The following is a 57,671-nucleotide window of genomic DNA, read 5'->3' as shown; positions in this document are numbered from 1 at the left end:
CTTTCCGTGGTGAAGTGCCTGAGGGTGAATATACAATCGAACTCGGAAAAGCTGATGTAAAACGTGAAGGAAAGGATGTTACCATCGTAACTTATGGTGCTATGGTACATGCTTCACTTAAAGCAGCAGAAGAGCTTGAAAAAAATGGTATTGATGTAGAAGTTATTGACTTACGTACAGTTTCACCAATAGATATGGATACTATCTTAGAGTCAGTTAAGAAAACTAATCGTGTTGTGGTAGTACAAGAAGCGCAACGCCAGGCTGGTATTGCTGCAAATGTTGTTGCAGAGATTCAAGAAAGAGCAATTTTACATTTAGAAGCTCCAGTATTACGTGTTACAGCACCAGATACGGTATACCCATTCTCTGAAGCAGAAGAAGTGTGGTTACCAAATTATAATGACATCATTGAAAAAGTAAACACTGTAGTGAATTTCTAATCATGATAGGAGGCTTTTCTTATGGCGTTTGAATTTAAATTACCAGATATCGGTGAAGGAATCCACGAAGGTGAGATTGTTTCATGGATGGTAAAAGAAGGCGACCAGGTAAAAGAGGACGATATACTTTGCGAAGTACAAAACGATAAAGCTGTAGTAGAAATTCCTTCCCCAGTAGAAGGAACCGTTACAAAGATTTTCGTACAAGAAGGAGAAGTAGCAATTGTAGGTGATACATTAATCTCTTTTGATGCTGAAGGTTATGAGGATGCAGGTGGCGATGAACCCGCTGAGCCTGTTAAAGAAGAAGCACCTAAAGTAGAAGCTACTACTAATGTCAATACCCAAGCTGTTGTTGCAGATGTAGATGATAGTAAGCGTATTATTGCAATGCCATCTGTTCGTAAATATGCACGTGAAAACAATGTTAATATCAAACAAGTAGCAGGATCTGGTAAGAATGGTCGGGTAACAAAAGAAGATGTAGACAGCTTCTTAAATGGTGGTCAACCAACTTCGGAAACTGTAGAAACAGTTAGTGAAGCACAAACAGAAGCACCTGCTACTAAAGCAAAAGCTCCTGTATTAGAAGGTAGCTACCCTGAAACACGTGAGAAAATGAGTCCTATCCGTAAAGCGATAGCTAAAGCAATGGTTAACTCCAAGTCTAAAGCGCCTCACGTAACATTAATGGATGAAGTGGATGTAACTGCATTAGTTGCCCATCGTAAGAAATTTAAACAGGTTGCAATTGACCAAGGTATTAAACTAACTTACTTACCGTATGTCGTAAAAGCGATAGTATCTGCTTTAAAACAATACCCAATCTTAAATGCTTCTATCGATGATGCAACAGAAGAAATTGTTCAGAAACATTATTACAATGTTGGTATTGCAGCAGATACAGATAAAGGTCTTCTGGTTCCAGTAGTAAAAAATGCTGACCGTAAATCTATTTTTGCCATTTCGGCTGAAATCAATGAATTGGCAGATAAAGCTAGAAATGGTAAACTAGCACCAGATGAGATGAAAGGTGCTTCAAGTACAATTTCTAATATTGGTTCTGCTGGTGGTCAATGGTTTACTCCTGTTATTAACTATCCAGAAGCAGCAATCTTAGGTATTGGTCGAATTGCAGAAAAACCAATTGTACGCGATGGAGAGATTGTTATTGCTCCAGTACTTGCAATGTCATTGAGTTTTGATCATCGTATTGTGGATGGTGCTACAGCTCAATTAGCCTTAAATCAAATCAAGCGATTACTAAATGATCCACAATTAATCATGATGGAGGCGTAAGGAATATGGTAGTAGGAGATTTTCCAATCGAACTAGACACACTGGTTGTTGGTGCAGGACCTGGGGGATATGTTGCAGCAATTCGTGCAGCACAATTAGGTCAAAAAGTTACAATCGTGGATAAAGGAACTTTAGGTGGAGTATGCTTAAACGTTGGTTGTATTCCATCAAAAGCATTAATTGAAGCTGGTCACTCTGTAGAAAAAGCTCAAGGAAACGAAGCTCTTGGAATTAAAACGGAGAATGTTTCTGTAGACTTTGCTAAAGTTCAAGAGTGGAAAGCATCCGTTGTAAATAAATTAACTTCAGGCGTTGAAAGCCTATTAAAAGGTAACAAAGTGGACATCGTGAAGGGTGAAGTGTATTTTGTTGATCAAAATACAGTAAAAGTTATGGATGAGAAAAATTCTCAAACGTATACTTTTAAAAACTGTATTATTGCAACAGGTTCATCACCAATTGAGATTCCAACATTTAAGTTCTCTGACCGTGTACTAGATTCGACTGGTGCATTAAATCTTAAAGAAATTCCGAAGAAAATGGTAGTTATCGGTGCTGGTTATGTAGGTAGCGAACTTGGTTCTGCTTATGCTAACTTCGGTACTGAAGTTGTGTTCTTAGAAGGTGCAAAAGATATTCTAAGTGGTTTTGAAAAACAGATGACACAACTTGTTAAGAAACGTCTAAAGAATAAAGGTGCAACGATCGTTACTGAAGCCATGGCAAAAGGTGTTGAAGAATCCAAAGATGGTGTTAAAGTAACATATGAAGTGGGCGGAAAAGAAGAAACTGTTGAAGCAGATTATGTACTAGTAACAGTTGGTCGACGTCCAAACACTAGAGAAATTGGACTTGAACAGGTTGGTATTGAAGTAGACGAAAGAGGATTAATTAAAGTCGATAAGCAATGCCGTACAAATAAAGCTAACATTTATGCTATTGGTGATATTGTTGCTGGAGCTCCACTTGCTCACAAAGCATCTTATGAAGGTAAAATTGCAGCGGAAGCAATTAGTGGAGAGAAATCTGAGGTTGATTATATTGGAATGCCTGCAGTAGCTTTCGTTGAACCTGAACTTGCTTCAGTTGGTTTGACTGAAAAAGAAGCTAAAGATGCTGGTTATAATGTGAAAGTTGCTAAGTTCCCATTTGGTGCAAATGGCCGTGCATTATCCCTTAACGCTACAGATGGCTTCTTAAAATTAGTAACTCGTAAGGAAGATGGGTTAGTTTTAGGTGGTCAAGTTGCTGGACCTAATGCTAGTGATATGATTTCTGAAATTGGTTTAGCAGTTGAAGCTGGTATGACAGCAGAAGATATTGCTTTAACAATCCATGCTCACCCAACTCTAGGTGAAATTACTATGGAAGCTGCAGAAGTAGCTTTAGGTACACCAATTCATATGCTTTAAAAACTTTGTAAAAAGAGTGATGTATTACACATCACTCTTTTGCTATTTAAATATTCTTTTCTTAACTCTTTCTTCTCATTTCCATTTCTTTTATCTCCTGCTTAAATGACTTTAGCAATGATGCTACTATCAGAAGCATGATAATAGTAAATGGAAAGGCAGCTATTATCGAAGCGGTTTGGAGTGCAGCCAATCCACCTTGCCATAATAATACAGCTGCTGCACCGGATTGAATAATCCCCCATACAAGCTTGACTGAATTTGGTGGGTCTAATCTTCCACCAGTAGTTTGCATTCCCAGTACAAATGTAGCTGAATCAGCCGAAGTAATAAAGAAAGTGCTAATTAGTAGTATTGCGAGGAGGGATATTAGTGTGCTTAAAGGAAGATTTTCTAATACAGCAAATAAGACAGTTTCTTCTCCTAGCTCACTCACAAAACGATATATATCCTTACCCTGAAAAAATTCTAGATGTATTGCTGAACCACCAAATACAGTAAACCAAAGTGCTCCAAAAATGGTTGGAACAAGTAATACACCCAGAACAAATTCTCTTATCGTTCTACCACGAGAAACCCTTGCAATAAAGGTTCCAACAAATGGAGCCCAGGCAATCCACCATGCCCAATAAAAAATAGTCCAGTCATTCATCCATTCTGTGTTATCTTCATTAAAAGGTGTCATTCGCAAACTCATGCTAGGCAAATTTTGAATGTAATTTCCTAGGGAAGTTGTAAAGAAATTGAGAATAAAATTTGTTGGTCCAAGTATTAATACAAATACCATTAGAGCAAAAGCAAAAATGATATTAGCGTTGCTCAAATACTTAATACCTTTATTTACTCCCGTTGATGCTGATAACATATATAGCACAGTCACAACAATGATTATAATCATTTGGTAAAGGAAATTTTGGTCAAGGCCAAAAACAAAAGATAATCCTCCACTTATTTGTATTGCACCAAATCCTAATGAAGTTGCAACTCCAAACACTGTTGCAAACACAACAATACAATCAACAATTGTTCCCCACACTTCTTTACCTCTTTCGCCAAATAGAGGTACCAATATACCACTAACTAATCCAGATGATTTTTTTCGGAACTTAAAGTATGCTAACGCAAGTGCAATTGTTGCGTAAACCGCCCAGGGATGGAGACCCCAATGGAAGAAGCTATATTGCATTGCTTCTTTTGCTGTACTGCTAGTTCCAGGTTCTCCGTATGGGGGATTGTGGAAGTGTGATAGAGGCTCAGCAGCACCCCAAAATACTAACCCAATACCCATACCAGCACTAAATAGCATCGCAAACCAGGTAAGGTAGGAATATTCTGGTTCATCATTCGGTTTCCCTAATTTGATCTTGCCATATTTTGAAAAGATGAGAAAAATAGAAAAAAGCAGAAAGAACGATGCACTAATTAAATAAAACCATCCAAATTTTTCTACGATAAAATTTTGTAATTTTGATGTAACATTTTCTAGATTTCCATCAGGAAGAACTGTGTCTGGCATTACTCCCCAAATAATAAACAATATACTAATAATTACGGAAATGTAAAATACTTTTGATACTTTATTCATCTATTATATCCTTTCTATAAACTTAAGAGTTTGTCTAGTACTTACTATTTCCAACTATTTCGGAACTATTTTATCTTTTAATAAATTGAAATGTATTTTGAAGTTGTCTTGTTTTTTATGGTGGATTAATCTAAGATAATAGTTGGCCAATATAGACATCAGGAGGGAATGGCATGAATAAAATACTGGTAATAATCTTTGCTTCATTACTCATTTTTCTTTTAGTTTCTTGTACAAGTACTGAAAATAGAGAAGTAGAAAATAATCCAACAAAAGATGATAGTCCAGTAACAGACAAATATGAAGGGGAAGATAGTGAAACGGGGGAAGAAGATAAGGATTCAGAAAATATGGAAGAAGAAAAAGAAGTCGAAGAGGAAATAGAAGAGGGCATTATTGCTCAATACCGAGTTGCAGATGACTGGTCATTAGTACCAATAAATGAAGGCACCAATGAAAAAGTCGTATTACTTACAATAGATGATGCTCCTGAAAAGTATTCACTTGAAATGGCTAAAACATTAAAAGAATTAAATGCTGGTGCGATATTCTTTGTGAACGGCCATTTTGTTGATACACCTGAGGAAGAGGAAATCTTAAAACAAATTCATGATATGGGTTTTGTTATTGGAAACCATACCTATAATCATGTTAATTTAAAAAATTTGGAAAGTGATCCCGAGAAGCAAAGATCCGAACTTGTTAGTTTAAACGATAAAATAGAAGAAATTATTGGAGAAAGACCCAAATTCTTCAGAGCTCCACATGGTGTTAACACGGAAGAATCAAAAAAGATTGCACAAGAAGAAAAAATGGTTCTGATGAATTGGTCTTATGGCTATGATTATTTCAAACCATATTTTAATAAGGATAAATTAGTTACTGCAATGGTAACAGGGGAAGGACCAGAAGTCGATGTTCCGTATTCCTTATTAAAGAATGGTGCAAATTTATTGATGCATGATCGTGAATGGACAAGTGAAGCATTAGAAGAAATTGTTATAGGACTTCGAGAAAAAGGTTATGAAATTTTAGATCCAAGATTAATTGAAACAATAAAATAAATATTTTTTACCAGTAGATAATTTCTACTGGTTCTTTATTGCATAATTATGTTATACTAATTGTGAAATATGTTATAATTATTATGCGACATTTCCTATAAGGTCATACTTAAGTGAAGGGGAGCTGAGATTGATGGGTACAATTATTTGTCAGCAATGTCAAGAAACTATCGAGCACTTTGAAAATAATAAGGTTACAGTTCTTTATGGCACATGCCCTACTTGTAAGTCCAATTCAAATAAATAATTAATGTCCACAGCCAAATATTCAAATATTTCTCTCCAAAAAGTTGCACATATGTGTAACTTTTTTTGGTTAAATTCATGACGTATCAATAAATAGTCTCGGGTATTATAATATTCGCAACACATATTGGGAAATGTTAGGATTATATAAGTGGTGTTATCTAAATGGAGGAAAGAGGAGAAATATGAATACAAGAGTTACAGAGATTTTTAATATCAAGTATCCAATCATTCAAGGTGGCCTAGCCTATCTGGCATATGCTGAACTAGCTGGAGCTGTTTCTAATGCCGGTGCATTAGGGCAAATTACTGCAATGAGTCTAGAGAGCCCAGAAGCTTTAAGAAATGAAATAGTAAAAGTAAGGAAATTAACCAATAAACCGTTCGGTGTTAACTTTGCTATCGGCCAGCATAACCGTCCATTTGAACAAATGGTTCAAGTTGCTATAGAGGAGAAGGTTGAGATTATATCGGTTACAGGTGGGAATCCAAAAGGTGTCCTAGATATGGTTAAAGATCATCCGATAAAATCATTAGTTTTAGTGGCTGCTAAACGCCAAGCTCAAAAGGCTGAGGAATTAGGCGCTGATGCAGTAATTGTTGTTGGACATGAAGGTGGTGGTCATCTAGGTCGAGCAGATACTGGGACAATGGCCTTAACACCACAAGTCGTGGATAGTGTATCCATTCCTGTTATTGCATCTGGCGGAATTGTTGATGGAAGAGGTTTAATGGCGGGCCTAGCATTAGGCGCAGAAGGAATAGAAATGGGAACAAGGTTTATTGCAACTAAAGAATGTGTTCACGCGCATCCGGTCTATAAACAGGCTTTACTTGATGCTGATGAAAACGCAACAGTTGTCATCAAGCGTTCACTTGGAGCTCCAGCACGTGCCATAAAAAATTCATGGACTGATAAAATAATAGAATTAGAAGAAAAAGAAGTAGGATATGATGGGTTAAAAGATTACATAAGCGGTAGAGCGAATAGGAATTATATACATGAAGGTAAAACAGATCTTGGTTTTGGCTGGGCTGGACAAGGGGTTGCGGGAATTCATGATTTACCAACGGTCCAAGAGCTAATAGATAGAATTATGGTTGAAGCGGAAGAAGTTAAAAATAAGTGGAAATTATGAGGTGAGTTAGCAGTGAATTATTCTTATCCAGTTGATCCTAGTTGGTCAAAAGAAGAAATAATTGATGTGATACAATTTTTTACATTAGTTGAAAAGGCATATGAAAAAGGAATAGAACGCGAAATATTACTTGCTGGATACCGGAAATTTAAACAAGTAGTACCCTCAAAAAGCGAAGAAAAGAAACACTTTACTGAATTTGAAAAGGACTCAGGATATTCAAGTTATCAGACGATTAAGAAGGCTAGAGATACCGATAGCACTGTATTAAAAATGAAATAAAAAATAAAAAAGGCTAGGACATGACTACATTGTCGACATAAAACAATGCAATGCGCATGATTAGCTTCGGTATAGTACGCAGCTCCTTGAAAAAGGAAAATACTGTTTCTAAGTGAGGTGCATTGCTATCGATAGCATCCATGGGACTGGGACTGCAGTCACTCGTCCCACCGAAGACTATTTGCAATTACTCGCTCTACCGAAAACCTATTGTCCTATGGGAAGATAGGAACCTGTGAGCACCCTCAGTACATAAGAGGATTCTCACCAACTGCACTTGGAAAGCAAAGTATATTTCCGAAGTGGGTATTAGCACTGCATTGTTCGTTTTTTCATGTAACTTAATAAGTTATGTCCTATCCTCTTTTATACTTGTAAAGCCATTTGATAGAAAGGAAGTAAGGAATCATAAGTTCCTTTTACAATTTCCACTAAATTATCGCCATTCGAAACAATTGGATCATTAGGTGACAAGTGTCTACCAATTAGAAATTCCCTTTTTTTTACATCGCGAAACCGTTCCAAGTGGGATTTTTCAAGTTCGCTCAAGCTAATTGAATCTTTTTTCATATGGTCAAATGAAACTACAAAATCCGATGGCAATCTTTTCAACTGATCAAAATTAGCAAGAAAGCTTTTCGCTATGTCACTTTTACTATCCAATTCATAAATACAAGCCAGCCAGATAAATAAATGATCATCAAATAGGCCTACTTGGAAATGTGGGTGTTTTTTATACCCTCTTTTATTGTTGGATATTGCTAACCATGTATCTTTAGGAGGATTAACAGTTCTCCTTGCGTGTTTTGCAATATGTAGAAAAACTTCATTTCCTAAATTGCTTGAAAGAAAATCCACTAACTCTTGACCAATCTCTTGAAACTTAGGTTGGATACGTGTTTGAATGGCTTCCATTCGTTCTTCTAATCCCTCTATATGAAATGTGTCAAAGTCTGTTTTGACAAACCCTATAATATTCATGTAAAAAACACCTTTCTGTAAACATAGATTATATTTATTATTATGAGTAACTTAATATAACCAAGTCAAGCATAAGTGTTTTTAGCTTTATTTAACTAAGAACGAATTTTGATAAAACTCATATATATAAAGAAAACAGACTGAATGTTCATAAAAACATGGACAACTAAAATGTTATTTATTTTTTTCAAATCTGTTCGAAAGGATGTGGAAATTTTGAAATATATACTAGAAGAAGTCAGAAAGAATGAAGAAAAAGAAAAAATTCCCGTAATCCGAATGGAAATTGATTATGAATTATTAACCCTATACGATGCATTACAAGCTGATGATAAAGTTCAAATAATAAAATCCAAGGAAAAATTAAAACTGTTAAGAAAGAAATTATTATCCTTACTTGATTTTTAATCACAAAAAGCTCAAGGAACAGATTAAGCTTCCTTGAGTTATTTGTGCGAAGCGTCTTATGTATACTCACTTATTATATTTTGATACTATAATAATAGTAGATAGAATATGGAGGCTTTACATAATGAATAAAATAACACAGGATAAAATCTATAACAAAGCAAAAGAATGGATATTGGAAGCAGGCAAAACGATAAGAACCAAGATAAATGATCCGATTGAAATAGGAGCTAAATCTAACCCCAATGATTTAGTTACATCAATGGATAAGAATACAGAAAAATATTTTCTTGAAAAAATTAAATCAACATTTCCCAATCATTTATTACTAGGAGAAGAGGGATTTGGAGATGAGGTAAAAACACTTGATGGAATCATTTGGATTATCGACCCTATTGACGGTACAATGAATTTTGTTCAACAAAAACGAAATTTCACAATTTCAGTAGCGATTTATAACAACGGAATAGGGGAGATAGGTCTCATTTATAATGTAATGGAAGATGAACTATATTATGCCAAACGTGGTGAAGGGGCTTTTAAGAATGATGTAAAACTCCCACCGTTAAATCAAGCAACTGTATTAGAAGAATCTGTAATTGGATTAAATCATTTGTGGTTATGTGAAAACAAATTAGTCGATGAAAAGATAATGCAGGACTTAGTAAAGACAGCTCGTGGCTCCAGAACGTATGGCTCAGCCGCGTTAGAGTTCGCGTTTGTTGCTGAGGGTGTATTAGAAGGGTACTTAACCATGAGCCTATCACCGTGGGATTTTGCAGCAGGTATGATACTAGTGAATGAAGTTGGCGGGGTTACAACGAATATTGATGGTAAACCTATAAAGTTATTAGAAAAAAATTCTGTATTTGCTGGACATCCAGATGTTCATGAACGAATACTAAATGATTTCCTAGCAAAAGCAAGAAAGTGACTCACGCTTGTGAGCCACTTTTTCTTTTATTAGCGATGCCTGCGCCCATGATGCCAAAACCAAGAGTAATAAATAATAGAATAAGCCATATACTTCGAAGTGCAATTGCGAAACCAACCCCAATAAACATAGAAACAACAAGTAAAGCTAAAAGTAAAGCCGGTATATTAACATTTTTCATACAAACACTCCTTCTAATGTACATAACAAGTATAAAACTTTTTATAAACTAGTTCAAAGTATTTTATTCAGAGTCAGCCAAAGTTAAGTATATTTGTAGAGGTTGAATAATATTAATTAGGCTGTTTTCTAAAAGATTGTTGTAAATTATTTAATTGATAGTTTTAATATTAGTGAAGCTCGGAACTACTGCTCCGGCAGAATACTCCGCTTTCCGTGGGCGGCTGGTGAGCCTCCTCGTGCTATCGCACTGCGGGAATAGCACGTGTTCGCAGACCCAACAGCGGTGTTTTTTCGCGCGAGTAGGCTGAGGTGGTGCCCACGGCAAGGTAGACACTGCCAAGGTGTTTTCGAGCAGTATCCCCCCTGTACTGGAAATGAAAGTGGAGTGTATTTCCGTAGGGGTACGATGCTCAACCAAAGTTTATAAGTTACCGCGCAGTTTCTATCTGCCTTTACAAAAGAACGATTATTAATAAAAGACTATACTAGCAAGATTATCAGAAATTTAGTATGATTAGTCTTGAACATACATAATGGGGGATTCACATGGTTTATGATTTTATTATGCAACACTATGGTGTTGAGCAATTATTTAATATTCTATATCCGGTCAACTTTGTTCTTGCTGCTTTAGCTTATAAATTAGGCTTTGCTAAAAAGTTACCTATCTTAAAATCGATTATTGTTTATATTTTATTAGCAATAGGCATATTTGTTTTATACATATTGTTTATTGTCTGGTCAGTAGCTTCAGGTGGTTCACCACTACCACTAACAGAAAGCTTATTTATTATATGTTTAGTTTTAGCCATTTATCGTATCCGCTTGCATCTACAACGAAAAGGCAGAAAAACAACATAAAAAAGAGGCAAATTCAGGTCAAAATCCTGAATTTGCCTCTTTTTGTTTTGATTTAAATTAATTCATCTTCTTTTTTCTTTTCCTCATATAAACGAAACTTGCCTGTAGCATGGCGATCCAAAGTTTTTTCTTTGATTCTTCCATTACAGCTTCGGCATAGATACATATGTGTTTTTCGATTTCGTAATCTTTTCGCTTCTAGAGAATAATCATCTATATTTTCAACTAAATCACATAAAACGCATTTAACCTGCATCTTACCACCTCAAGTCAAAGAACTATATATTAACTATATCATATCTCTATTGAAAATGTTTAATTTCATCATAAAAGAGGAACATTAAAGTAAAAGGTAGAAAGGGTGATAGAGTGAAAAAGCGTTATGTCGTTTCGGCATTAGGACTTGGTGTAGCAGGATATATAATGGGATCTAAAGCAAATAAAAATCATTCCTCATTAACAGAATCTAAGGGGATTGATGAGGATATAACTTTTTATAATGCAGGAAAACCTGACCAAGTAGATGATTTGGAACTTGATCAATTAGAAAATGCCAAAATGGTATCAGAAGGATCGCAATTCGGGGTTCAATATTATAATAATATCAAAGCTAATGAGTAAATATATAAAGATGAGGTATCCGGATTCCGGATACCTCATTAATTTTATTCTTCCCTTTTTTCTCGATTATTCTTGGATTGATTATCCTCAATATCATCTATTTTTTGCTTTTCTTTTTCATCATTGATAATTTCTTTGTTTTGATCCGGTTCTTCTGGTTGGTCCTCTGGTATTGGGAAGTCAGGCATATACCTACCAATGATTGCTGCAACTTCGTCAATAATTCCTTGCACAGGATAGCCCTGTTCTATTTTATCATTCATCCCACGAATTCTTTCATTGACATCTGCATCGGCAACTACAACGGCAGTCCTTCCATATGGGTCATGCTGAAGTGCTTCAAGAACAGAATATTTGATGGTTCCAACCCTAGAACGATCTAATTCTTTGTCTACATCGATTCCGACGATTGCATAAGGGCCAACTACAATCGATACCGCATCATTTACTTCTGGTACTTCACTCGCAACGTGTGCTAAATGATTGGCAATTTGTTCATTTGAGAGGTCTCGCTCTTCTCTAGGAGCTGAGTTTTTCACATTTATTATTCGGTCATCTGGGTTTTCTTTTTCAGTTGGCAAAGCATGATCTTTATTATTCTGGGCGCAACCTATAAGTAATAGAAAGCTAATAGCTAGTATTCCTATTCGAATAAACATTTAATACTCCTCCTAATAAGTGTATATAAAGGGGAAACACCTTACGGTTATTTTGAGTATTAGATGTTAAATTATACAACTTAATAAAAAAGAGGACACTAATAAGAAAAAAATCTTATTATTATATCCTCAAATTGTTACATCTTATGTATTTGATAAATTTATTTTAATTAATAACGATTTTTTTAATTCCCTTGATTGGTTGGTCCTTATTGGAACCATCCTTAAATAAAAGATGTACAGGACCGTCTTCTTTTAGTGGCTTTCCATCAATCGCAAATAATAAATAGCTATTGTATAGTTGAGCTAGACTTAAGATAACATCACCATTATCTGTAACAAGAGAAACATCGTTTGTTCCATCTTTAATCTCAGCGTAATCTAAAAAGTCATTTATCGGCATTACATAGGAATATTTTAAGATGTTCTCTCTTTCATGTTTAGTTAAGCTTTTATTTACTGGAGGCTTTGCTGTTCTTCCTATAGCATTTTCCCATCTTTGGGATGCAACTTGTGCTTCATTAATCTCATCTTTTTTCGGTTGATTAGTGAATGCCTCTTCTAAAATAATTTTGCGATCATCGAATATCCAAACGGTTGGATCCATTGTAATCTGATATGCTACATTTCCTAGTATAGGAACTATCATGTTTTTCCACCTTTCTGCAAAAATCTATCACCTATTAAGAATATCAGACATATCAAATAAATGAAATGACAAAGATTTAATAAATATTACTAATGATTTTATGTGTAACTAACATTTGCATTTTAGTGTAGTAAACGATAATATAATGGTAGAGGAATGTATGAATAAACAAGAAACAAGCTTATGTGAATTTTTACGAGCAGGTAGGTTTGTTTTGGTGGAGGGGATATTTGTGATACAAAAGGTTACGATCGATCATCGTGAAAAAGCCTATGCCCTTCTAAAGGCTGATGCTGATAAGATCTTGCGGCTTATTGAAGTTCAAATTGATAACCTTACCATGCCGCAATGTCCATTATATGAAGAAGTTTTAGATACGCAAATGTTTGGTCTCTCTAGAGAGATTGATTTTGCAGTACGATTAAACTTAATTAATGAAGATGAAGGAAAGTCTCTTTTGGAAAACCTAGAGAGACGATTAAACATACTTCATGATGCGGCACAAAAGTCTGTGTAATACCACTAAATTCATGTGGGAGTATTTTGTGTTAAAAACTTTGCCTACATATGGAATGGCAAGGTTTTTTTGTTTAAAAGTCTAATTTCACATTGGACTTGTAACAAGGGAGAATGGATTTTAATCAGTGATTAACGCAAATTGGAGAGGGACAAGATGTTTCGAAAAATAAAAGATTGTGACTTTACACTCCTTATAGCACCAATCATATTAACAGGATTTGGAATAGTGATGATCTATAGTGCAAGTATGGTAATGGCTGTTGTGGTTGAAGGATATGATAGCACACACTATTTAGTAAGACAGCTACAGTGGTTTGGTTTAGGGTTAGTTGGATTTTTGTTTTGTACACTTTTTCCGTATAGGAATTATCAAAAACTAATTAAGATAATTGTATTAGGAATTATCTTATTATTAATTGCTGTAGATATATTCGGGCATGGTGCAAATAATGCTCAGTCATGGCTTAGTATTGGGCCATTAAACCTTCAACCTTCAGAGTTTGCTAAACTTGGAATCATTATGTACTTAGCTTCTGTTTATTCCAAAAAACAAGCTTACATTAATAACTTTAATAGAGGAGTACTTCCGCCATTAATATTAACAGGGTTAATTCTCATTTTAATAATTGCCCAACCGGATATCGGAACAGCTGCAATAATTTTCCTAATTGCCTGTTCAGTAATTTTTAGTTCGGGTATACGATTTAGGCATTTATTTTTATTAATTGCAATAGGCTTGATAGTGGTGGCGATAGCTATACCGAATATGGTAACAGATGAAAGGATAAGCCGTTTTACCGGAGCCTATGAACCTTTTGAGTCACCACAAGCTGATGGTTATCAACTAATTCAATCTTATGTTGCTATTGGGGTTGGAGGTTTGACGGGTGAAGGACTTGGGCAAAGTGTTCAGAAGCTGGGGTATTTATTTGGACCTCACACCGATTTCATTATGGCGATTATTGCAGAAGAATTAGGTTTTATTGGTGTGGTTATTGTTATTGGATTGCTTGCTACAATAGTACTAAGAGGGATATTTATTGCTAGAAAATGCAATGATAGTTTTGGTGCTTTACTCGCTATAGGTATCTCATCTATGATTGGAATTCAAACGTTTATAAATCTCGGTTCAGCTAGTGGGATTTTACCAATAACTGGTGTAACTCTACCCTTTGTAAGCTATGGTGGTTCTTCATTACTAATCTTATTAGCTTCTATGGGTGTTTTAAATAATATTGCTATGACGGTTAAAAAGAAAGAGCGGGAACTTGCTCCTGTAAGTGAAAATGATATTCCTAGTAATCCGTCTATTAAAGGAGGAACAAAATGGTCAAGTTAAATATGATTAGGAAGGTATTAGTTGCCAATCGTGGTGAGATTGCAATCCGTGTATTTAGAGCATGTACTGAACTTAATATTCGCACTGTTGCAATATACTCCAAAGAGGATTTGGGCTCTTATCACCGTTATAAAGCAGATGAGTCCTACCTTGTTGGAGAAGGTAAGAAACCTATTGATGCTTATTTAGATATTGATGGAATAATTGAAATAGCTAAACGTGTAGGGGTAGATGCAATCCATCCTGGCTATGGATTTTTATCAGAGAACATCGAATTTGCAAAGCGTTGCGAAGAAGAAGGAATTACTTTTATCGGACCAACTAGTGAGCATTTGAATATGTTTGGTGACAAAGTAAGAGCAAGAAGCCAAGCAGTTAAAGCTGGTCTACCAGTAATACCAGGAACGGATGGACCAGTTACTTCTGTAGAAGAAGTTGAATCCTTCGGTGATACATATGGATATCCAATTATTATTAAAGCTTCACTTGGTGGCGGTGGCCGTGGCATGCGTATTGTAAGAAGTGCTAACACTGTAAGGGAAAGTTACGAACGAGCTAAGTCAGAGGCAAAAGCGGCATTTGGTAGTGATGAAGTTTATGTAGAAAAACTAATTGAACATCCAAAACACATTGAGGTACAGATTATTGGTGATCAGTATGGCAATATTGTCCACCTATACGAACGTGATTGCTCTATACAAAGAAGGCACCAAAAATTGGTAGAGGTCGCACCAAGCTTATCTTTATCGGAAGAATTAAGAGAAAGAATCTGTGATGCTGCTGTACAATTAATGAAAAATGTAGATTATCTAAATGCAGGGACTGTAGAGTTCTTAGTAAAAGACAATGACTTTTATTTTATAGAAGTAAATCCTCGTGTTCAAGTAGAGCATACCATTACAGAATTAATTACTGGTGTAGATATTGTTCAAACACAAATTAAAATTGCTGATGGACAAAACATTCATGATCCATCCATTGGTATTCCGGAACAAGATAAAATATCAACACAAGGATATGCAATACAATCTCGTGTAACAACAGAGGACCCATTAAATAACTTTATGCCAGATACCGGTAAGATTATGGCATATCGTACTGGTGGAGGATTTGGTGTTCGATTAGATGCTGGAAATGGCTTCCAAGGAGCAGAAATAACACCACATTATGATTCGTTACTCGTTAAGGTATCAACATGGGCATTAACTTTTGAACAAACTGTGCAAAAAATGGTTCGGAACTTAAAAGAATTTCGTATTAGAGGAATTAAGACAAATATACCATTCTTAGAAAACGTTATGCTTCATCAGCAATTTATAACCGGTGAGTACAATACAACATTTATTGATGAGACTCCTGAACTGTTTGTATTTCCTAAACGTAAAGACCGTGGTACTAAAATGCTTACCTTTATTGGGGAAACAACTGTGAATGGTTTTGAAGGGGTTACAAAAAAAGCAAAACCAGCGTTTGATATTCCGGTTGTTCCTAAAGCTGACCATCTTGATTTTACAAATGGAACAAAGCAAATTCTAGAAGGAGAAGGTCCTGAAGGTTTAGCAAATTGGTTGAAGGACCAAACGGAAGTGTTATTAACTGATACAACTTTCCGTGATGCCCATCAATCTTTATTAGCCACACGAATCCGTACAAAGGATTTAGAGAAAATTGCTGAACCAACAGCTAAGTTATTACCAAACTTATTTTCTGTGGAAATGTGGGGAGGAGCTACCTTTGATGTTGCCTATAGATTCCTAAAAGAAGATCCTTGGGAGCGATTACTATCCTTAAGGGAGAAAATACCAAACGTACTTCTCCAAATGCTACTAAGAGCAGGTAATGCAGTTGGCTATAAAAATTATCCTGATAATTTAATTGAGGAGTTTGTAGAGAAAAGCGCAAGTGCTGGAATCGATGTTTTCCGGATCTTTGACAGTCTAAATTGGGTAGACGGTATGAGGCCAGCGATTCAAGCAGTTCGTGATCAAAATAAAATTGCAGAGGTTGCAATGTGTTATACGGGCGATATATTGGACCGTACACGTACGAAATATGACTTATCTTATTACAAAAATTTGGCTAAAGAACTTGAATCCTCAGGTGCTCATATTTTAGGAATTAAGGATATGGCTGGATTATTAAAGCCAGAAGCGGCATATCGCTTGATATCAGAGTTGAAGGATACAGTAGGAATTCCAATTCATTTGCATACCCATGATACAAGTGGTAATGGCGTTCATATGTATGCACGTGCAATTGATGCTGGCGTTGATGTAGTTGATGTTGCCAACGGACCAATGGCAGGATTAACCTCACAACCAAGTGCGCAAACCTTGTACCATGCACTAGAAGGTCTGGAAAGACAACCTAGAATTAACATTCAGAGCTATGAAAAGTTAGGCAATTACTGGGAAGATGTTCGAGAATACTATCATGAATTTGAAAGTGGAATGAAAGCACCACATACTGAGATTTACCAACATGAAATGCCTGGCGGACAATATAGTAATCTTAGACAACAAGCAAAAGCAGTTGGTTTAGGTGACCGTTGGGCTGAAGTGAAAACGATGTATCGTCGGGTTAATGACATGTTTGGTGATGTTGTGAAGGTAACACCTTCTTCTAAGGTAGTGGGGGATATGGCGCTTTTCATGGTACAAAATAACTTATCAGAAGACGATGTCTATGAAAAAGGTGACACAATTGATTTTCCTGATTCTGTTGTTGAACTTGCAAGTGGATACCTTGGTCAGTCATATCAAGGTTTTCCAAAAGAATTACAACGTATTATTCTAAAAGGTAAAAAGCCTATTACCGAAAGACCTGGTCAATTATTAGAACCTGTTAATTTCAAACATATGAGAGATAGTTTATTTAAAACCCTTGATCGTCAAGTTACTAGCTTTGATATGATTGCATATGCTCTATATCCAAAGGTATTTATGGATTATCATCACTTTTATGAGGAATATGGTGATGTATCTGTTCTCGATTCCCCAACATTTTTCTATGGAATGAATATAGGTGAAGTTATTGAGGTAGAGATTGAGCAAGGTAAAACATTAATTGTGAAGTTAATATCCATTTCTCAACCAAGGGAAGATGGAACAAGAGTTGTGTATTTTGAATTAAATGGTCAAGCACGTCAGGTTATCATTCGAGATAAGAGTGTACAGACACAAGTCATTGCTAGACCAAAAGCGGATAAAGGAAATGCAAAACAAATTGGTGCTACTATGCCAGGGACGGTCCTAAAAGTTGTTTGTGATCCTGGGGGAAGAGTAGAAAAAGGTGATGAATTAGTAATCACTGAAGCCATGAAAATGGAAACTACTGTTCAAGCGCCATTTAGTGGAGTAATTAAATCTATCCATGTTCACGATGGTGATACAATCGAAGTAAATGATTTATTAATTGAGTTTGAATAGAAATAAGGCAGCCAAAACGGCTGCCTTATTTATTTTATATTAGTATTTACTGCTTTAATGTCTTTTTGACTATTCTTTTCCATTGCTGCACTTCTTGTTGATAAGAGAATAAAGTAACTTAGCATTCCAAAGTAACAAGTGATTACTAGTGCGTGCATTAATGCAATTACTAAGTTTAATAAAGTGAAAATAATGAGTGCGCCAAATATTACTTGGAGTGAAATTAGAGAAACAGTACTGATCCATCCCCAGTACATTACTTTACTATGCCGGTAGTTTTTTATTATTCGTATAAATAAGGATACAGTCCAGATGAATAATATTCCTGCTGCCAAGCGATGACCCATCTGTACCCACTGCTCAAAACTATAAGAAGCAAAATCGAGTGGAGCTGTATTGGTACAGAATGGCCAATCACCACAAACTAAATTTGCATTGACATGCCTAACTAGTGCCCCTGTATATACAACCAATAATGTATAGGACGTTAGGGCATATATTTCTTTTCGATGCTTCCTTTTTATATGTAATGATGAAGCATCAAATTTCTTATCGATTTCAAAAATAAGTAACATTAACAAAAATATCGCTGCAAATGAAATTAAGGATATTCCAAAATGTGCTGCAAGTACAAAGTCTGATTGTCCCCATATCACTGCTGCAGCACCTATCAGTCCTTGTAGAACAAGGAAAACAACTGATAATATTGACAAAAATTTAACTTCTCTAATTTCACCAATATGTTTCCAAGATAAATAAGCTAGTATAAGAACAATAATTCCTACCGATCCTGAAACTAATCTGTGACTTAACTCAATTACTAATTCCATATCTATTTTGGATGGAATTAATTCACCTTTACACAGTGGCCAACTATCGCCACAACCATCTCCAGATTCTGTTTTAGTTACTAACGCTCCACCTATTAGAACAAATGTCATTCCAATGACGGCAAGAACCGAGAGCCATTTTAAAGTTTTAATCATAAATCATTATCCTCACTTTATATCCTGTTGTTATATTTTACAAGTACTGATGATACCACTCTCAATAATAAACTTTAATCTTATAATAAAGCAAACAATTTTCAGGTTGAAACATGAATTGACACATAATTGTTAAACATTTGATGCAATTGATTAAGGAACTACTGGAAATAGTAAAAAAACCTTGCAAACTTTTTCATTGTCTGCTAGAAATAGTATAGGGGATATTCTGTAAATTTGCGAATGCTTCTGGCTCATCAATTACATAGATGATTGAATTGTTGAGAAAGGCGATATAGCCTTTTATTTGTTTGTAATTAAAAGTTCACAAAATTGTCAGAAGTTATCGAGCGAATTCGACAGATTACCACCTGAAGGCAATTAGATTGTAAGGTTGAACCGTGATACAATTGGCATTATAGATAGCATACTTTAGGGTTATAGTAACTAATAAGCTAAAGGTAAGTATGCTTGTTACATATGTTCCTTTTATTTTGGGGGTTAAAAGGGGGGTATACAGGATGGGGTTTTAAAGTGACAACTTCCTCAAAAAAATGGAAATTGCTATTGTACTTGCGGAAATAAAAGAATTTATTTTCAAAATTGCAACATGAATGTGCTTACAAAAATTGAAATTGTACTTGCCTTCATCATTACTTTCCTTTTAGTTACAATATTTTTGGCTTTTTTAGGTATATTAAATATTGTCACGTAATATTTGAACAAAAGGAAATGTTCATGGTGACTAAAGGGGAAGGATAGAAAAAATTTACTTTCCTATTAATAAATAAGGTCCTTACTAAATTACCTATATATAAGGAAGGAAAAATAGAAAGAGAGGTATAAATCATGAAAGGTTGGATGGGAAAATTTAAAGTTTTATCCCTATTTGGTTTAGTAGCATTGTTTCTATCAGCCTGTGGTAAGGAAAACTTAACTGCATTGGATCCCAAAGGATATGGCTCCGATAAGTCAATGGATTTAATTATTTTACCTACTGTTATCATGTCATTTGTTTTGGTTATCGTTATGGTACTGTTAGTTCTTGCTCTTGTTAAATTCCGTAAGAAAAAAGGGCGAGAAGATTATATTCCAAAGCAAGTTGAAGGAAACAAAACATTAGAAACGGTTTGGACCATTATTCCGATTTTACTATTAATCATTATCGCAGTGCCAACAGTTATTTATGAGTTTGACTTAGCTGATGATGCTAGTGCTTCTGACCACTTAAACATTAATGTTACTGGAAACCAGTATTGGTGGCATTTTGATTATGAGGGTCTAGATATCCAGACAAGTCAAGATGTTTATATCCCTGTAAACTCTAAAGTTTACTTTAATATGAAATCATCTGATGTAATCCATTCTTTCTGGGTTCCAACATTATCGGGTAAGCTGGATGTAAACCCAGAAAATGAAAACACTTTTTACATCGATGCATATGAAGAGGGAGTTTATTGGGGTAAATGTGCAGAGTTTTGTGGACCGTCTCACTCTTTAATGGACTTTAAGGTTGTTGTAGTTAGCCAAGAAGAATTTGAACAATGGGTTGCAGACATGCAAAACTTTGATCCTGAAACTGCTGAACCTGCTTCTGATGCAGCGGCTCAAGGTAGAGAGCTATTCCAGCAAAACAACTGTATAGGTTGTCATGCTATCGGTTCATCACCTGCAGCAGTTGGCCCGAACCTTACAAACTTCGGTGACAGAACTAAGCTTGCTGGTGTAGAGGAAATGACAAAAGAAAAACTAATTGAATGGATTGTAAATCCTGAATTAATCAAACCAGGAAATAAAATGACTGGAGCTTATCCAGAAGTTAGTAAGGAAGATGCAGCACTTATTGCAGAGTATTTATTGCAATTAAAGCCATCTGAAATCACTATCGAGAGTGCTGGTGGATTAAAATAGGGTCTTGAGATTGAAAAAGGGAGGTTTATTTTGTGAGTACAGCAACTGCTCAGAAAACAAGCTTCGCTGCCGTATTATGGGATTACTTGACAACTGTTGACCATAAAAAAATAGGGAAACTATATATTTATGGTGGAGGTTTCTTTTTCCTACTCGGTGGATTAGAAGCTATGCTTATTCGTATCCAATTAATAAAACCAGAGAATGACTTTCTTTCTGCTGGTTTGTACAATGAAATGATTACCATGCATGGTACAACAATGATTTTCTTTGCTGCCATGCCATTACTGCTAGGTCTAATGAATGCTGTCATGCCACTCCAAATTGGAGCACGTGATGTGGCATTTCCATTCGTTAACGCTTTAGGATTTTGGTTATTCTTTTTAGGTGGAATTATGTTAAACGTAAGTTGGTTCACTGGTGCTCCTGATGCTGGTTGGACAGCTTATGCGCCACTATCAACCACTTCACCTGGTCATGGTGTGGATTATTACATCTTAGGTCTACAAATATCTGGTGCTGGTACATTAATGGGAGGAATTAACTTCCTCGTAACAATTGTTAATATGCGTGCACCTGGTATGACATATATGCGTATGCCATTATTTACTTGGACTACATTTGTAGTAAGTGTACTAATATTATTCGCATTCCCGGCTTTAACTGTTGGTCTATTCTTATTAATGTTTGACCGTATGTTTGGTTCAGCGTTCTTTGATGTTGCCCTTGGTGGAAATAGTATTATTTGGCAACATCTATTCTGGATCTTTGGTCACCCAGAAGTTTATATATTAATCTTACCGGCGTTCGGTATCTTTAGTGAAATATTTGCTACATTCTCTAAGAAACGTTTGTTTGGTTATACTGCAATGGTATTTGCAACTATCCTAATTGCATTTTTAGGATTCATGGTATGGGCTCACCACATGTTCACAGTTGGTATGGGTCCTGTAGCGAACTCAATATTTGCTATTGCAACTATGGCAATTGCAGTTCCAACTGGTATTAAGATTTTCAACTGGCTATTAACATTATGGGGCGGTAACATTACGATAAACTCTGCAATGCTTTGGTCATTAGCATTCATTCCTTCATTTACAATTGGTGGTATGACAGGGATAATGGTTGCGACATCTGTAGCAGACTACCAATACCATGATACGTACTTTGTTATTGCTCACTTCCACTACGTAATTGTAGGTGGTGTTGTATTTGGAATTATGGCTGCATTACATTATTGGTGGCCAATTATGTTTAGAAGAGTTCTTAATGAAAAACTTGGGAAATGGGCATTCTGGAATTTCTTCATTGGATTCCATTTAACGTTCTTCATCCAACACTTCCTAGGGTTAATGGGTATGCCTCGTCGTTATTGGGTATTCCTAGAAAACCAAGGACTGGATACAGGTAACTTAATTAGTACAATTGGTGCATTCTTCATGGCAATTGGAGTAATTATTTTCCTTTATAATGCTATCTATAGTTGGATTAAAGAAGAACCAGCTCCACAAGATCCATGGGATGGTCGTACGTTAGAGTGGGCTGTAGCTTCACCGACACCACATTATAACTTTAAGCAACTTCCATTAGTTCGTGGTCTAGATCCATTATGGATTGAAAAAATGGAAGGTAATGGTAAGATGACTCCAGCAGAACCTGTTGGTGAGATCCATATGCCAAATGGATCAATTCTGCCATTCTTAATGTCAGTAGGTTTCTTTATTGCAGGTTTCGGATTTATTTATCAAACGGTTACTGATGTAGCTTATATCTTCTTGTTTGGTGGTATGGGATTAGCATTAGCTTGTATGTTAATTCGTTCATTAAAAGATGACCATGGTTATCATATCACGAAAGAAGAACTAGAAAAGGAGGCTGACTAATATGAGTCACGATCATTCCTTAAACCCTGAAGTCATGCCGCAGCATCCTGAGAAGGCAACCCTTGAAGGGAAGAACAAATTTCTAGGGTTATGGTTTTTCCTAGGTGGAGAAACTGTTCTATTTGCCAGCCTTTTTGGTACGTATCTAGCTTTGAAAAATTCTACTGCTGGAGGTCCAACATCCCAAGACCTTTTCGGGTTAGAATTAGTATTTCTTATGACAATGCTTCTTTTAACTAGTTCTTTAACAAGTGTGTACGCAATGTATCATATGAAAAATAACGATTTTAAAAAGATGCAATTGTGGTTAGGGATTACAGGACTGCTTGGTATCGGGTTCCTTGGCTGTGAAATTTATGAGTTTTATCACTATATCCATGAATACGGATTTACATTCCGTTCTTCTGCATTTGGATCTGCATTCTATACGCTAGTAGGATTCCATGGAGGTCACGTACTATTTGGACTTTGCTGGCTATCTGCTATTATGATTCGAAATGCTAAGCGTGGATTAAATCTATACAATGCACCAAAGTTCAATACATTTAGTTTATATTGGCACTTTATCGATGTTGTATGGGTATTCATCTTTACTGTGGTATACCTAATGGGGAAGGTGGCGTAAACAATGGCAAATAACACCAAATCCAGTGAATTTCAAAGACAACAAAATAAAGAAGAAATGAAAAAACAGTTAATTACCTTTGCCACAATGATCATTTTTACAATCTTTGCATTTTTAATTGTAGGCTCTGGTATGATGAGTAAAATGCTTGCTATTCCACTATTACTAGTCCTAGCACTAATCCAGGTTGCATTTCAGTTTTACTATTTCATGCATATGAAAGATAAAGGCCATGAAATGGTATCCGTTATGATCTATGGTGGCGTATGGGCGGCTATCTTAACAATAGCTGCACTTAACCTAGTAATTTGGTGGTAATCATAATTAGGATCGGGGAAAAGTATCCCCGGTCCTATTTTATTTCCTGCAAATTTATTAAAAAAGTTGTCACAATAAATCAGTGTTTCTACTTTGAAATTAGGTTATAATTAAAAGGATAGATAATAGGTTAACTATGGAGTGAATTACAATGTGGCTTAATTTACAATTGTTTGGATTTCGTGCATTATGGAGTCCTTATTTCTTTTTATTTGTTGCTTTATTAGGGGTTACATATTTCTTAATTACTGGACCTCTACGCCATAAGTTTGGAGTGAAGGATAAGCCGTCAGTAAAACAACAAAGCTTTTTTTATTTTGGACTGGTCCTACTTTATATTGTTAAGGGGTCACCAGTTGATCTTTTAACTCATATTACCCTTACCGCTCATATGATTCAAATGGCGATATATTTAATCGTATTTCCAATATTAATGATTAAAGGTATTCCTGTGTGGATTTGGAAAAAGGTATTGCTTAAACCTGTGATAAAATCAGTTATGAAAGTGCTATCTTTCCCACTAATTTCGATCATATTATTTAATGGTTTATTTTCCATGTATCATATACCGTTTATTTTTGATTTAACCAAATCATCACCAATTTTTCATACATCTTTTCATTTAGTACTTTTGATAGCTGGTTTCTTAGTCTGGTTTCCAATTATGTCACCAGTTAAAGAATTTTCCCAAATTAAGCACCCACTTGGAAAGATATTTTATATCTTTGGAAACAGTGTTTTAATTACACCAGCTTGTGTATTAATTATTTTTTCAGATGCACCATTATTTGCAGCTTATAGTTCTGGTGGTGCTTGGATTCAAGCACTAGCATTATGTGTACCAGCGGATATTTTGTCGGGTCTTGCGTCTACTTTCAAGATTACAGGTCCTGAAATGTTCACTTCAATGAGTACATTAGAAGATCAGCAACTTGGTGGAATCATTATGAAGATTATGCAAGAGATTGTCTATGGATCAATATTAGCAAAAGTTTTCTATGCTTGGTTTAGTCCGGAAACATTAAAAATAGATCCTTTACCGGCTAATGCTCAAACAAATGATGTAAATTAATAATTGGGAGGGGGAGGCCCTCTTTCCCTTTTAGTAGGAGAGGAATAATAACATGGCAATATTACCTACGATTAGCACTTTTTTTATTTTTCTTAGTGCTGTATTAGTTGCAGTTGGCTGGAGATTTATCGTTACAGACAGACCAAAGGCACATAAGAAGACTATGGTGGCTGCCGCAATAAGTGCACTATTTTTCTTTATTATTTATATGTCACGGACGATATTCACTGGAAATACAAGTTTTGGCGGACCGGAAGAATTGAAAATTTACTACACGATATTTTTGATTTTTCATATTTTTTTAGCGACGACTGGAGCAATTTTTGGAGTTGTGACACTTTACTTAGCTTTTAAAAGAAAAATTACTAAGCACCGTAAAATAGGGCCTATTACAGCCATAATTTGGTTCGGATCAGCTGTTACTGGTATAGCAGTATATTTCTTACTTTATGTTTTATTTGATGGTGGTCAAACAACAAGTTTAATAAAAGCAATTTTAGGTACATAAAAAAAGTGATAGCAGTATGCTATCACTTTTTTTTATTAAGGCTGTTTTCTAAAAGATTGTTGTTTTTTATATCGGTATTTAACAAATAGTAGATAGAAACTGCGCGGTATCTACTGTCAATTCCCCTATAATTAAAGAGGATAGTGATTTCCGGAGCGGGTATGAAGCTCTACTAATGTTTATTAATTACCGCGCATTTTCAATTAATAGCAACAAACTGTAGCAGCTACAAGTTAGTAAATCTATTATATTTTAATATTTAACTTTAGTATCCCTGCTTCTCTTGCAGAAATATAAATAATGACAATTAAAGGTCCAATGATAAATCCTAACAAACCGAATATTTTAAGTCCCAAAAACATTGAAACTAGTGTTGCAAGAGGGGAGAGGCCCATATGTTTTCCCATGACTTTTGGTTCCACTGTTCTTCTTATTGCAAGTAGGATTACTGCTAGTATTGATAGCTCAATTCCCATCGGAACATCACCAGCCATAAACATGACTAAAGCCCAAGGACCTAGAATAATAATAGAGCCAATAATTGGAATTAAATCAATGATCCAAATGACTAATGACATGATTAAAGCAACTTCAGGTGCAATAATGAATAATCCAATTAAAGATACAACAAATATAATTAAACTGACTAAGAACTGAGCTTTAAAAAAACCAACGATAACACTTTTTATTCTAGTATTCATAAAAGCTACTTTTGCAGCTGTTTCTTTGGTGAAAATATTATAGACTTTCTCCCTAAGAAGTGGCAATTCTAGCATAAATAGGAATAATGCAATTAAATATACTAAAATACTAACGATATACTGTGGAATTTCAGAGAATATACCAGCAATTCTATTAATTGTTAAATGTTCTTTTAAGGTTGCATTTAAAGAGGTTACATATGTATCAAAGCTTGCTGTAACGGAATCTACAAATTCAACTGGTAAATCTTTTCCGTACTCACTTATTCGGTCTTCCCAGTTACTGTAAATATTATTGATCTTATTTATGTGAGAAGGAACGTCTTCAACAAAATTAATAGCCTGACCAACGGCTTTTGTAACTAATAATGTACCTGCTATACCTACCACTATCAGAAACAATAGAAAAACAATCAATACAGAGATTTTCCGGTTTAGTTTAATGCGATTTTGGATTAGTCGAACTAAAGGATTCAAAGACAGTGCGGTAATTAATGCAATTATTAATGGTATCGATAAAGATAGTACAAAGTATCCAACAATTATTAATAAAACAATAATTATAAATAAAAGTATTTTACGTAACAAAAAGAGTTTCTCCTCTCCATAAAGCGGAAATTTCTGTATAACACTATACAAAATATAGCATGAATTTATGCGTGTGAATAGGACTTTTTCTTTACATCTAATGAGAAAATCAAAAATAAAACCAACATACTCAAGGAGATATGAGTAGTTGGCTTATTTTTGTTGTTAGATTTATTCAGCAGTTAATGCTTTTAATTCTTCACTAACTTTTTCTAAGATTTTATTAGCACGCTCTACAAGGTTTTCTGGGAAGTTTTCGCCTTCTCCATACTCTATTCCATGTGGATAGTAGTGTTTACCAAGTAAGGGGGTAAGTAATTTAATTACAGCATCCTTGCGATCAACATCACCTTCTATGGCATATCCTTGAACGCGGATATAATATGTAACATTTTCTTCATTGGAACCAATTCTGTAGTCGTATGTAACTCTTTCATAGTCCCATTGTCCAGCACGAATGAAAGCGTGCAATCCCATAACATGGTCAAGTGGCTTCAGTTCAATGACTGTATCTTCAATTCCTAAGTTTTCTAATTTCATTTCTCTACACCTCACATTTTTGCTCACTAAATTAATAATAGTATTATTTGTCATAAGTTGCAATGAAAATGGGAACTTTTAAGTGGCGTTAAATTTGATTAGTCATGAAATTGTAACGAATTTTTTTAGGTAACGTTTGAAAATTAATAGAACAAATATGGAGGTAGAATAATTCTATTACCCATTATTTCTATTTTTTTATGCATGATAGTTAATAGTCAATCATATAGTCTACTATAAGATTTAATAGAAGGGGCTAGAGATATGAGATGGATTAGAGGATTTTTATTCTTTGTTATAGTATTTGCGATTACATTTTTTCTTTTAGAAAAAAAACAAATAGAACCAGATGAGGCAATAGATAATATCAGTCATAATATTTCTCAAAAGCAGAAAGATTTCATAGAGAAGTCAGTCCCAGAAAATATTATTGTAAAACAAAAATTTAAAGGTGAAATTTACCGTTGGATTGGTAAAGGTACAGATGAATTAGTGGACGAGCTTGGTGAGCCAAAGCGAAAAGATTTAAGTAGTTATGGCTACACCTGGTGGATCTATACAAATAATCAAACACAATATATTCAATTCGGGGTGAAGGATGACAAGATTCAAACGGTTTATGCTACTGGTAATGATATTCATATAGAACCGTTAACAATTGGAGATAGTTATAAAAGTGTTAATGCGGAATTACAATTTACAGAAGAAGTAACATACCGACAAGGGATAGCGGCCTATACATTTTTTCTAGATGAAGAGGATCTTAGAATGCGACCATTAGTTAAATTATCGGATAATATATATGCACAAGTATACTTTGATACATTTACGAATAAACTTTCGTCCATTCGAGTTATGACAGGTGATGTTCTACTTTTGCAAAGACCTTATGGACTTAGGTATCGTGGGGGATTACCTGAATTACCAAATCTAACAGATAAGGAATGGGAAAAGGTAGAGAATGGTATGGAGAAACAGATATTCGATATTACAAATGTTATTCGTAACAGCTTTAATAAAGATATTTTGATATGGGAAGAAAAAGTTAGTGAGGTAGCTTTTTCGCATAGTAAAGATATGTCAGAAAGTAATTATTTCTCTCATTACAGTCCAGATGGAGATGGATTAAAAGAGCGTCTTGAGAAAAAAGAAATTTATTATTTTGCAGCTGGTGAAAATATCGCGGCCCAATATGTTGACGCTCCTGCTGCCGTTGAGGGATGGCTAAATAGTAAAGGACACCGAGAAGCATTACTTCATGAAAATTATACACACCTTGGTGTAGGGGTGTATCGACTGTATTACACCCAAAACTTTTTAACAAAATCAGATGAATAGTTTTTCCTTCTTCTGAGTAGTGCACATGAACCATGAAAACAGCATATTTTATACTAGTGAAATATTGCCTAAATGAAAAGCTGTTAAAATGGGGTGAGACAATATGGGTAATAACTCTCTAGATCCAACTATTCAACAGTTCCGAGATTTTATTAATCAACATCCAAAACTTCGTAAGGAAATTAGAAGAACAGGCCGTTCCTGGCAAGAGTATTATGAGAAATGGATGCTTTTGGGTGAGAAAGATGCCTTTTGGGATGATTACAAAGAGGATGAAGACTCTTTTCATTCCGAGGATAAAGAGAAGAATAAGTCGGATTTCCTAAATCAACTCATGAAGTATGCGGAAAATATGGATATAGATAAAGTCCAGAAGCAAGTTCATCAATTAAGTGGAACGATTTCTACCATACAAGAGTTAATAGACCAGTACCAAGGGGCAAAAAAAGGATCTCGTCATGAAGAATCCAATCCCTTCGGCTGGTTTAGGGATTAGTGATAAACATGGATGAAAAATTATATCAACATCTAGTTTCAAGACCAGATTTAGTAAATTTTATTCGGAACAATCCAGAATGGTATCGATATCTATCAAGGGATCCTTCCAAGGTTGCTGAAATTGAACAAGAGTCAAAACGTTACTACGGAAAGACTTTCTCTCAAAAAATTGAAAAAGTGAATCAAAATGTCCAAATGGTAGGGATGCTTTTGCAATTTGCAGAAATGATGAAAGATTAATTGTTTTTCATTTTCGCCAAAAAGATGATAAACTATTGGTGGAGGTGAATTAATTATGATAGCTACCTTAGAATATGTAACGATTTTAGATAAATCTGAAATGTTAGCAGATATGGTGCTAAGCTCTGATGTTTATGAAGAGTACAAGAAAGCTAAACTAGCAATGGATACCGACCCAGAAACACAGCGCTTAATAAAAGAGTTTGCAGCTGTGAAAGATCAATATGAAGATGTACAACGATTTGGTAGATATCATCCGGATTATACTGACATAATGAAATCCGTTCGTGTGAAGAAACGTGCGATGGATTTAAATGATAAAGTAGCAACTTATAAGATTGCAGAACGTAAATTCCAAGGCTTACTTGATGAAATAAGTCAATTTATTGCTTTTAGTGTTAGTGATCAAATTAAAGTACCAAAAGATGGTGCAGCATTAACGGATCATGGTTGTGGACATGGTGGAGGCTGTGGATGTAAGGTTTCTTAGCATACTTATTGCTGTTAAGACGTAATTCTGTTAAACTACTGATAAATAAGCCTAAAATTGTGAGGATTTTTCATGAGAACGAAACGCCAAGGAATCATTATTTGGTTTCAACATTCTAAAAACATTAAACAACTGAAACGACTAGGTTATATAGTCTATGTATCGAGAAGACTGAAGTATGCAGTTATGTATGTGGATCAAGATAAAATTGATGAAATTGAAACGAAATTATTGAAATACTCATTTGTTTCAAGGGTAGATCGTTCCTATAAACCATTTGTTCGTACAGAATACGAAAATGCAAAACCTGACAAAGCCAAGCAATACGACTATAAAATGGGAATATAACACCTCTCGCAAACAGCGGGAGGTTTTTTGTGTATCAGGTATTTTTTTAAATTTAGGTATATTAAAAGAATATAATATTAATTTTGCACTTAGAGGCGCTAATAACGCCAGAAAGTTACTGGAAATAAAAAAACCTGCAGAAATAATTCTGCAGGTCCCTTTGTTTTCTTGCTAGAAAACAAAAAGGCAAAGGGAGAGGAGAAACCGGAGGAGAACTTATGGGGAAGTGTAAGTCTTCTCCGTGTTTTGAAACAACCTAGCTACGCATTAGCTGTTCCATTAAGCTATTATGTACAAAGGTAAAAATAATATACATCGTAAATATTTTTTTCTAGAAAGAACATATTCTATTTTAATATCTTTTTTCTTTATGGTAGGATTGTAACGAATGATTATTAGAGGTGAGCATGATGCGTGTAATAGCTGGAATACATAAGGGAAGGCAGCTGAAGGCTGTTCCAGGAAACAATACTAGACCAACCACAGATAAGGTAAAAGAATCTATTTTTCAAATAATTGGCCCTTTTTTTCGGGGTGGTAAGGCATTGGATTTATTTGCTGGTAGTGGTTCATTAGGTATAGAAGCATTAAGTCGAGGTATGGATTACTGCATATTCGTAGATAAACATCCCAAAGCCATAAAAACAATTCATGAAAATACTTCTCTATTAAGATTAGATGATCAAATAGAAGTTTTCCGCACGGATGCATACAGGGCTTTAGCTGCAGTAGCAAAAAGAGAACTTTCATTTGATATAATCTTTTTAGATCCTCCATATAGTAAAATAAGCTATGCTGACCTATTAGAAATCATTAGAAAAGAACATTTGTTGAATGAAGATGGTATTATTTATTGTGAGCATGATGTAAATGATGAACTACCAGAGCAGGTTTCGGGCCTAAACTTAATAAAACAGACAAAGTACGGGGGTACAATTGGAGTAACGATCTATCAAAAGATGTAACGAAATAAATTATAGAGGGGTGCTAGCATGGCTAAACTGGCAATTTGTCCTGGGAGTTTTGATCCGATTACTTTTGGACATTTAGATATTATTGAAAGAGGATCGAAAGTATTTGATGAGGTTATTGTAGCTGTATTTAATAATCAATCTAAATCACCATTATTCGCTGTAGAAGAAAGAATCGAGCTTATCAAAGAATCTACAAAACATATTCCTAATGTAAAGGTGGATTCTAGTAGCGGATTATTAATTGATTATGCAGAAGAGAAAAATGCTCAGGTTATATTAAGAGGTCTAAGGGCAGTCAGTGACTTCGAATACGAAATGCAGATTACGGCAATGAACCGAAAATTAAATTCGAAGATTGAAACGTTATTTATGATGACCAATAATCAATACTCATTCTTAAGTTCGAGTATCGTAAAAGAGGTAGCTAAATATAAAGCGGATGTAACAGACTTAGTTCCGGTAGTCGTTGCGGAAGCCTTAAAACAAAAATATAAGCAATAAATGAATGGCTGTCTTATTATTTCTCTATTAAAGACAGCCATTCTTTCTTTAGTAATCAAGAATCATTAGATTCCTTCTTATTTACCATCCTCTTAATAAGGTGTATACCATGTTTCTAATGATTATTCCGAGCGCGTCGGTATAAGATAATAAATCCTAATGCAAAGGTTCCAATTGTAATGATTGGCCCAATTTGCTCTAATGCAGTTAAAAAATTTACCCACTCATTGTTATGATCGGGATTTATAACAGGCATATCTTCTACATTAATTTCTATTTTATCAAGGTAGAGTGGCTTATACAGTAGTATGGCAAGGATACTTGCTATAAAGCCATGTAAGATGCGAGCGAAGAAATATGGGTAAAATCGAATGTTACTTTTTGAAATAATACTTGCAACTTGTGCTTGAATGGAAAAGCCATTAAAACCAAGAATAAAGCTAACAATTATAACACTTGCAAGAAATGGGTCAATATTTTCTTTGGATACCATATTAGCACCTAATGTGATTTCGAAGAGTCCTGATATAAATGGTAGAGCAAGTTCAATTGGTATGAAAAGTAAATGAAATATACTTTGGAATAGGATTGCTATAATTGGAGTAAGACCAATTAAGAATAACATTTTGTTTAACACGGAAAACAGGATAATAAATCCACCAACCATCACTAGCGTCTTGATAGAGTTAATAACAGCATCTCCCATTATCTCCCCAACTGGTCGCTTGTCTATTATTCTTGTTTCATGCATAGCGTAAAATGCCCTTTTAAGGGAGAACGTATGACTCTCTTTTTTATGGGGCTTATCCAAGTTTCGCCCATAAAAACGCATGCAAATGCCAGTAAGAGCATTTCCGACATAGTGACAGACCGCAAGTAGTACACCTAATTTAACATCATGAAAAAAACCTGCTGAAATAGCCCCAAATATGAATAATGGACTAGAAGAGTTTGTAAAAGCAACTAGTCGTTCTGCCTCAACCTGCGTAATCTGATTTTGCTCTTTTAAACGAACGGAAATTTTTGCCCCAGTTGGATAGCCACTAACCATACCCATGATCCAAGCAAAACTCCCAACCCCTGGAACATTAAATAATGGACGCATAATAGGTTCAAAGACAACCCCTAAGAACTTAACAACACCGAAACTAAGTAATAATTCAGCGGTAATAAAGAAGGGTAGCAGGGAGGGGAACACTACCTCCCACCACATGTCAAGCCCGCGGATGCTGGCCTCCAATGCATTACTGGGATATTTTATTAAGGTAAATGCGAAGAAAAAGGTTAATGCGGCAAGCATGAATGTTTTGAATATTTGCTTCAAGAGACTGCCTCCTAGTTATTTGGTTAACTGTACTTATTTTTTTGATAGTAGTAAAATAAAACTAGTCTGATATATTGTCTTTTATCAAAACATATATTGAATGAGACAAGTTTTAAATATCTATATCAATATACGCTCATACATTACCTGAATATGCCATACACTTTTATCCATACAGATTATTTATTATATATAAAGGTGTTTGAATGGCCTGATGTGTTACTAGGAAAGGGGTCTACTATGAAGTTTTCGAAGGGGCAAATAATTTCATTTTTTGCAGCTGTAATTATAGCATTTTTTCTTTCTACATATGAATTACCGTATTATATTCAAAAGCCAGGTGGTGCTGATGCTTTAAATCCAATTGTTCAAGTAGAAGGTGCTGACAAAAGCGAAGGGGATTTTCACCTAGTTACAGTTAGAGGTGGGCAAGCAACCCCAGTCCAATTTGTATTAGCACATATATTACCTCATCATGATATTTTGGATATTAAAGATGTACGTCCCGAGGGTATCTCGGATGATGAATATTTCCAAGCGCAACTACAAATGATGGAAAATTCTCAAGAAGCATCAACAGTGGTTGCATATACTGCAGCAGGTAAAGACATTACAATAGACTATAAAGGTGTTTATGTTGTAAGTGTTGCACCTGATTTACCTTCAGAAGGTATTTTAGAGATGGGAGACCATATCGTTGGCATAGATGGTAAAGAAATAAATGAATCAATCGAATTAATTTCTTATATTGAAAAGAAAAAATTAGGTGATTCAGTAACATTGACAATTCTTCGAAATGAACAGGAATTAACAAAAGAAATTACATTAGGAATTATCGATCAAGAAACAAAACAAATTGGTATTGGAATATCATTAGTTACAGATAGGGATGTTAGAGTTAATCCGGAGATTACCTTTACGAGTGGTAACATTGGAGGTCCGAGTGCAGGTCTAATGTTTTCATTAGAAATATACGACCAACTTACTGAAGGTGATTTAACAAAAGGACATCAAATAGCAGGTACTGGGGAAGTTGATTATGAAGGTAATGTTGGTAGGATTGGTGGAATAGATAAAAAAGTAGTGGCTGCCGACCGAGAGGGTGTTGATGTGTTTTTTGCACCTAATGAAGGTGGGAGAGGTCGGGACTCCAATTATGAAATTGCTAAGAAAACTGCAGAAGAAATTAATACTGATATGATGATTGTTCCAGTAGATACGTTTGAAGATGCCTTAAAATATTTACAGGAAGAATTAGAGTAAATACCATGGGAAAAAGGGGACAGATTTCAACATTGTAATTTAAGCATTAGCTAGTTACGTTGTTGAGGGTCTGTCCCCGTTCTCATATTGTCATTAAAAAAGCTTTATAGGACCTTTAAATTCCTGTTGCATTAATGCATATCTATTTTTGATTGGCAAAATACTATAATAAGCATTTGAAGCCCTTTCCTCCACTCGAAGCATTGGGTGTAAGTCGCGAGTAAGTTTAGGATAAATAGGTACATTTAAATCTTTTTTAATTTTATTCAAATAATCCCTTCCTCTATTCGTCATACCTAAAAGGCGCACATATGGGATTGATTTAGATAGAATATCGATTTCTGTTTTTTGGGTGTTCGTAAGTAAATGAACAAAAATGCGTTGTATTCTTGTCCATGTATATCGTTTAGTTTTTATTCGTTCGACCCATTCGTAGAAAGAGTGAGCATCCTTTGCAGTTTTCTTAATACGGTGTTCAATCCCTTCCTCAACGCCATGGATTAAACGAAGTTCCTCATGGGACATCGTCATAACCCGGTAATGAAGGAGAGGGAAGTAATTTTCCCAATGATGGAATGTGGTTGCTTCTTGGTTGTAAGCTATAAGTTGGTCAACGGTGGCAGTTGGCATGGTGTGTTTTAATGTTGAAACTTGTACATGATGATCAAAGATTTGCTTTCTGATACTTGTAGCACTAGCGATTGAACTTGTTATTTCTGTATCGTGGTATTCACTGTTTTTTCTCTTAATTGTTAAAGGCTGGATAGCTAGCTTGCTTTCTAAAATTGTCTTTACATAACTAAACCCAAGAATATTATTTGGCCTAGACAAATCCATTCCGTCTTTCGTTAACCCAATCGATTCATAAGCTATTTTACTAGCATCAGGAAATGACTTTCCGGCTTTTAAGGCTTCCTTGAGCATATCTTGAAAACTAGCTTGTTTTTCGATATAAGTGGTATAAGCTTGATTGAACTGTTGAATATCACCAGATTCACTTCCGAAGCAAATACTGCCCACTCCTAATTCATTTAGGGTCAATACAGAACCTTTAGCAAATAGGTCACTGCTCTGAACAGCATAAACATATGGTAATTCAACTACAATGTCGATTCCCGATAAAAGAGCTGCTTTTGTCCGGTGAAACTTATCGATAATAGCAGGCTCTCCTCTCTGGAGAAATGAACCACTCATTACAGCTATCATACAGTCTGCATTTGTTGCTTTCTGGGCTTCTTTGATATGGTATATATGGCCATTATGAAAAGGGTTGTATTCTACAATCAATCCGCAAACATTCATGATAAACACCTCAAATATGATTAAACTGTTGCATAATAATTATTTCCTGTTATGGTTGATTATAGAAAAAAGGGGCAGGGAATGCTACAAATAAGAATATTTTTCACTACTGTAAAGAAAATATATTGACAAAAGTACATTTTCCTTTTAAAATTACTCTTGTTGCCTTGAGGTGAAATTAATGAAATTTACATTAGCACAATTAAAGAAAAATGCCTTTAACAAGCCTTTTTCATTCTCTGGTGAAGTAGATGTTTCTGAACTGGAAACAATGAACAATGACATTCGAAAAATTAATCCTGTACAAATACAAGGTATTTGCAATATGCATGGTGAACAATTTTTCTTCACATTTACCATAACAGGTCAAATGATCTTGCCGTGTGCACGCACACTTGTCGATGTTCAATATCCATTCAAAATCAATGCAAAAGAGATATTTTCTTCTTCAACCTATATTGATGAGGAATATGATGCAGAAATTCATCCAATTCATGGAGAAGTGCTTGACTTAATGCCGTTTATAAAGGAAAATATTCTATTAGAGGTCCCTTATCGAGTATTCGCTGATGAAGTAGATTCAAATGAGTTAATTCAAAAGGGAAACGATTGGGAAGTACTCTCAGAAAAACCAAAAGAAGTGAAAATTGATCCACGTTTTAAGAAACTGGAGTCATTATTCAAAGATACCGAGAAAGAAAAATAAGAATTATTTCATGTTTTTGCTTTCATATTTGAAGGAGGTGTAAGTCATGGCAGTACCTAAAACAAGAACTTCTAAAAAAGTTAAAAGACAACGTCGTACTCATTTCAAATTACACGTGCCTGGCATGGTAGAATGTTCAAATTGTGGAGAACTAACTAAGCCACACCATGTATGTAAATCATGTGGGCAATATGATGGAAAAGAAGTTGTTAGCAAATAATTACAGGATATAAGCAAAACAGATCACAGAAATGTGGTCTGTTTTTTGCATCTATACATAAAGGAGGATGTCCAAATGGGAGAAACGATTACATATAAATTTTATCCTGAGAAAGCATATGGAATAATCACGATTAATCGCCCTGAGAAGCGGAATGCAATATCTATAGAAATGGCGAAGAGACTATTGCTAGTACTTGAAGAAGCAAATCAAGATCCTTTGAAATTTCTAGTTGTAACTGGTGTTGGAAACCGGATGTTTTGTTCTGGTGGGGATTTAACAGATTTGCATGGCGAACTATCTTCATCTGAAGCTGAAAGTAGTCTACTAAAGATGATGGAAGTATTATACCGATTGGCTATTTTTAAGGTTCCAACTATTGCTCTTATGAATGGTGGTGCTGCTGGAGGAGGTTGTGAGCTTGCTTCAGCATGTGATATACGAATTGCCAAAAGCGATACAAAATTTGGATTTGTTCAAACCAACCTGGGGATTATACCTGGGTGGGGAGGTGGAGTACTCTTGGCGAAAAGAATCCATCCTAGTTTTGCAAATCAATGGATTATGGAAGGTACTATTTTTGATGAAAAGACCTTAGAATTAAAAGGTTGGATTCATAGAGTTATAGATGATAACGGATGGGCGGATATAGACAAACTATTGGAACCATATTTAACTAAATCTTATAGTCAAATGCAAATCTTAAAGAGTCAGTTTTTAGATGAGATAGGTGTGATAGGCTTAAAAGACAAGATGAAAAACGAAGTGAAACAATGTGCAACACTTTGGGATTCACAAGAGCATAAAAATGCAGTATTAGCATTTTTTAACCGGAACTAGAACTAGGAATAATTTAGAAAATTATCTAAAGAGTATTCTATCACTCCTACTTTGTGCATACATTGATAGCAAAGAGATAAGGAGTGATGTTATGAATGCGACAAGGCAGGATGCCTGGACTGAAGACGAAGACGTTATACTAGCAGAAACAGTACTTCGTCATATAAAAGAAGGAAAAACACAACTTGAAGCCTTTAAAGAGGTAGCAAAGCAATTATCTAGAACCTCTGCAGCATGTGGATTTAGATGGAATGCAACGATACGTAAAGAATATCAGGAACAAATACAACGGGCAAAAGAAGAACGTAAACTTGGTGGTAGAAAAGCTATTTGGAATTTTGAAAACTCGAAGTCTGCTCCTGAAAAAGATACGATAGAATCCGCAATTATGTTGCTTGAGAAAATGAAATCTAACTTTGAGGAACATCAGGATTTGGCAAGAAAAGAACAGGAACAATTGTTGAAAAAATTGGAAGAAGAAAATAATAAGTTAAAATTACAATTACAACGGTACGAAAATGCCTGGGAGGAAATGGGCAATCTTTGGAAATGGATTAAAGATAAAAATTGAGCTTTGTGCCATTAAATAATACTTAGGATTAGTAATAATTGTTATATTCCAAGGATTACACATAGGTAACCTCATTTGCGTTGATGGAATTGGTAAACGTTCCGTATATTAGAAAGATCATGCTATTATATTATAAACGCAAGAAGAAAGAGGCTAATCATATTAGCCTCTTTGTGATATATAAAGGATAATTTTGGTCAACTTCTTTTGCGTAGATACACGTTACATATAAATGAAAAAGCTTTCATTTTAGTTTGTGCCTTTTTCTTTTATCCCATTTGGTAACCAGAGCAATGGATTTTGACCAAAGTCTCTTTGCATTTCGTAATTTGCTTTTTGGAACCCCATTTTCTCCCAGAATCCTTGGGAATTTATTCTTGGATTTGTTTTTATCGGTAGGTTATATCCTTTTGCGTATTCTACTAGTTTCTTTCCCAACCCTTTGTCACGATAGTGTGGAAGTACTTCCAATTTCCATAATTCTAAATAATCATGTTGTGGTTCAAAGTATTTGTCGTATTTTTTGTCTACTCTATACAAACTCATTCTGGCAACAAGTGATCCACCGTAATATATGCCATAGAACGGAGATACACTATCGTTCTCCACAATATTAGATTGTAATTCTTCTAGCATAGACAATTCCTGGTTTCCATATTCTTTAAAGCGTTTAAATTCTTCTAGTGTCTTATAATTGATTAATAGTTTTTCAACCTTCATGTCTCCCATAAAATTCGTCCCCCTTTGTTGTTAGAAATTTTATTTTGAATATTATACTTTAATTATAATACAAAATTGACAGAAATGTCATTTTGGTATTAGGAATAATAAATATTTCCCAAACCTAGTACAAATTCTTAATATTTTGATACAATATAAAAAGTTATTGTACTAGTAGTATAGAGGGGAACATTCTTTTATGGTAGATTTTTTTATAATATTGCTTGCATTTTTTATTACAGCACCTATTCTGATAACCATTTTAACTTACTATTCATTAAAATTTATGTATCAAAATCCAATAAAAGCCTTTCATAAGTCAATTAATTGGACAACAATCATTTACATAATAGCGGTGAATACTTTGCTATCCTATTTATTTGAAGGGGCATATATTGGGTATATAATTGTATTTATGTTATGTATACTTACTATTATTGTTATTCTGCAATGGAGGAACAACTTGGAAATCAATTACCAAAAAGCATTAAAGTTATTATGGAGGATATCTTTTCTATTCTTTTTTGTCTTGTATATTATTCTTGTACTATATGGGATTCTAAGAGGTGTACTTGTTTAGGTGTGCAGAGTTGTGAAATAGATTTTTGTTGCTAAAAATAGCTAGCTGTACATGTAACAAAACAGAAAACATGATAAAATACAATCTTTCTTGTACAATACCTATAGATAGAAAACCTCTAAAGGAGTACGTAATGAATGAGAATTGAACCAATAAAGATTGAAAACCAGAATAAATTAGTCCGAGATTATCGTGACCAAAAACTATCCATCATGAACCATTTTGATTATGGATTCTTGGAATATGATAATCGTTTGAAAGAATTAAAGACCCGTACTTATCAAAGACAAGAACTTGTTAAAGTACTAACACAATTGAATAATGATTGGGGAGCTTCGGATGCTACACTACATAATATTGAGCGTTTGAAACAAGAAGAAAGTGTCGTTGTAATTGGAGGCCAACAAGCTGGAGTGTTAACAGGGCCATTATATTCAGTTAATAAAGTAATATCGATCATACAATTAGCAAAGCAACAAGAAGAAAAATTAGATGTTCCAGTTATTCCGGTATTTTGGATTGCAGGAGAAGACCATGATTTTGAAGAAATAAATCATGTGTATGTTAATCGTAACCATAAAATGAAAAAAATAAAAGTAGGGCAAAGAGTTCTTGAAAAGCATTCTATATCTCAAATTGCATTAGATCGAACGAATGTATCAAACTTTGTAGACACTATAATGGAAGAGCTAAGAGAAACGAGGTATACAAAAGAGTTAACTGATTTAGTAAGAAATTGTCTTAATGAATCAACTACTTATGTTGATTTTTTTGCTCGATTAATACTAAAGTTATTTAAAGATGAGGGTATTGTACTTATTGACTCTGGAAACGATTCTGTGAGAAGACTTGAAAGTAGATACTTCTTAGAAATGATTCAAAAACAAGAAGATATAAGTAATGGTGTATATACTTCCCTTAAGGAAATAACTGAAAAAGGGTATTCTGTTTCCTTGGATGTTACGAAGGACGATGGTAATCTTTTTTATCATAAAGATAAAGAGAGAATTTTATTAAGTAGAAATCCTGAAGGAAATTGGATTGGAAAACAAAATGAAGTAATCTTAACAACAGACGAGTTACAGGAAATAGCGATTAACAAACCAGATATGTTAAGCAATAATGTAGTAACACGTCCATTAATGCAGGAACTAGTTTTCCCAACTTTAGCCTTTGTTGGTGGCCCAGGTGAAATCAGTTACTGGTCTGTATTGAATTCAGCTTTTCATGCTTTAGATATGAAGATGCCCCCTGTTGTACCAAGATTATCTTTTACCTTAGTTGATCGTAAAACGGATAAGTTATTAGCAAAATATAATATACCAATAGAGTCTGCTTTAAATGGTGAAGTTGGGGCTATTAGAGACGTATGGTTTAAAGAGAAGATTAATCCACCAATTGAGGAAACGGTGTCTGAGATAAAGTCTGTTATTACAAAAGTACATGAACCTTTACGAGAGATTGCAAAAGACATTCGTTCCGACATTAATGATCTTGCCGAGAAGAACCTAGAATTTCTCATTCGTGATGTTGAATTTCTTGAAAAGCGAATTATTAATGCTTTGGAGGAACGATTTCAAAAGGAACTAACTGAGTTTACTACTCTTGAAAATTCACTTTACCCAAATGGCTTACAAGAACGTATCTGGAATCCAATTCCATTTCTAAATGAATATGGAATAAATTTAATTAGGGACTTATCTGCAAGCACTTGTTCATTTGAACAGGAACATTTTGTAGTATATATGTAATATTCCACCACTTCCACCCACTTTGTAATTAACTGTCTTTCTTGAAAGTTTAATTCAGCTGGAAATGCTTGATATATCAAGCTTCTAGCCGAACTGCTTTCCAAAGAAAGGCAGTTATTTTTTTGGTTCAAATTAACTGTTTTTGTATATATAATAGATATTTTGAAAAATAAGTGGTGGAAAGTGGGGGGATGTGGTAATATAGATGTATGAAAGTGGGGGCGGACTAAATGTTCATGGGTGAATTCCAGCATAACTTCGATACTAAGGGCAGAATTATTGTTCCTTCAAAGTTCCGTGATGAACTTGGTGAACGTTTTGTTGTCACTCGTGGATTAGATAAATGTTTATTCGCCTATCCGATGTCTGAATGGGCGATATTAGAAGAAAAGCTAAAAAAACTCCCACTTACAAAAAAAGACGCAAGAGCCTTTACGCGATTCTTCTTCTCTGGAGCAGTAGAATGCGATGTGGACAAGCAGGGAAGAATAAATATTCCACAGCCTCTTCGCAACTATGCGGGTTTAGATAAAGAGTGTGTGGTAATAGGTGTATCCAATCGCATTGAATTCTGGGCTAGTGAAAATTGGGAAGACTACTTTAATGAGTCTGAAGAATCTTTCGCAGAGATTGCTGAGAATTTAATGGATTTTGATATTTAAACTGGAAATCGCTAAAGTAGGTGAAAAAATGTTTCAACATTATACAGTATTAAAAGAAGAGTCAATTAAAGGGTTAAATATAAAGCCAAATGGTACATATGTTGATTGTACTTTAGGTGGTGGAGGGCATTCTGAAAGGATAGCCTCACAACTAAATGAAGATGGTCTGCTTATTGCATTTGATCAAGATATGGACGCATTGCTTGCAGCAAAAAAAAGACTTGAAGCATACCAAGATCGAATTCTTTTCATTCATAGTAATTTTAGGTATTTAGAAGAAGAGTTACAAAACCATCAAATTTCTCATGTTGACGGTATTCTGTTTGATCTTGGTGTATCCTCACCTCAACTAGATAGAGGGGAAAGAGGATTTAGTTATCAACATGATGCAAAGCTAGATATGCGAATGAATCAAGAACAGGAATTATCTGCCTTTGAAATTGTCAATAAATGGTCGTATAATAATCTAGTTTCTATCTTTTTTAAATATGGAGAAGAGAAATTTTCTAAGCAAATTGCAAGGAAGATCGAAGAATATCGAAAAACAAATACAATTGAAACGACCTTTCAATTAGTTGATATTATAAAGGAAGCCATTCCTGCTCCTGCTAGAAGGAAAGGCGGTCATCCTGCCAAACGTATTTTCCAAGCAATACGTATAGCGGTGAATGATGAATTGCAGGCTTTCCATAATGCTTTACATCAGGCGGCTCGGGTGGTTTCAATACAGGGTAGAATTGCCGTTATCACTTTTCATTCGTTAGAAGATAGGATATGTAAGCAAGCCTTTAAAAAATGGAGTACACCAAAAGAAACACCAAGGAATCTACCGGTAATTCCAAAAGAATACGAGGCTCCATTTAAAGCAATTAATCGTAAACCAATTATAGCTGACGAATTTGAACTAGAAGAGAATCGTAGGTCAAGATCAGCAAAGCTTCGGATTGTGGAAAAAATTAATAACTGGTCTGATGATTTTAATCACGGGGAAGGGTGGAATAAATAATGGCAGCAAATCATGCGAGAAGTTGGGAACATTCCTATACATCATATCAACCACAAGTTGATAAAAAAGTCATAGTACGTAAAAAAAGCTGGATAACAAAGGGAGAAAAAATGCTTTATTCTTTTGTTGCGGTTTTTCTTTTGATTGCAGGAGGCTTTATGGTTTCCTATTCCTCCTCTACCGATTCATTAAATCGAGAAATTCAAACAATCCAGAATTCAATTACAGATCAACAGGTTGTTAACGAAGGATTAGTATTTGAAATTAAAGATTTAAGTAGACCAGAAAGAATTACACAAATCGCAAGGGAAAATGGTTTTACTATTCAGGCTGCAGAAGTTAAACAAGCCAATGCTTTTAATCAATAATGCGGGTGATTAGGGATGAAAAAGAATAAGACTACACATGCCATGGCTGGAGTTTTAATGGTTATCTTCATCATGGCATTTTTACTTGTTGCAGGACGTTTTTTATATATTCAAGCATCTGGAGTAGTTGAAGGAGTTTCATTAGATGAATGGGCAACGAAAGTACGGACAACTTCTTATACACTAGATTCAGAACGTGGGAAAATCTACGACAAAAATGGCATGACGTTAGCCTACGACATGCCGACTTTTCGTATGTATGCTATTGTTGATGAGAAATTCTCTGAAAACTTGGAGGAGAAACAACATGTCGTTGATCCTGTGGAAACAGCGGGAAAATTGGCTCCATTATTAAATACAGAAAAAGAGTATATTCTTGAACGATTGAAATATGGAATCGAAAATGGTAAATCACAAGTAGAGTTTGGGGCAATTGGTAAGGAAATTTCGCTCCAAACTAAGGATGACATTCAAGCATTAAAACTACCTGGAATCCGATTTGTTCAAGAAAATATTCGCTACTATCCGAATGGTTTGTTCGCTTCCCATATTATCGGGTTTGCTCGTGAAACGGAAGAAGAGACAGAAGATGTTACTAGTAAGGAAATTGTAGGGGTAACAGGTATTGAACGGGAAATGAATGATCTCTTAAAAGGTATAGATGGGTATATTTCATATCAACGAGATATTTATAATAAAAAGCTTTTAGATCCGAATGAAGTAATCCAGTTGCCAGATAATGGGGATGACGTATATTTAACCATAGATCAGAAGATTCAAACACTAGTAGAAGATGTTATGTCTCAGGTCGATGAAAAATATAAACCTGAGCGAATGACAGCTATAGTGATGAATCCTAAAACAGGTGAAATTGTAGCGATGAGTAATCGACCAAGCTACAATCCGAATAATCCTGCAAATGTTAAAAACTGGTATAATGATGCTATTTCAACTCCTTTTGAGCCCGGATCTACCGTAAAGATGTTTACATGGGCAGCCGCTATCGAGTCAAATGTCTATAAAGGTGATGAAGGCTATATGTCAGGCAAGTACCAAATTAGTGATCGTATTAGCCCGATTCATGACTTTAATAGAAAAGGTTGGGGAACTATCTCTTATGATGAGGGGTTTGCTAGGTCTTCAAACGTTGCTGCCGCTAAACTAGTTTGGGAGAAAATGGGTCCAGATACTTTTCTTGAGTACATGAAAGAATTTGATTTTGATGAGCCAAGTGGAATTGATTTACCTGGAGAAGTTCAAGGTCAAATTCTTTATAACTGGCCACTAGAGAAGATAACTACATCCTTTGGACAAGGAAGTACAGCCACACCAATACAGCTCATGAAGGCTGCTACAGCAATTGCAAATGATGGGAAAATGCTCAAACCATATATCATTGATAGAATTGTAGATCCAGATACTGATAGTATTATAGAAAATCATGAACCAGAAGTAGTGGGTGAACCTATTTCTAAAGAAACGGCAGAACATGTGAGAAAGTTACTAGTTTCTGCTGTGCAATCGGAACATGCAGTTGGTAGTCGGTTTAACCTAGACGACTATTCGGTTGGAGGTAAGACCGGAACTGCCCAGATTCCAGATCCTAATGGTGGATATTTAGAAGGTCGAGAAAATTATGTGTTTTCGTTCTTAGGTATGGCACCTGCTGATGATCCAGAATTGATGATGTATGTTTCAGTAAAACAGCCTACCTTAGTATTCGAAACGGGAATTGAGCCAGGTTCTGCTCCAGTTTCTTTTATCTTCAACAATGTCATGGAAAACGCATTACATTATCTGAGTATCGATCCAGATAAGGGTGAATCTAATGAAGTTAGTGTTTACGAGATTCCTAACATAGTGGGAGAATCTGTAAGTTCTTTAACGGATTCATTGAGTGCGTCTGGTGTAGACTTTAGTGTTGTTGGTAATGGTACTAAAGTTGTCCAGCTGAGTGCAGAGAAAGGTACCAAAATATTACCCAATGAAAAGGTAATCATATTAACAGATAGTCCTACAATGCCAAACATTATTGGGTGGTCACATAGAGATATATTAAAGTTAGGTGAAATGCTTTCACTCGATTTAGAAATTATCGGTAATGGCTATGTTGTTACGCAAAGTATTGAGGAAGGTCAAACGATAAGCAAAGGGGCTTACCTTGGTGTCGAATTAAGAACACCGAAGGAGCTACAAAAATTAAAAGCAACGGAAGAAAGTTTGGATGAAGAAGAATCATCCGAAGAAGAATCTGCCGATGTTTTTGAATAGAATTTTTAACAATATATACGGTAAATAGATGAAAAACAGTGTTCTAATCATTTTTTAATTACATATAGTTGATACAAGCCTACCTATGTGAAGGAGATGGATCATGAAACGTGTATCAACTGTAACAGTTAGAAAACGATTAGTCGCTGTTTTTCTTATTGGCATAATTGTTTTTGGTATTATCGATCTTCGCCTGGGATATGTACAATTTGTTCTAGGTGACCAATTGGTGGAAAAAGCGGACAAGTTGTGGAGTAGAAATATTGAATTCCAACCAGAACGAGGGCATATATTAGATGTCAATGGAAAGATAATGGCTGAAAACGTAACTGCCCCTTCTATTGTGCTGGTCCCAAGGCAGATTAAAGATCCTGAAGATACAGCAAAAAAACTTGCTGAAATATTGGACATGCCTGTTGAAAAAGCATTAGAACATGTAACAAAGTCATCTATGTCTGAAAATATTAACCCTGAAGGAAGAAAATTATCCGAAGAACAGGTAAGTGCTATTAGAACCCTAAACATAGAAGGAGTCTATTTAGCCAAGGATTCGATAAGACATTATCCATTTGGAGATGATTTATCACACGTACTAGGTTTTGCTGGGATTGATAATCAAGGACTTATGGGATTAGAACTCTATTACGATGAATTGTTAAACGGTGAAAAGGGAAGTCTATCCTTTTATTCAGATGCAAAAGGAAAACGACTTAATCAACTTGCTGATGTCTATTCACCTCCAAAAGATGGCTATGATTTAGTGACAACTATTGATTCGCGCATTAACACCATTATGGAACGTGAATTAGATTTGGCCGTAGCCAAGTATAATCCTGATGGTGCTTTAGCTATTGCAGTTGACCCTGATACTGGTGGAATTTTGGGGATGACTACAAGACCAAATTTCCATCCGGAGAATTACCAGGAAGTTGACCCTACGATTTATAGTCGTAACCTACCAATATGGAGTACGTATGAACCTGGCTCAACGTTTAAAATCATTACACTTGCTGCTGCGTTAGAGGAAAAAGCAGTAGATCTTCATGAGGACCATTTTCATGACCCTGGCTTTATAGAAGTTGGAGGTGCTAAACTACGATGTTGGAAGCCGGGAGGACACGGGGAACAAACCTTTTTAGAAGTTGTCCAAAACTCTTGTAACCCTGGATTTGTTCACTTGGGCGAGGAACTTGGAAAAGAAAAGTTGTTTAGCTATATTAAGGAATTTGGATTTGGTCAGGAAACAGGTATTGATTTACAAGGTGAAGGGTCAGGAATATTATTTAAACCAGAGAATGTTGGACCTGTTGAACTGGCAACAACTGCATTTGGTCAAGGGGTTTCCGTAACACCTATACAGCAGGTGATGGCTGTTTCTGCGGCGATTAATGGAGGCTATCTTTACGAACCATTTATTGCAAAACAATGGGTAGATCCTCGTACAGATGAAATCGTATCTTCCAAAGAACCTAAGCTTAAAAATAGAGTTATCTCTGAGGAAACCTCTGAGGAAATCCGAAAATCATTAGAAAGTGTTGTAGCAAAGGGTACAGGTAGACCAGCTTATGTAGACGGTTATCGAGTAGGAGGTAAGACGGGTACTGCGCAAAAGGTTGGACCAAATGGGGGCTATTTAGAAAATAACCATATTGTATCTTTTATAGGTTTTGCTCCAGCTGATGATCCAGAAATTGTAGTATATGTTGCAGTTGATAATCCAAAAGGAGTTCGCCAATTTGGTGGTACGGTAGCAGCACCTATTGTGGGTGCAATTATTAAAGAAAGTCTTCCACTTATGGGGGTTGAACCACGTTCGGATGGTTTAGAAAAGGAATACTTATGGCCAGAGCAACCAAAAGTCGAGGTTCCAAATTTAATCGGATTAGATAAAAAACAATTAGTTCAAATGATGTCTGACTTGTCTGTGGAGGTAAGTGGTTCTGGAGACATCATCATTGACCAAGACCCTGTAGCTGGAACGAAGGTAGAACCTGGTTCAAAAATAAGGATATATTTATCGGAAGAAAAGAAAGTAAAAGAAAAAGATAGTGAATAACAATAGAACATGGTGCAGGGAACAGTTTTTTGGTTGTGCAGATGAAGACATAAGATAAGAAAAGTCTTCATCTGTTTCCCCTTACCTATAAAAGAGATGTAAAAAATCATTCAGAATACACCATTATTCTGGTATAATAAATTGGATGTGATAAATTTTTAAAGGGTAGTCTACCCTCTTAAAAATATCCACGAAAGAGAATATTATGTTGGAGAAAGGAAGATGTCTTTATGCGATTAAAGGAAATTCTTTCTTTTCATCCATTCGCTCAACAGTTCTCAGCACTATACGACATAGAAATTAATAATCTAAAAATGGATTCTAGAGAGATTAATAAGGGAGATTTATTTGTTTGTATTAGTGGTTTTACAGTAGATGGTCATGATTATGTCGATGAGGCCGTAAAAAACGGAGCAATTGTAATTGTGGCTGAAAGGGATATTCAAGCCAATGTTCCAGTTGTTATTGTCCCTGATACAGTCCGATTTTTAGCGATGGCTGCGGCAAAGTTTTATCAATATCCGACCAATCAAGTGCCTTTAATAGGTGTAACAGGAACGAATGGGAAAACAACTGTAACATATCTATTGGAGCAAATATTCAAGTACTACGGGAAAAAGACGGGTGTTATTGGGACCATTCAAATGAAAATTGGTGAAGATATTTTCCCAGTGGATAACACAACTCCTGATGCATTGTTTTTACAAAACACGATAAGAAAAATGATTGACAATGGGGTAGAACAAGTCATTATGGAAGTATCTTCTCATGCTCTTGATCAAGGGAGAGTTTATGGTTGTGATTATAATACTGCCATTTTTACAAATCTCACCCAAGATCACTTAGATTACCATGATTCAATGGATGACTATCTACGAGCTAAAAGCCTTTTGTTTGCACAATTAGGAAGCGGATACTATTCGAATAATAGGAAATTCGCAGTTATAAATCATGATGACTCAGCATGTCACAAATTAATACGTTCTACGGCTCAAAAGGTTATTACATATGGGATTGAAAATGAGTCCATGATTATGGCAAAATCCATTTCATTGACACCCACTGGAACTAGATTTTTATTATGTACGCCAAATGGAAATACTGAAATCAATAGTCAATTAATTGGGAAGTTCAATGTGTCCAACATGTTAGCTGCAAGTGCTGCTGCACTAGTAAATGAGGTTCCGCTTTCTGTTGTGAAAAAGGCACTTGAGACCATACAGGGTGTAACGGGTCGTTTTGAGCTTGTAACACATGAACAATCGTTTTCGGTAATTGTTGATTATGCACACACACCAGATTCATTAGAAAATGTATTAACCACTATCCGTGAGTTTGCACAACAAAAAGTGTATGTAGTTGTCGGCTGTGGTGGTGATCGGGATAGAACCAAGAGGCCATTAATGGCTAAAATTGCGTTAAAATATGCAGATGAGGCAATATTTACTTCTGACAATCCTCGCACTGAAAATCCTGATGTTATTATAAACGATATGATTAGTGGGTTAAACAATTCAGGAGGTAAATACCAGGTTATTCCTGACCGTCGAAAAGCAATTTACCAAGCAATCAACCAAGCAACAGATCAGGATATTATTTTAATTGCAGGCAAGGGACATGAAACCTACCAACAAATTGGCCATGTCAAGCATCATTTTGATGACCGCGAGGTGGCTAAAGAAGCATTGTTAATGAAGGAGAAATAAATATGTTATTTACGGTCAATTGGTTAAGAACAGTTTTTCCTGATGTCCGTGGAAAATCTGATGATGATAAAAAAATTTATAGATTTTTTACCGATAGTCGGATAAAATCAGAGGACTCCTTATTTATTCCAATAGTTGGGGAATCATTAGATGGTCATGAGTTTATAAAGCAAGCTTATGAAAATGGAGCAATTGCGACTCTATGGGATAAAAATAAGGCTTTACCTAATGGCTTACCAGATGATTTAATTGTTTTTCTTGTAGACGATACAACGAAAGCATTGCAGCATTTGGCAAGTACTTATCGTGATGAAATAAATCCAATTGTCATTGGTGTTACAGGATCAAATGGTAAAACAACGACAAAGGATATTGTAGCTTCAATAGTAAAAGAAAAGTATGAAACCCATTTTACCGATGGAAATTTCAATAATGAATACGGCCTCCCATTTACTATACTCTCCATGAGCAGAGATACAGAAGTACTTGTTTTGGAAATGGGAATGAGTAGTTTCGGAGAAATTGAGTTATTATCAAATATTGCTAAGCCGGATTATGGAGTCATTACAAATATTGGAGAGTCACATATTGAATATTTAGGTTCTCGTGAGGGAATTGCGAAAGCGAAATTGGAAATACTTAGCGGTCTGAATAAAAACGGTAAACTTATTATTGATGGTGATGAAGAATTACTTTCTCATGTCCATGCTCAAAACAATGTAATTAAAGTAGGGTTTGGAACCAATAATGACTTTATTGCATCTGATATTGAGTTAAAACGAAATGATACATCTTTTAAAGGATCTGATGGAAATGATTACACAGTTTCCCTTTTAGGTTCACATAATGTAAAAAATGCTTCCTATGGTGTAGTTTTAGGTAAGTTATTGGGAATTAACACTAAAAAAATTCAGGATGCACTGCAAACATTATCACTGACAGGTATGAGATTTGAATTATTAAGTGGGGTGAATGAAGTTTCCATCATTAATGATGCTTATAATGCCTCGCCTACCTCCATGATGGCGGCAATTGATGTTGTTCAGCAAATGGGAGGATTCAAAGACAAGGTAGTTGTTCTAGGAGATGTTTATGAGTTAGGGGAACAATCTAAAACCTTACATGAAACAGTTGCAGAAGTTGTTAATGATTCCATCACTTGTCTTTTCACTATTGGTGAGGATTCTTGCGTGATAAGTGAGGTAGTACAAAAAAAATTTCCCAATATGAAGGTAAAACACTTTCATGTAAAAGAAGATGTACTTCCTGAATTACAACAATATTTGAGTAGAGATACATTAATATTATTTAAAGCATCAAGAGGAATGAAACTCGAATCAATTATTGAGGAACTAAAATAACAAAAGTTAGAGATAAATGGGTTGGACGGTTGGCACTTGAAGGAGGAAAAATTTTATGAGTATTTTAGGTCTAATTATAACAATTGCTATAGCATTTCTCATTACCGTCCTTTTGTCCCCAATTTTAATTCCATTTTTAAGACGTTTAAAGTTTGGACAAAGTATTCGGGAAGAAGGACCAAAGTCTCACATGAAGAAAAAGGGTACTCCTACGATGGGGGGACTCATGATTGTCATAAGTATTGTTATCACATCTCTTATTATGGTTAGTAAATATGGTAATGGTGAAATTGGTTACAAAATAGGGTTATTATTGTTTGTCCTTTTAGGTTATGCATTACTAGGATTTTTAGATGACTTCATAAAGGTAGTTCTAAAAAGAAACTTAGGATTAACATCTAAGCAAAAAATGCTTGGACAAATTATTATTGCTATTATTTTTTATATTATATTAAAGAATCAGGGATTCCCAACATATATTCAAATACCAGGTACAGATATTCAATGGGACCTTGGTTTTGGGTATGCATTTCTTATTGTCTTTATGCTTGTTGGAGCCTCCAACGGTGTAAACTTAACAGACGGTCTTGATGGACTATTAGCTGGTACTGCAGCAATTGCATTTGGTGCGTTTGGGATTTTAGCATGGTATGGTGAGCCACAAGTTGAGGTTGCCATATTCTCATTAGCTGTTGTTGGTGCACTTCTAGGATTTTTAGTATTTAATGCACATCCGGCGAAAGTATTTATGGGGGACACCGGTTCACTAGCACTTGGAGGTGCTGTTGCTGCTGTTGCCATTTTGACAAAAATGGAAATTTTGTTAGTCATTATCGGTGGGGTTTTCGTAATGGAAACTTTATCTGTAATCATTCAAGTTATATCATTTAAAACTACCGGGAAAAGGGTCTTTAAAATGAGTCCATTACACCATCACTATGAATTAGTCGGATGGTCAGAATGGCGAGTTGTTACTACATTTTGGTTGATAGGACTTGTTTTTGCTGCTCTTGGTATTTACATCGAGGTGTGGTTACGTTGAATAAATTAGTTGATTTTCCTTATTCACATGTTCTTGTACTAGGACTTGCAAAAAGTGGAACAGCTGCAACACAGGTTCTGCTTGAAAGTGGTATTCATGTAAGAGTAAATGATTTAAGAGCAACTGATGAGGATGATGTGGTTAAGGATTTACGTTCATTGGGAGCAGAGGTGGTTGTTGGCTCACATCCATTAAATGTATTAGATGATATTGACTTGATCGTGAAAAACCCTGGAATACCTTATGACAATGTGATCTTAAAGGAAGCAGTTAACCTAGATATTCCAATTATTACCGAAGTTGAGCTTGCTGGTCAGTTGGCAGAGGGCATGATTATAGGCATTACCGGATCCAATGGTAAGACAACAACAACCATGCTTATATATGAGATGCTTGCTGCAAGTAAGACTCCTGTTAAACTAGCTGGAAATATTGGAATTGTTGCAACAGAAATTGCAAGAAATTTAAGTCATGATGATAGATTAGTACTAGAACTTTCATCTTTTCAGTTAATGGGAATAAAGACATTTAGACCGAACATAGCTGTTCTGTTAAATATTTTCGAGGCTCATTTGGATTATCATAAGACATTAGAGAACTACAAACTTGCAAAGTCTAATATCTTTCTCAATCAATTGGAAGATGATTATTTAATTTTTAATGCAGATGAACCAAATGTTTTGGAAGCTTCTAGAAGTGCTAAGTCAATTAAAGTACCTTTTTCAGTTTCTATTAAGCAAGAAAATGGTGCTTGGATTGATCATGAGAACTTGTATTTTAAAGAGGAAAGAATTATTGCTTTAAAAGATATTGTTTTAGTTGGCATTCATAACCTAGAAAATATTCTAGCAGCAGTATGTGCTGCCAAAATTAGCGGTGCGACGAATGAAGGGATAAATAAAGTCCTGAAAACATTTAGTGGTGTCACACATCGTTTGCAATTCGTTGCTAATAAAAATGGACGACTAATCTACAATGACTCGAAAGCTACTAACATACTAGCAACTCAAAAAGCATTAGCATCCTTTAACCAATCAACAATACTGCTCGCAGGTGGCTTAGACCGCGGTAATGGATTCGATGATCTAATCCCATATTTTAAAAATGTAAAAGGAATCGTTGTTTTTGGTGAGACGGCTGATAAGTTAAAGAATACCGCTGAAAAAGCAGGGGTAAGTACAATTACTTATGCCGAAAATGTAGAAGATGCTGCTCTCAAAGCATATGCAATGTCAGAACCAGATGATGTTATACTATTATCGCCAGCTTGTGCAAGTTGGGACCAATACAAGACTTTTGAAGAAAGAGGAGACATGTTTATACAAGCCGTGCATACAATAGAGTAGGGGCTTGTATTAAAATAATTGTCCATAAACGTTATAGATATTAAATGCCCCTAGATCAACAAATGTTGCGAGGGGTGTTTTTTTGTTTAATAGAGAGATTTCCATAAAGGACAAGCCAGACTATATATTACTAACTGTTATATTGTTATTACTACTTATTGGAATGGTGATGGTATATAGCTCTTCATATATTTGGGCGGAGTATAAGTATGCAGATTCACTTTATTTTGTTAAAAGACAATTGTTATTTGCTGGTGTTGGTGTAGCGGGAATGTTTTTCTTTATGTATATTCCATATAGTAATTGGGCGAAATATGCAAAGGCCATTTTACTTGTTTGTTTTGGACTCCTTCTAATCGTATTAATTCCAGGGGTTGGATTAACCAGAGGTGGAGCCCAAAGCTGGATCGGGATTGGGGCATTTAGTATACAGCCCTCTGAATTTATGAAGCTAGGTCTAATCATATTTTTGGCTGTTTTTTTATCAGCAAACCAGAAATATATAACCTCTTTTAGAAAAGGATTTTTTCCAGCTTTACTTTTAGTATTTACAGCATTTGGGCTAATCATGTTACAGCCAGATCTTGGGACTGGTATGGTATTAATCTTAACTTGTATGATTATGATATTTGTCTCTGGAGCAAGAATCTCACATTTTATTGGATTAGCCTTGTTAGGATTAGTTGGTTTTGCTTTACTCATCATTTCCGCTCCATACCGTATAAGTAGAATAACCGCCTTTCTTAACCCTTGGGAAGATCCATTGGGAGATGGTTTTCAAATTATTCAATCCTTGTATGCCATTGGACCGGGTGGATTAATGGGTGTAGGATTAGGGAATAGTTTGCAGAAGTATTTTTACCTTCCAGAACCTCAAACCGATTTTATTTTCGCAATACTTGGAGAAGAGCTAGGTTTTATTGGAGGTACACTATTACTACTATTATTTATTTTATTGTTTTGGCGGGGTATACGAGTTGCGTTAGAGGCACCAGATTCATTTGGAAGATTTCTTGCACTAGGGATCGTTTCGATGTTAACAGTACAAGTTATGATTAATATTAGTGTGGTAATAGGATTAATTCCCGTTACTGGTATAACACTACCGTTCCTAAGTTATGGTGGTTCTTCCTTAACCTTGACATTGTGCTCTGTAGGAATCCTACTGAATATTAGTAGAAATGCTAGACTTTAATTTGATGGTTATTATTATTTCATATGAATGTTATATAAATAAACGCTACTCTTTGTATAGCGGAAGTATTAGAGGGCAGTTAGTAATAAAGACACTGCGTACAAGAATTGGTAAAATTTTGTTGTGAAACTATCTATATGTCTACTATATGTTTTTGTGAATGTTGTGTTATAATTTAAATAACTCAGTCTAAACGGCATCTGGTATGCCGTTTTAATGTGTTAATTTTTAAAAAAGGAAAGAATAGAAATGACCAAAGAGAAAATTGTTTCAATAGAGGACCGTATTCCCAAGTTGAAGCAAGCCCGTAAAAAAAAGGCTAATAGACGCCTTGTATTTTACTTATCTATTTTTTTCTTCTTATTATCTATCATTGTCTATCTTCAATCGCCACTTAGCAATGTTAAAACTATTGTTGTTACTGGCAATTCCCTCTATCCAGAGGAAAAGGTTATTGAACAAAGTGGTATAAACAATGATACCAACATTTGGACAATACAAAAAGAGGAAATCATGAATACTCTGGAAAAGAATCCAATAGTTGATAAAGTTACTGTTGAAACGCGGCTTCCATGGACAGTAGAAATTCAATTGATAGAACATGAGAGAATTGGGTATATCAAAAAGGAAGATGACTATTATCCGATCTTAGGGAATGGAGAGGTGCTCTCGGAAAGTAAAAATGATCGACTAACAGGGGATGCACCGTTACTAGTAAATTTTACGGATAAGAAAATTCTAATCGAGATGTCTGAGGAATTGAGCAAGCTACCAACAAACATTTTTAATATCATTTCAGAAATACACTGGTCACAGGCAGACTTGAACAGTAAAGAAATTACGTTATTTATGAGTGATGGGTTTATGGTAGAATCGTCCATACGAGACTTTTCAGAAAAGATGAAAGTTTATCCATCAATTGCGGCGCAGCTTGATCCCAATGCTGAAGGTATTATCCATATTGGAGTGGGAGCTTATTTTGAGCCGTATAATCAGGAAATTACGGAAGAAGAAATAATTACCAATGATAATGAAGAATAACGGACAAAATATATTCATTTAGGAAGAATAATCTAGTAAAAGGATAAAATCTATTAAAATATGTCTAGTTTTTATAGATAAATGACTATTATATATTTCTTTTTTGGAGAAAATCCTTTAAAATAAGAGATTATAGTATAGTTATTAATGGACCATAAAATTAATCATCGCATTGAGAAATATATTTTTGTTTTTTGATGTTTCTGAATTAGGAGGTGCCTTTGTTGAACAACAATGACATACTTGTCAGTCTTGATATAGGTACGACAAAAATTAAAGTTATTATTGGTGAAGTGTTAAATGACTCATTAAACATTATTGGTGTTGGTACAGCAAAATCAAATGGCATGAAAAAAGGTGCTATCGTTGATATTGACCAAACGGTACATTCAATTCGTAATGCAGTTGAACAAGCAGAACGCATGGTAGGAATGCAGATTGATAGTGTTGTAGTGGGCATCAGTGGAAATCATATTCAACTTCAACCTTGTCATGGAGTAGTAGCTGTTCAAAGTGAAAACCGAGAAATTACAAATGAAGATGTGAAGCGAGTAATTGATGGGGCACAGGTTATCTCCATTCCACCGGAGAGAGAAATTATAGATGTCATCCCAAAACAATTTATAGTAGATGGACTCGATGAAATTACTGATCCAAGAGGAATGATTGGTGTTCGTTTAGAAATGGAAGGAACAATTATTACTTGTTCCAAAACAGTCTTACATAACATCTTAAAATGTGTAGAACGTGCTAATTTGAAAGTGTCCGATATTTGTTTACAGCCACTATCAGCAGGTACCGTTGCACTTTCTAAAGATGAGAAGAATTTAGGAGTAGCATTAATCGATGTTGGTGGGGGCTGTACGACAGTCTCAATCTTTGAGAATGACCATATGGTATCAACCAGTGTTGTACCACTTGGAGGAGACAATATCACGAAAGACTTATCGATTGGTTTACGCACTTCAACAGAAGAAGCAGAGGACATTAAAGTAAATCATGGCCATGCTTTCTACGATGATGCTCAAGAAGATGAAGTATTTGAAGCAACAATCATTGGTAGTAATGCAAAACAAACTTTCAACCAACTTCAGGTTGCTGATATGATTGAAGCAAGATTAGAAGAGATTTACGCGTATGTTGAAAGAGAAATCCGTAGAATGGGATATCATGGACTTCCAGGTGGTTATGTACTTACAGGTGGTACCATGAAAATGCCTGGAGCACTTGAACTTGCTGGAGATGTATTTCAAGCAAATGTTCGCATTGCAATACCAGATTACATCGGGGTACGTGAGTCACAATTCACTGCAAGTGTTGGAATCCTACAATTTGCATATCATAATGCAAAAATACAAGGAAAAGAATTATTCCCAGCCATAACTGCCCAAGTAGAAGAACCGAAACCAAAAAGAATGAAGAAACAACCGACAAAATCAACTACTGAAAATGAAAAAGATAAAAAAGAGTCTGGAATTGCTAATTTGTTTAAGTATTTCTTCGATTAATAAGCGTTCCCACATTAAAATTAGCTTCTAGAAATCTTGTAATTTGCATATTAGGAGGAACGAAAAATGTTAGAGTTTGATACTAGTATTGACCAATTAGCTACGATTAAGGTTATTGGTGTTGGTGGTGGCGGAAATAACGCTGTTAACCGGATGATTGACCATGGAGTTGAAGGTGTAGAATTTATCGCTGCCAATACAGATGCCCAAGCTTTAAATTTATCAAAAGCAGAAACTAAGCTACAAATTGGTGGAAAACTAACAAGAGGCCTTGGTGCAGGTGCTAATCCTGAGGTAGGAAAAAAGGCTGCTGAAGAGAGTAGAGAACAACTTGAAGAAATTCTTCAAGGTGCTGATATGGTATTTGTTACGGCTGGCATGGGTGGAGGAACTGGAACTGGTGCTGCTCCAGTGATTGCTCAAGTTGCAAAGGACTTGGGGGCACTAACAGTTGGTGTTGTAACACGTCCGTTTTCATTTGAAGGACGAAGAAGATCCACACAAGCTGTAGCCGGAATAGAAGCATTAAAGAGTAATGTGGATACATTAATTGTTATTCCTAATGATCGTTTACTTGAAATTGTTGATAAAAACACTCCAATGCTTGAAGCATTTAGAGAAGCCGATAATGTATTACGACAAGGGGTTCAGGGTATCTCAGACTTGATTGCAAAACCAGGATTGATTAATGTTGACTTTGCAGATGTTAAGACAATTATGTTTAATAAAGGGTCTGCATTAATGGGGATTGGTATTGCAACTGGTGAAAATCGTGCAACAGAAGCTGCTAAAAAAGCTATTTCTTCTCCTTTATTAGAGACTTCAATTGATGGTGCTCATGGTATTCTTATGAATATTACTGGTGGTACGAACTTAAGTCTTTATGAAGTTCAAGAAGCAGCGGACCTTGTAACCAATGCTGCCGATGAAGAGGTTAACGTGATCTTTGGATCTGTTATCAATGAAGATTTGAAAGATGAAATTATCGTTACTGTTATCGCTACTGGTTTTGACGAAAATAAAAAACCTGAGCAACCAGTTAGACAACGTCCTACGGTAAATCAAAACCAAACTGCTGCAGCGAGAGCTAATGATGATAATGTTCACGTGAAAGAACAAATCCAACAACAAGCTCGTCCACGTCAAGAAGAAGATATTTTGGATATCCCAACATTCTTACGTAACCGAAATAGAAATAGATAATTTTCACATAAGGAACGTATGGCTAATTATAGCCATACGTTTTTTCTTTTTGTAGT

General features: G+C 35.3%; 59 protein-coding genes (1 of these 59 running past the window's edge). 47 read left to right on the top strand and 12 right to left on the bottom strand.

What is annotated here, in order from left to right; genetic code table 11:
• The 3 genes in view from TY11_RS08690 to lpdA are tightly spaced (at most 21 nt apart) and all read left to right on the top strand, a layout consistent with a single transcriptional unit that may run on beyond the window.
• Positions 1 to 443, top strand: partial view of an alpha-ketoacid dehydrogenase subunit beta gene (locus TY11_RS08690; RefSeq protein WP_042145100.1) — the end only. The gene continues 535 nt to the left of window position 1, outside the view; only the last 443 of its 978 coding nucleotides appear in the window; its start codon lies beyond the left edge, outside the window; it ends in the stop codon at positions 441 to 443.
• A 21-nt stretch (positions 444 to 464) separates the two neighbouring features.
• On the top strand, positions 465 to 1,742 hold the full coding sequence (locus TY11_RS08685; protein ID WP_042145098.1) for a dihydrolipoamide acetyltransferase family protein: 1,278 nt from the start codon (positions 465 to 467) through the stop codon (positions 1,740 to 1,742).
• Positions 1,743 to 1,747: 5 nt separating this feature from the next.
• Entirely contained in the window at positions 1,748 to 3,154 is a 1,407-nt protein-coding gene (gene lpdA, locus TY11_RS08680) for a dihydrolipoyl dehydrogenase (protein ID WP_042145096.1), read from the top strand.
• 61 nt (positions 3,155 to 3,215) lie between these two features.
• Here lpdA and TY11_RS08675 read toward each other — a convergent pair whose 3' ends face one another.
• Complete coding sequence (locus TY11_RS08675) at positions 3,216 to 4,739, bottom strand: glycine betaine uptake BCCT transporter (RefSeq protein ID WP_042145094.1); 1,524 nt, start codon at positions 4,737 to 4,739, stop codon at positions 3,216 to 3,218.
• Between the two features lie 173 nt (positions 4,740 to 4,912).
• Between TY11_RS08675 and TY11_RS08670 the strand changes: the two genes are divergently transcribed.
• The 4 genes from TY11_RS08670 to TY11_RS08660 all read left to right on the top strand — a co-directional run bounded on the left by TY11_RS08670 (position 4,913) and on the right by TY11_RS08660 (position 7,470).
• Complete coding sequence (locus tag TY11_RS08670) at positions 4,913 to 5,803, top strand: polysaccharide deacetylase family protein (RefSeq protein ID WP_042145092.1); 891 nt, start codon at positions 4,913 to 4,915, stop codon at positions 5,801 to 5,803.
• Between the two features lie 133 nt (positions 5,804 to 5,936).
• Positions 5,937 to 6,050, top strand: a complete 114-nt coding sequence (locus tag TY11_RS20085; RefSeq protein WP_081755879.1) for a GapA-binding peptide SR1P — start codon at positions 5,937 to 5,939, stop codon at positions 6,048 to 6,050.
• A gap of 184 nt (positions 6,051 to 6,234) precedes the next feature.
• Complete coding sequence (locus TY11_RS08665; protein ID WP_042145090.1) at positions 6,235 to 7,188, top strand: NAD(P)H-dependent flavin oxidoreductase; 954 nt, start codon at positions 6,235 to 6,237, stop codon at positions 7,186 to 7,188.
• A gap of 12 nt (positions 7,189 to 7,200) precedes the next feature.
• Positions 7,201 to 7,470 (top strand): UPF0223 family protein, encoded by a 270-nt coding sequence (locus TY11_RS08660; protein ID WP_042145088.1) that lies wholly within the window; start codon positions 7,201 to 7,203, stop codon positions 7,468 to 7,470.
• Positions 7,471 to 7,836: 366 nt separating this feature from the next.
• Here the strand turns inward: TY11_RS08660 and TY11_RS08655 are convergent, their stop codons facing one another.
• Positions 7,837 to 8,451, bottom strand: a complete 615-nt coding sequence (locus TY11_RS08655) for a YktB family protein (protein ID WP_042145086.1) — start codon at positions 8,449 to 8,451, stop codon at positions 7,837 to 7,839.
• A gap of 216 nt (positions 8,452 to 8,667) precedes the next feature.
• On the opposite strand from TY11_RS08655, the gene TY11_RS08650 reads away from it, so the two are divergent.
• Entirely contained in the window at positions 8,668 to 8,859 is a 192-nt protein-coding gene (locus TY11_RS08650) for a YkzI domain-containing protein (protein WP_042145283.1), read from the top strand.
• Positions 8,860 to 8,983: 124 nt separating this feature from the next.
• Positions 8,984 to 9,793, top strand: a complete 810-nt coding sequence (locus tag TY11_RS08645; protein ID WP_042145085.1) for an inositol monophosphatase family protein — start codon at positions 8,984 to 8,986, stop codon at positions 9,791 to 9,793.
• A 1-nt stretch (position 9,794) separates the two neighbouring features.
• Here TY11_RS08645 and TY11_RS08640 read toward each other — a convergent pair whose 3' ends face one another.
• On the bottom strand, positions 9,795 to 9,974 hold the full coding sequence (locus TY11_RS08640; protein WP_042145083.1) for a DUF5325 family protein: 180 nt from the start codon (positions 9,972 to 9,974) through the stop codon (positions 9,795 to 9,797).
• A gap of 548 nt (positions 9,975 to 10,522) precedes the next feature.
• Between TY11_RS08640 and TY11_RS08635 the strand changes: the two genes are divergently transcribed.
• Positions 10,523 to 10,837, top strand: a complete 315-nt coding sequence (locus TY11_RS08635) for a YlaH-like family protein (protein WP_042145081.1) — start codon at positions 10,523 to 10,525, stop codon at positions 10,835 to 10,837.
• Positions 10,838 to 10,889: 52 nt separating this feature from the next.
• On the opposite strand, the gene TY11_RS08630 is transcribed toward TY11_RS08635, so the two are convergent.
• Entirely contained in the window at positions 10,890 to 11,093 is a 204-nt protein-coding gene (locus tag TY11_RS08630) for a YlaI family protein (RefSeq protein ID WP_042145078.1), read from the bottom strand.
• A gap of 113 nt (positions 11,094 to 11,206) precedes the next feature.
• On the opposite strand from TY11_RS08630, the gene TY11_RS08625 reads away from it, so the two are divergent.
• The gene (locus TY11_RS08625) at positions 11,207 to 11,458 is read left to right on the top strand and encodes a YbyB family protein (RefSeq protein ID WP_042145076.1); all 252 of its coding nucleotides are present in this window, start codon (positions 11,207 to 11,209) and stop codon (positions 11,456 to 11,458) included.
• Positions 11,459 to 11,502: 44 nt separating this feature from the next.
• On the opposite strand, the gene TY11_RS08620 is transcribed toward TY11_RS08625, so the two are convergent.
• The gene (locus TY11_RS08620) at positions 11,503 to 12,117 is read right to left on the bottom strand and encodes a YhcN/YlaJ family sporulation lipoprotein (RefSeq protein WP_052345779.1); all 615 of its coding nucleotides are present in this window, start codon (positions 12,115 to 12,117) and stop codon (positions 11,503 to 11,505) included.
• A gap of 166 nt (positions 12,118 to 12,283) precedes the next feature.
• The gene (locus tag TY11_RS08615; protein ID WP_042145073.1) at positions 12,284 to 12,766 is read right to left on the bottom strand and encodes a hypothetical protein; all 483 of its coding nucleotides are present in this window, start codon (positions 12,764 to 12,766) and stop codon (positions 12,284 to 12,286) included.
• Positions 12,767 to 13,001: 235 nt separating this feature from the next.
• Between TY11_RS08615 and TY11_RS08610 the strand changes: the two genes are divergently transcribed.
• The 3 genes from TY11_RS08610 (at position 13,002) to pyc (ending at position 18,052) form a co-directional block, all read left to right on the top strand.
• Positions 13,002 to 13,283: an Fpa/YlaN family protein gene (locus tag TY11_RS08610; RefSeq protein ID WP_155982688.1), complete on the top strand. Its 282-nt coding sequence runs from the start codon at positions 13,002 to 13,004 to the stop codon at positions 13,281 to 13,283.
• Positions 13,284 to 13,439: 156 nt separating this feature from the next.
• Positions 13,440 to 14,624, top strand: coding sequence for a putative lipid II flippase FtsW (gene ftsW, locus TY11_RS08605; RefSeq protein ID WP_042145072.1), 1,185 nt, complete (start codon positions 13,440 to 13,442; stop codon positions 14,622 to 14,624).
• Positions 14,612 to 18,052, top strand: coding sequence for a pyruvate carboxylase (pyc, locus tag TY11_RS08600; RefSeq protein WP_042145070.1), 3,441 nt, complete (start codon positions 14,612 to 14,614; stop codon positions 18,050 to 18,052). Before ftsW ends, pyc begins: the two co-directional genes overlap by 13 nt.
• Positions 18,053 to 18,081: 29 nt before the next feature.
• Here pyc and TY11_RS08595 read toward each other — a convergent pair whose 3' ends face one another.
• Positions 18,082 to 19,038: a COX15/CtaA family protein gene (locus TY11_RS08595; protein ID WP_042145067.1), complete on the bottom strand. Its 957-nt coding sequence runs from the start codon at positions 19,036 to 19,038 to the stop codon at positions 18,082 to 18,084.
• 849 nt (positions 19,039 to 19,887) lie between these two features.
• Here TY11_RS08595 and coxB point away from each other — a divergent pair.
• The 6 genes from coxB to TY11_RS08565 all read left to right on the top strand — a co-directional run bounded on the left by coxB (position 19,888) and on the right by TY11_RS08565 (position 25,355).
• Positions 19,888 to 20,949 carry a cytochrome c oxidase subunit II gene (coxB, locus tag TY11_RS08590; RefSeq protein ID WP_042145065.1) on the top strand — a complete coding sequence of 354 codons (1,062 nt, stop codon included), beginning with the start codon at positions 19,888 to 19,890 and terminating at the stop codon, positions 20,947 to 20,949.
• A gap of 32 nt (positions 20,950 to 20,981) precedes the next feature.
• A complete protein-coding gene (ctaD, locus tag TY11_RS08585; RefSeq protein WP_042145063.1) occupies positions 20,982 to 22,832 on the top strand; it encodes a cytochrome c oxidase subunit I in 1,851 nt (616 codons plus the stop codon).
• Between the two features lies 1 nt (position 22,833).
• Positions 22,834 to 23,457, top strand: coding sequence for a cytochrome (ubi)quinol oxidase subunit III (locus TY11_RS08580; protein WP_042145060.1), 624 nt, complete (start codon positions 22,834 to 22,836; stop codon positions 23,455 to 23,457).
• A 3-nt stretch (positions 23,458 to 23,460) separates the two neighbouring features.
• Entirely contained in the window at positions 23,461 to 23,775 is a 315-nt protein-coding gene (gene ctaF / locus TY11_RS08575; protein WP_042145058.1) for a cytochrome c oxidase subunit IVB, read from the top strand.
• A gap of 151 nt (positions 23,776 to 23,926) precedes the next feature.
• Complete coding sequence (gene ctaG / locus TY11_RS08570) at positions 23,927 to 24,847, top strand: cytochrome c oxidase assembly factor CtaG (RefSeq protein WP_042145055.1); 921 nt, start codon at positions 23,927 to 23,929, stop codon at positions 24,845 to 24,847.
• A gap of 52 nt (positions 24,848 to 24,899) precedes the next feature.
• On the top strand, positions 24,900 to 25,355 hold the full coding sequence (locus TY11_RS08565) for a DUF420 domain-containing protein (RefSeq protein ID WP_042145052.1): 456 nt from the start codon (positions 24,900 to 24,902) through the stop codon (positions 25,353 to 25,355).
• A gap of 245 nt (positions 25,356 to 25,600) precedes the next feature.
• Here the strand turns inward: TY11_RS08565 and ytvI are convergent, their stop codons facing one another.
• Both ytvI and TY11_RS08555 read right to left on the bottom strand, forming a co-directional pair.
• On the bottom strand, positions 25,601 to 26,644 hold the full coding sequence (ytvI, locus tag TY11_RS08560) for a sporulation integral membrane protein YtvI (RefSeq protein WP_042145050.1): 1,044 nt from the start codon (positions 26,642 to 26,644) through the stop codon (positions 25,601 to 25,603).
• Positions 26,645 to 26,815: 171 nt separating this feature from the next.
• Positions 26,816 to 27,184 carry a YugN family protein gene (locus tag TY11_RS08555; RefSeq protein WP_042145047.1) on the bottom strand — a complete coding sequence of 123 codons (369 nt, stop codon included), beginning with the start codon at positions 27,182 to 27,184 and terminating at the stop codon, positions 26,816 to 26,818.
• Between the two features lie 264 nt (positions 27,185 to 27,448).
• On the opposite strand from TY11_RS08555, the gene TY11_RS08550 reads away from it, so the two are divergent.
• The 7 genes from TY11_RS08550 to coaD all read left to right on the top strand — a co-directional run bounded on the left by TY11_RS08550 (position 27,449) and on the right by coaD (position 31,573).
• Complete coding sequence (locus TY11_RS08550; RefSeq protein WP_042145046.1) at positions 27,449 to 28,522, top strand: CAP domain-containing protein; 1,074 nt, start codon at positions 27,449 to 27,451, stop codon at positions 28,520 to 28,522.
• Positions 28,523 to 28,625: 103 nt separating this feature from the next.
• The gene (locus tag TY11_RS08545; protein ID WP_042145045.1) at positions 28,626 to 29,018 is read left to right on the top strand and encodes a YlbD family protein; all 393 of its coding nucleotides are present in this window, start codon (positions 28,626 to 28,628) and stop codon (positions 29,016 to 29,018) included.
• An 8-nt stretch (positions 29,019 to 29,026) separates the two neighbouring features.
• On the top strand, positions 29,027 to 29,260 hold the full coding sequence (locus TY11_RS08540; RefSeq protein WP_042145044.1) for a YlbE-like family protein: 234 nt from the start codon (positions 29,027 to 29,029) through the stop codon (positions 29,258 to 29,260).
• 55 nt (positions 29,261 to 29,315) lie between these two features.
• Positions 29,316 to 29,750, top strand: coding sequence for a YlbF/YmcA family competence regulator (locus tag TY11_RS08535; protein WP_042145042.1), 435 nt, complete (start codon positions 29,316 to 29,318; stop codon positions 29,748 to 29,750).
• 72 nt (positions 29,751 to 29,822) lie between these two features.
• Positions 29,823 to 30,098 (top strand): YlbG family protein, encoded by a 276-nt coding sequence (locus tag TY11_RS08530; protein WP_042145041.1) that lies wholly within the window; start codon positions 29,823 to 29,825, stop codon positions 30,096 to 30,098.
• A gap of 410 nt (positions 30,099 to 30,508) precedes the next feature.
• Positions 30,509 to 31,063 (top strand): 16S rRNA (guanine(966)-N(2))-methyltransferase RsmD, encoded by a 555-nt coding sequence (gene rsmD, locus TY11_RS08525; RefSeq protein WP_042145040.1) that lies wholly within the window; start codon positions 30,509 to 30,511, stop codon positions 31,061 to 31,063.
• 27 nt (positions 31,064 to 31,090) lie between these two features.
• Positions 31,091 to 31,573 (top strand): pantetheine-phosphate adenylyltransferase, encoded by a 483-nt coding sequence (gene coaD, locus TY11_RS08520; RefSeq protein ID WP_042145038.1) that lies wholly within the window; start codon positions 31,091 to 31,093, stop codon positions 31,571 to 31,573.
• Positions 31,574 to 31,688: 115 nt separating this feature from the next.
• Here coaD and ylbJ read toward each other — a convergent pair whose 3' ends face one another.
• Positions 31,689 to 32,897: a sporulation integral membrane protein YlbJ gene (gene ylbJ / locus TY11_RS08515; protein WP_231495798.1), complete on the bottom strand. Its 1,209-nt coding sequence runs from the start codon at positions 32,895 to 32,897 to the stop codon at positions 31,689 to 31,691.
• 240 nt (positions 32,898 to 33,137) lie between these two features.
• On the opposite strand from ylbJ, the gene TY11_RS08510 reads away from it, so the two are divergent.
• Positions 33,138 to 34,160: a SepM family pheromone-processing serine protease gene (locus TY11_RS08510; protein ID WP_042145036.1), complete on the top strand. Its 1,023-nt coding sequence runs from the start codon at positions 33,138 to 33,140 to the stop codon at positions 34,158 to 34,160.
• A gap of 93 nt (positions 34,161 to 34,253) precedes the next feature.
• On the opposite strand, the gene TY11_RS08505 is transcribed toward TY11_RS08510, so the two are convergent.
• Positions 34,254 to 35,462: a nucleotidyltransferase gene (locus TY11_RS08505; RefSeq protein WP_042145033.1), complete on the bottom strand. Its 1,209-nt coding sequence runs from the start codon at positions 35,460 to 35,462 to the stop codon at positions 34,254 to 34,256.
• Between the two features lie 181 nt (positions 35,463 to 35,643).
• Here TY11_RS08505 and TY11_RS08500 point away from each other — a divergent pair, with 181 nt between their 5' ends.
• The 4 genes from TY11_RS08500 (at position 35,644) to TY11_RS08485 (ending at position 37,799) form a co-directional block, all read left to right on the top strand.
• Positions 35,644 to 36,168, top strand: a complete 525-nt coding sequence (locus TY11_RS08500; protein ID WP_042145031.1) for a YceD family protein — start codon at positions 35,644 to 35,646, stop codon at positions 36,166 to 36,168.
• Between the two features lie 46 nt (positions 36,169 to 36,214).
• The gene (rpmF, locus tag TY11_RS08495; protein ID WP_026906013.1) at positions 36,215 to 36,388 is read left to right on the top strand and encodes a 50S ribosomal protein L32; all 174 of its coding nucleotides are present in this window, start codon (positions 36,215 to 36,217) and stop codon (positions 36,386 to 36,388) included.
• 75 nt (positions 36,389 to 36,463) lie between these two features.
• The gene (locus tag TY11_RS08490) at positions 36,464 to 37,228 is read left to right on the top strand and encodes an enoyl-CoA hydratase/isomerase family protein (RefSeq protein WP_042145028.1); all 765 of its coding nucleotides are present in this window, start codon (positions 36,464 to 36,466) and stop codon (positions 37,226 to 37,228) included.
• A gap of 91 nt (positions 37,229 to 37,319) precedes the next feature.
• Complete coding sequence (locus TY11_RS08485; protein ID WP_042145026.1) at positions 37,320 to 37,799, top strand: RsfA family transcriptional regulator; 480 nt, start codon at positions 37,320 to 37,322, stop codon at positions 37,797 to 37,799.
• A 249-nt stretch (positions 37,800 to 38,048) separates the two neighbouring features.
• Here TY11_RS08485 and TY11_RS08480 read toward each other — a convergent pair whose 3' ends face one another.
• Positions 38,049 to 38,528: an N-acetyltransferase gene (locus TY11_RS08480; RefSeq protein WP_042145025.1), complete on the bottom strand. Its 480-nt coding sequence runs from the start codon at positions 38,526 to 38,528 to the stop codon at positions 38,049 to 38,051.
• 190 nt (positions 38,529 to 38,718) lie between these two features.
• Here TY11_RS08480 and TY11_RS21105 point away from each other — a divergent pair, with 190 nt between their 5' ends.
• The 15 genes from TY11_RS21105 (at position 38,719) to ftsZ (ending at position 57,615) form a co-directional block, all read left to right on the top strand.
• Positions 38,719 to 39,099 carry a DUF3397 domain-containing protein gene (locus tag TY11_RS21105; protein WP_042145022.1) on the top strand — a complete coding sequence of 127 codons (381 nt, stop codon included), beginning with the start codon at positions 38,719 to 38,721 and terminating at the stop codon, positions 39,097 to 39,099.
• 137 nt (positions 39,100 to 39,236) lie between these two features.
• Positions 39,237 to 40,850: a bacillithiol biosynthesis cysteine-adding enzyme BshC gene (gene bshC, locus TY11_RS08470; RefSeq protein ID WP_042145019.1), complete on the top strand. Its 1,614-nt coding sequence runs from the start codon at positions 39,237 to 39,239 to the stop codon at positions 40,848 to 40,850.
• 230 nt (positions 40,851 to 41,080) lie between these two features.
• Positions 41,081 to 41,512 (top strand): division/cell wall cluster transcriptional repressor MraZ, encoded by a 432-nt coding sequence (gene mraZ, locus TY11_RS08465; protein WP_042145015.1) that lies wholly within the window; start codon positions 41,081 to 41,083, stop codon positions 41,510 to 41,512.
• 28 nt (positions 41,513 to 41,540) lie between these two features.
• Entirely contained in the window at positions 41,541 to 42,518 is a 978-nt protein-coding gene (gene rsmH, locus TY11_RS08460; protein ID WP_042145012.1) for a 16S rRNA (cytosine(1402)-N(4))-methyltransferase RsmH, read from the top strand.
• Positions 42,518 to 42,886 (top strand): cell division protein FtsL, encoded by a 369-nt coding sequence (ftsL, locus tag TY11_RS08455; RefSeq protein ID WP_042145010.1) that lies wholly within the window; start codon positions 42,518 to 42,520, stop codon positions 42,884 to 42,886. The genes rsmH and ftsL overlap by 1 nt, the downstream gene beginning before the upstream one ends.
• A gap of 15 nt (positions 42,887 to 42,901) precedes the next feature.
• Positions 42,902 to 45,157 carry a penicillin-binding protein gene (locus tag TY11_RS08450; RefSeq protein ID WP_042145008.1) on the top strand — a complete coding sequence of 752 codons (2,256 nt, stop codon included), beginning with the start codon at positions 42,902 to 42,904 and terminating at the stop codon, positions 45,155 to 45,157.
• Between the two features lie 103 nt (positions 45,158 to 45,260).
• Positions 45,261 to 47,213, top strand: coding sequence for a stage V sporulation protein D (locus TY11_RS08445; RefSeq protein ID WP_042145006.1), 1,953 nt, complete (start codon positions 45,261 to 45,263; stop codon positions 47,211 to 47,213).
• Between the two features lie 230 nt (positions 47,214 to 47,443).
• Positions 47,444 to 48,919 carry a UDP-N-acetylmuramoyl-L-alanyl-D-glutamate--2,6-diaminopimelate ligase gene (locus TY11_RS08440; RefSeq protein ID WP_042145004.1) on the top strand — a complete coding sequence of 492 codons (1,476 nt, stop codon included), beginning with the start codon at positions 47,444 to 47,446 and terminating at the stop codon, positions 48,917 to 48,919.
• A 2-nt stretch (positions 48,920 to 48,921) separates the two neighbouring features.
• Entirely contained in the window at positions 48,922 to 50,280 is a 1,359-nt protein-coding gene (locus tag TY11_RS08435; RefSeq protein ID WP_042145002.1) for a UDP-N-acetylmuramoyl-tripeptide--D-alanyl-D-alanine ligase, read from the top strand.
• Positions 50,281 to 50,335: 55 nt separating this feature from the next.
• Positions 50,336 to 51,322 (top strand): phospho-N-acetylmuramoyl-pentapeptide-transferase, encoded by a 987-nt coding sequence (gene mraY, locus TY11_RS08430; RefSeq protein WP_042145000.1) that lies wholly within the window; start codon positions 50,336 to 50,338, stop codon positions 51,320 to 51,322.
• The gene (gene murD / locus TY11_RS08425; RefSeq protein ID WP_042144998.1) at positions 51,319 to 52,668 is read left to right on the top strand and encodes a UDP-N-acetylmuramoyl-L-alanine--D-glutamate ligase; all 1,350 of its coding nucleotides are present in this window, start codon (positions 51,319 to 51,321) and stop codon (positions 52,666 to 52,668) included. Before mraY ends, murD begins: the two co-directional genes overlap by 4 nt.
• 82 nt (positions 52,669 to 52,750) lie before the next feature.
• Complete coding sequence (spoVE, locus tag TY11_RS08420) at positions 52,751 to 53,863, top strand: stage V sporulation protein E (protein WP_197025072.1); 1,113 nt, start codon at positions 52,751 to 52,753, stop codon at positions 53,861 to 53,863.
• Between the two features lie 249 nt (positions 53,864 to 54,112).
• Positions 54,113 to 54,904 carry a cell division protein FtsQ/DivIB gene (locus TY11_RS08415; protein WP_042144996.1) on the top strand — a complete coding sequence of 264 codons (792 nt, stop codon included), beginning with the start codon at positions 54,113 to 54,115 and terminating at the stop codon, positions 54,902 to 54,904.
• Positions 54,905 to 55,128: 224 nt separating this feature from the next.
• Positions 55,129 to 56,412, top strand: a complete 1,284-nt coding sequence (gene ftsA, locus TY11_RS08410) for a cell division protein FtsA (protein WP_042144994.1) — start codon at positions 55,129 to 55,131, stop codon at positions 56,410 to 56,412.
• A 66-nt stretch (positions 56,413 to 56,478) separates the two neighbouring features.
• Positions 56,479 to 57,615 carry a cell division protein FtsZ gene (ftsZ, locus tag TY11_RS08405; RefSeq protein ID WP_042144992.1) on the top strand — a complete coding sequence of 379 codons (1,137 nt, stop codon included), beginning with the start codon at positions 56,479 to 56,481 and terminating at the stop codon, positions 57,613 to 57,615.
• Positions 57,616 to 57,671 lie beyond the last annotated feature (56 nt).

The sequence above is a fragment of the Paucisalibacillus algeriensis genome (genome assembly GCF_000577245.1).
GTDB lineage: Bacteria > Bacillota > Bacilli > Bacillales > Amphibacillaceae > Ornithinibacillus.
This window is presented reverse-complemented; position numbering and strand designations above follow the sequence as displayed.

Coding starts and splice junctions, on each gene's coding strand:
- TY11_RS08645 (WP_042145085.1), top strand. CDS start 8,984: ATGAATAAAATAACACAGGATAAAATCTATAACAAAGCAAAAGAATGG.
- bshC (WP_042145019.1), top strand. CDS start 39,237: ATGAGAATTGAACCAATAAAGATTGAAAACCAGAATAAATTAGTCCGA.
- TY11_RS21105 (WP_042145022.1), top strand. CDS start 38,719: ATGGTAGATTTTTTTATAATATTGCTTGCATTTTTTATTACAGCACCT.
- ctaF (WP_042145058.1), top strand. CDS start 23,461: ATGGCAAATAACACCAAATCCAGTGAATTTCAAAGACAACAAAATAAA.
- TY11_RS08490 (WP_042145028.1), top strand. CDS start 36,464: ATGGGAGAAACGATTACATATAAATTTTATCCTGAGAAAGCATATGGA.
- TY11_RS08440 (WP_042145004.1), top strand. CDS start 47,444: ATGCGATTAAAGGAAATTCTTTCTTTTCATCCATTCGCTCAACAGTTC.
- TY11_RS08555 (WP_042145047.1), bottom strand. CDS start 27,184: ATGAAATTAGAAAACTTAGGAATTGAAGATACAGTCATTGAACTGAAG.
- rpmF (WP_026906013.1), top strand. CDS start 36,215: ATGGCAGTACCTAAAACAAGAACTTCTAAAAAAGTTAAAAGACAACGT.
- TY11_RS08565 (WP_042145052.1), top strand. CDS start 24,900: ATGGCAATATTACCTACGATTAGCACTTTTTTTATTTTTCTTAGTGCT.
- TY11_RS08545 (WP_042145045.1), top strand. CDS start 28,626: ATGGGTAATAACTCTCTAGATCCAACTATTCAACAGTTCCGAGATTTT.
- TY11_RS08580 (WP_042145060.1), top strand. CDS start 22,834: ATGAGTCACGATCATTCCTTAAACCCTGAAGTCATGCCGCAGCATCCT.
- TY11_RS08685 (WP_042145098.1), top strand. CDS start 465: ATGGCGTTTGAATTTAAATTACCAGATATCGGTGAAGGAATCCACGAA.
- ctaG (WP_042145055.1), top strand. CDS start 23,927: ATGTGGCTTAATTTACAATTGTTTGGATTTCGTGCATTATGGAGTCCT.
- TY11_RS08530 (WP_042145041.1), top strand. CDS start 29,823: ATGAGAACGAAACGCCAAGGAATCATTATTTGGTTTCAACATTCTAAA.
- TY11_RS08595 (WP_042145067.1), bottom strand. CDS start 19,038: ATGATTAAAACTTTAAAATGGCTCTCGGTTCTTGCCGTCATTGGAATG.
- TY11_RS08500 (WP_042145031.1), top strand. CDS start 35,644: ATGAAATTTACATTAGCACAATTAAAGAAAAATGCCTTTAACAAGCCT.
- ftsW (WP_042145072.1), top strand. CDS start 13,440: ATGTTTCGAAAAATAAAAGATTGTGACTTTACACTCCTTATAGCACCA.
- TY11_RS08445 (WP_042145006.1), top strand. CDS start 45,261: ATGAAACGTGTATCAACTGTAACAGTTAGAAAACGATTAGTCGCTGTT.
- TY11_RS08675 (WP_042145094.1), bottom strand. CDS start 4,739: ATGAATAAAGTATCAAAAGTATTTTACATTTCCGTAATTATTAGTATA.
- coaD (WP_042145038.1), top strand. CDS start 31,091: ATGGCTAAACTGGCAATTTGTCCTGGGAGTTTTGATCCGATTACTTTT.
- TY11_RS08665 (WP_042145090.1), top strand. CDS start 6,235: ATGAATACAAGAGTTACAGAGATTTTTAATATCAAGTATCCAATCATT.
- TY11_RS08505 (WP_042145033.1), bottom strand. CDS start 35,462: ATGAATGTTTGCGGATTGATTGTAGAATACAACCCTTTTCATAATGGC.
- TY11_RS08510 (WP_042145036.1), top strand. CDS start 33,138: ATGAAGTTTTCGAAGGGGCAAATAATTTCATTTTTTGCAGCTGTAATT.
- TY11_RS08450 (WP_042145008.1), top strand. CDS start 42,902: ATGAAAAAGAATAAGACTACACATGCCATGGCTGGAGTTTTAATGGTT.
- rsmH (WP_042145012.1), top strand. CDS start 41,541: ATGTTTCAACATTATACAGTATTAAAAGAAGAGTCAATTAAAGGGTTA.
- pyc (WP_042145070.1), top strand. CDS start 14,612: ATGGTCAAGTTAAATATGATTAGGAAGGTATTAGTTGCCAATCGTGGT.
- TY11_RS08670 (WP_042145092.1), top strand. CDS start 4,913: ATGAATAAAATACTGGTAATAATCTTTGCTTCATTACTCATTTTTCTT.
- TY11_RS08635 (WP_042145081.1), top strand. CDS start 10,523: ATGGTTTATGATTTTATTATGCAACACTATGGTGTTGAGCAATTATTT.
- lpdA (WP_042145096.1), top strand. CDS start 1,748: ATGGTAGTAGGAGATTTTCCAATCGAACTAGACACACTGGTTGTTGGT.
- mraZ (WP_042145015.1), top strand. CDS start 41,081: ATGTTCATGGGTGAATTCCAGCATAACTTCGATACTAAGGGCAGAATT.
- ftsZ (WP_042144992.1), top strand. CDS start 56,479: ATGTTAGAGTTTGATACTAGTATTGACCAATTAGCTACGATTAAGGTT.
- TY11_RS08415 (WP_042144996.1), top strand. CDS start 54,113: ATGACCAAAGAGAAAATTGTTTCAATAGAGGACCGTATTCCCAAGTTG.
- TY11_RS08640 (WP_042145083.1), bottom strand. CDS start 9,974: ATGAAAAATGTTAATATACCGGCTTTACTTTTAGCTTTACTTGTTGTT.
- TY11_RS08535 (WP_042145042.1), top strand. CDS start 29,316: ATGATAGCTACCTTAGAATATGTAACGATTTTAGATAAATCTGAAATG.
- coxB (WP_042145065.1), top strand. CDS start 19,888: ATGAAAGGTTGGATGGGAAAATTTAAAGTTTTATCCCTATTTGGTTTA.
- mraY (WP_042145000.1), top strand. CDS start 50,336: ATGAGTATTTTAGGTCTAATTATAACAATTGCTATAGCATTTCTCATT.
- rsmD (WP_042145040.1), top strand. CDS start 30,509: ATGCGTGTAATAGCTGGAATACATAAGGGAAGGCAGCTGAAGGCTGTT.
- ftsL (WP_042145010.1), top strand. CDS start 42,518: ATGGCAGCAAATCATGCGAGAAGTTGGGAACATTCCTATACATCATAT.
- TY11_RS08630 (WP_042145078.1), bottom strand. CDS start 11,093: ATGCAGGTTAAATGCGTTTTATGTGATTTAGTTGAAAATATAGATGAT.
- TY11_RS08615 (WP_042145073.1), bottom strand. CDS start 12,766: ATGATAGTTCCTATACTAGGAAATGTAGCATATCAGATTACAATGGAT.
- TY11_RS08550 (WP_042145046.1), top strand. CDS start 27,449: ATGAGATGGATTAGAGGATTTTTATTCTTTGTTATAGTATTTGCGATT.
- TY11_RS08620 (WP_052345779.1), bottom strand. CDS start 12,117: ATGTTTATTCGAATAGGAATACTAGCTATTAGCTTTCTATTACTTATA.
- TY11_RS08435 (WP_042145002.1), top strand. CDS start 48,922: ATGTTATTTACGGTCAATTGGTTAAGAACAGTTTTTCCTGATGTCCGT.
- TY11_RS08480 (WP_042145025.1), bottom strand. CDS start 38,528: ATGGGAGACATGAAGGTTGAAAAACTATTAATCAATTATAAGACACTA.
- TY11_RS08540 (WP_042145044.1), top strand. CDS start 29,027: ATGGATGAAAAATTATATCAACATCTAGTTTCAAGACCAGATTTAGTA.
- TY11_RS08655 (WP_042145086.1), bottom strand. CDS start 8,451: ATGAATATTATAGGGTTTGTCAAAACAGACTTTGACACATTTCATATA.
- TY11_RS08485 (WP_042145026.1), top strand. CDS start 37,320: ATGAATGCGACAAGGCAGGATGCCTGGACTGAAGACGAAGACGTTATA.
- TY11_RS20085 (WP_081755879.1), top strand. CDS start 5,937: ATGGGTACAATTATTTGTCAGCAATGTCAAGAAACTATCGAGCACTTT.